We start from the raw sequence: 44,578 nt of genomic DNA, 5'->3' as shown, positions 1-44,578 counted from the left end.
GTGCTGATGATCACGATGGCCGCCGCCGCGCACACCGCCACCACGCCGGCCCCCCAGCCCGCGATCCGGCCCGGCCGGAGCCGCCGGGCCGGCCGGGCGGCCCCGGCGTGCGCCAGGAGCCGTGCCCTGGCCTCCGCCTCGGCCCGCCGCCGCCCGTTCTCCTCGTCGCCCGCCGGTCCCGTCGGCCACGGCTCAGCCACGGTCGATCCCCTCCTGCTCGAGTGCTTCCCTGAACCGGTCCCGGGCGTTCCTCAGCCGGGACTCCACCGCGGCGACGGGCAGGTCGAGCGCCCGCGCCACCTCCTCGTAGCCGACGTCGGCGCAGGCCACGAGCAGCAGGACGTCCCGCGCCCCCGGGGACAGCTCCGCCAGCCGGGCGGTCAGCCGCCCCTCGTGCTCGTCCTCCAGACCGGCCGGACGCGCCGCCTCGGCGCGGCCGTCGCGCCGCTTCTCGTCCTCGAGCCACTGCCGCCGGACCTTCTTGGCGGCGATGGCGAACAGCCAGACTCCGGCCGGGCCCTGCGGGTCGTACTTGTGCCGCCGGTCGAACGCGGTGAGGAACGTGTCGGCGGCGACGGAGGCCGCGGCGTCCTCGGCCAGCCAGGACGAGGCGAACTCGTGGACCCTGGCGTAGTACCGGTCGAGGAGCACCGCGAACTCCTCGGGCCGCTTCAGCGACCGCGCGACCACCTCGGCGTCGCTCAGGCCGTCCGCCTGGGCGGCGGCCGCGACCGGTTCGGCCCTGACCGGTTCGGGCATGACCGGCTCGGTCCTGACCTTCTCGGCCTTGACCGGCTCGGGCGCGACCGCCACCGGTGCCGCGATCGTGTCCGCCCCCGCGGTCACGATCGGCTCCGCCGCGGCGGCGGGGGTCTCGGCCAGGTCGAGGCTGTCGCGCAGGTCCCGCGGCTTGAGGAAGAGCACCGCGACGAGGCCCACGACGGCGATGCCGGTGGAGACCAGGAAGATGTGGCCGGTGCCGTCGCCGTAGGCGGCGCGCACGATCTCGCGCAGCGGCGCGGGGATCGCGGCGACGTCCAGGGTGCCGCCCTGGTCGCCGGTCACCGGGACGCCCGCCGCGGCGAAGCCCTTCTTGATCGACTCGGCGACCTTCGACGCGAGGATCGCGCCCAGGACCGAGACGCCGATGGTGCCGCCCAGCGAGCGGAAGAACGCCATCGCGCCGCTGGCCGCGCCCAGGTCCTTCATGGACACGTCGTTCTGGACGATGAGGACGAGGTTCTGCATGGACATGCCGACGCCGGTGCCGATCAGCACCATGGCCGCGCCGACGAAGACCAGCGAGGTCTCGTGGTCGATGGTCGACATCGCGAGGAAGCCGACGGTGAGCACCGCGAGGCCGATGACGATGTGCGGCTTGACCTTGCCGGTGTTGGAGATGATCCGTCCGGAGACCGTCGAGGACACCAGCACGCCGAACATCATCGGGATGGTGAGCAGACCCGCCTCGGTGGGCGAGTAGCCGCGGCCGATCTGGAAGTACTGGCCCAGGAAGACCGAGCCGCCGAACATCGCCATGCCGACCGCGGCGCTGCCGATGATGGCCAGCGCGGGAGTGCGCTGCTTCACGATGCGCACCGGGACGACCGGCTGGGCCGCGCGGTTCTCCACCCACACCGACAGGGCGAGCAGGACCGCGCTGGCGCCGACCATGGCGGCGGTCTGCCAGGACAGCCACGCGAACTCGCCGCCGACGAAGGTGATCCAGATCAGCAGGATGCTCACCCCGGCCGCGATGAGCGTGGCGCCCAGGTAGTCGATCTTGACGTCCGCGCGGCGGACCACCGGGAGGTGCAGGGTCTTCTGCAGCGTGAAGAAGGCGACCGCGATGAAGGGCAGCGGGAGGAAGAAGCACCAGCGCCAGTCCATCGCCTCGGTGATGAAGCCGCCGATCAGCGGTCCGCCGACGGTCGCCACCGCCATGACGCCGCCGAGGTAGCCGTTGTACCGGCCGCGGTCCTTGGGCGAGATCATCGCGGCGATGATCACCTGGATGAGCACCTGGACCGCGCCCATGCCCAGGCCCTGCACCGCCCGGAAGAAGATCAGCTGCCCGGTGTTCTGGGAGAAGCCCGCGCCCAGCGAGGCGAGCAGGAAGATCACGATGCCCGCCTGCAGCAGCAGCTTCTTGCTGAAGAGGTCCGCCAGCCTGCCCCACAGCGGCGTGGAGATGGTGGAGGTCAGCAGCATCGCGGTGACGACCCAGGTGTACTGCGACTGGGTGCCCTTGAGCGCGCCGATGATCTGCGGCAGCGCCACCGAGACGATCGTGCTGCTCATCATCGCCACGCCCATGACCGTGAGCAGACCGCTCAGCACCTTCATGATCTGGCGGTGGCTCATCGGCTCGGACTCGGTATCCGTCACCCGTTTCCTCCCGTTCTGTCCGATTAACGGGTCGAGGTTACCTGCACTTCGCGAAAGTTTGCACATTGGGCATAAATCTCGGATTCCGCATAAGCTGACCTGCATGAGCACCTCTTCGGGACTGCAGGAGCGCGCCTCGGGACTGCGCGAGCGCAAGAAGGCAGAGACGCGCCTGGCCGTCCACCGCGCCGCGCTCGACCTCGTCGCCGAGCACGGCTTCGACGGCGTCACCGTCGAGGCCATCGCCGATGTGGCGAACATCTCCCGCCGCACGTTCTTCAACTACTTCACCGACAAGGCCGACGCCGTCATGTACGGCGAGGAGGCCCGCTTCCGCGAGCTCATCGCCGCGGTCCGGTCCCGCCCTCCGGGCGAGGGCGGCTGGCAGGCCCTGCGCCGCGCCGCCGAGGACCTGACCGAGCGCCGGGGAGAGCCCGACCGCGAGGCGGTCCTGCGCGGCAAGCTGACCCGCCGCCACCCCTCCCTGCTCGCCCGCCAGATGGCGGGGTTCGGCCCCCTGGAGCGCGAGCTGGCCCAGGCGATCACCGAACGCGACGGCGACGGCGGGATGCGACCCCGCGTCCTGGCCGCCGCCTACACCGGCGCGGTGCGGGTGGCCAACATCACCTGGCTGGAGAAGAAGCAGGGCGGCACCCTGCGGGACATCCTCCTCGCCGCGCTCGACGAGCTGGAGAAGCCCTTCACCCGGTGACCGCCGTCACGGCACGGCGGTTCAGCGGGCGCGCAGCGAGCACCAGACGCGCTCGGGCAGCAGCTCGGACGCCTCCGCCAGGTCGATCCCGGGGGCTCCGGCCAGCCAGCGGCGGGTGGTCTCGGCGGCGGCCCCGATGAGCAGCATCTCCAGCAGGGCCGGCGGCAGGTCGACGACCTCGCCCGCGGCGACGTGCGGCCGCGCCCAGTCCGTCATGCGCCGCAGGAGCGGCTCCTTGGCGGCGGCGATCGCCGCGGCGTGGGCGGGCAGGAACGCCGCGTAGGCGGAGGCGTGGACGAAGCCGGCCTCCGCCCGGTGCTCGGCGGCGAAGCCCAGGTAGGCGCGGACCGCGGCGAGAACGCCTTCGCGGGCGTCTTCACACGGTTCGAGCGCGGCGGCCATCGCCTCCAGCAGCGCCGTCATGCACCGCGTGTAGAGGGCGGCGGCCAGCCCGTCGAAGCTCCCGAAGTGGTGGTAGAGGCTGCCGCTGCTGACCCCGCTCTCCTTGATGACGGCGCTCATCGTGAAACCGTCGCGGCCGTCGCGGGCGTAGACGTCCAGCGCGGTGTCCAGCAGCTTCTCCACCGTTCCGGCGGTGGCCCGGTGCCTGGGGGACATCAGGAGACGTCGAGCGCGGCCGACGCGTCGGCCCACAGTCTCTCGGCCAAGGCGGTGTCCAGAGCCACGGGCTCCAGCGGGGTCTCCTTGTCCACGTCGAAGTAGGCGCCGGACGCCGCGGGCGGGTCGGTGACGAGGCGCGCGACGGGCCGTCCGCCCGCCTCGGGCGGCTGCCAGGTGCGCTTGATGGCCTTGAGCAGCAGGCCCACCGGGCCGCGCCGGTCGCCCAGGCCGGTGCGGATCACGCCGGGGTGCAGTGCGTTGACGGTCACCCCGGCATCCTTCCAGCGTTCGGCCAGCAGCGGGAGCATCAGGAGGTTCGCCAGCTTGGTGTCGGCATAGGTGCGGATGGGGTGGAAGTCCGCACCGGTCGGCGTCCGCTCCGGATCGACCTTCCCCTTGACGTAAAGGCCGGCGCTGACCCGCACGACGGCCGAGCCGCTCGCCTTGAGCCGCTCCTCCAGCAGGTGGTCGAGCAGGAACGGCGCCAGGTGGTTGGTGAAGAAGGCCTGCTCGAAGCCGTCGGCGTTGAGCTCCCGCCGGGACGGCCAGATCCCGGCGTTGTGCACCAGCGCCCGGATGTCGGGGAAGCGCTCGCCGAGCACGTCCGCCAGCGCGGCGGTCCGCGCCCGGTCGGCGAGGTCGCCGACCACCAGCTCGGCGCCCGCGCCCAGCCGCGCGACCGCGGCCTCGCCCTGCTCCCTGCGCCGCGCCACCAGCACGACCTTCAGCCCGCGCGCGGCCAGCAGCTCGGCGGCGGCCAGGCCGATGCCCCGGTTGCCGCCCGTGATGATCACGACTCCTCGTTCCGTCATGGCACGAAGGTAGCCGTTTCCAGAGAGAGTCTCTAGAGACTTTCTCTGGAATTTCGCCTCACCCCGGACGGCCCGCCACCAGTCGGCGCAGCAGCGCGGTCAACTCCGCCCGCTCGGCCCCGTCCAGGGCGGCGAACCACTCCCGCTCCCGCGACGCCTGGAGCTCGAAGGCCTCCCGCACCCGGCGCTCCCCCTCCGCCGTGAGCTCCGCCGTGACGGCGCGCCGGTCCGTCGGGGACGGGCGGCGCGCGACGAACCCGCCGCGCTCCAGCGTGTGCAGGGCGTTGGTGACCGCCGAGCGGCTCATCCCCGACAGCTCCGCCAGCCGGACGGGCATCGTCGGCCCCAGAAGCCAGAGTGTCAGCTTCTCGGCCCTGAAGGGCCGAGCTCGCAGCTCTTCACCACACCTGGCAGGTGTGGTTCAGGCCGCGTCGTCGGCAGCGTGACTCACTGCCCAGACCACCTCACCGCGCTGGGCGATGGTGCAGCCTGCGTTCACATCGGCGTGCTCAGCGAAGCCGCACGACGTGCAAAGAAAAGTGGACTGATCAGGCCGGTTACTCCGGCTGATGTGATGGCAGCGGCTGCACTCCTGCGAGGTGTGGCGGGGATCGACGAACACCACCGGAACCCCGGCCAAGGCGGCCTTGTAGGAGACGAACGCGCCGAGCTGCGCGAACGACCAGGAATGCAGCGTGACCCGCTGGGGCTTACGAAGCCGTACCCTGTCCCGGATACCGCCCAGGTCTTCCAGGGCGATGCCGCGGCAGGTGCGTTGAGCCTCGGCCACGATCTTCTTGGCGATGCGGTGATTGGTGTCGGCCGCGAACCGCGCCTCCCGGCCTGACAGCTTGCGCAGGAGCCGTTTGGTGGACTTGGTGCCCTTCTTCTGCAGCTTCTGGCGCAGACGCCGGTTGCGGTGGCGGACCTGGTTGAGGTGCTTACCTGCGTACCGGTCGCCGTCGCTGGTGGTGGCGATGTTCACGATGCCCAGATCCACACCCAGAAAGGCGACCGGATCGGCCGGCGCGAGCTCGGGAACCTCGCAGGTGGCGTACAGGTACCAGTTACCACCCCGCACCACCAGGTCGGACTCCCCGCGCCGGTACTCGGTGAGCATCTTCCACCGGGCCGGCGAGCACTCGAACGCGATGTTCTTCACGCGGCCCTGGACGGTCCAGATCGAGACGGTACGGGCATCCAACTGCCAGGACAGGCACCGGTCGTCGAACGGCTGGGCGGCGTCCTTACGGAAGCTCACCGGCTTAAACTCTGCGGCTTTTCGTCGTTTGGAACCTTCCCCCCTGTAGTTCCCGGCCTCCAGATTCGCCTTCAAAGTGGCGTAGGCTCCGGCGGCCTTGCGTACCGCGTGGAGGGCGGGCTGAGCGGACAGGCCCATCGCCTTCAGCTCGCCGTACACAAGCCGCTGGAGCGACTGCTTGGCTTTTACGCCGGTCTCGAACGCGCGCCGAGAAGCATGATTGGCGGCCTGGTTACAGGCGTGCAGCGTCTCCCGCAAAGCCACCGCGGTGGCCTCGTCCGGGAGGAGCTTCACCTGCACCACGAGTTTCACGGCCTCAACGTATCGTCTTGTCCATATCGCCGAGACGGGTTCCGAGCGCGAGGAGATCTCGCTGCGGTACAAGAAGCTCGCCGGGTTCGATCCCGCCGGGCTCAACGAGCGCGCGTCCTGGTCGGCGCACCGCGACGCGCCGGTACTGGCGCCGCTGGCGGCCTTCCGCGTCACGCTCGCGCCCGTCCGGCACCTCGGGCGCACCCAGTGGGGCGACCGCCGCGTCGTCGGCCCGTGGACGCACCTGGGGCAGGACTCGGCGGCGGGCGAGCTGCTCTTCGGCGCCTCCGCCGCGGCCCGCACGTCCGGGCTGGAGCAGGCCCAGGTCGCGTTCCTGGCCGGGAACCAGGACGGGCCCGCCGTGCGGATCTTCGTCATGGGCGCGAACGCCTGGCGCGAGGAGGAGTCGTGGCCGCCGGCCCGCGCCGTCCCCACGCGCTTCCACCTGCATCCCGGCGGCGTGCTCTCCACCGGCGCCCCGGCCGCGGACGCGGCGCGGTCGGTCTTCCCGCACGACCCGGACGACCCGGTGCCCACCCTCGGCGGCGGGCTGCTCCTGCCCGACCCGCGCAACGCCGGCCCCCGCGACCAGCGCGAGGTCGAGCGGCACCCCGGCGTCCTGTGCTTCACCACCGAGCCGCTCGAGCACGACCTGGAGGTCACCGGCGAGCTGAGCGCCACCCCGCGCTGGAGAAGGCCGAGCAGACCCTCTTCCACGACGCCGGACGGCCGTCCTGGATCACCCTGCCCGTCATCCCCTGAGCGGGGTCACGCCCATTCGGGCCGGTAGGCGGGGTGGTCGGAGTACTGCGCGGCCAGGCCCCTGAGCACGTCCTCCAGGACGCCGCTGCCCGGCACGCCCCGCTTCCGCGCCCACTGCTCCTTCTCGTAGAGGGCGAGCAGCCTGCGCTGCGCCGCCGTCTGCCGCAGCACCCGGCGCGGGTCCATCCGCGCGACGTGCTCGGCGTACGCCTCGTTCTCCGCCGTCGCCACGAAGGAGCGCTCCAGCGCGGCCTCACCCGCCTGGTCGACCCTGACCGTCCCGCCGGCCGCCACCTTCCACGCGGCGCTCATGCAGGCCCGCGCCACCGCCTCGTCACGGTCGAGTCTCGCCCGGAGGAACGTCACAAGATCTTCCACCCCTTCATCTTGCGTCCTCCCGGCGCGTTCCGCACCCGGAACCTCCAAGCCCGCCGCCGTCGCCTCCCCTGCCGGGCGAAACCACCCCGGATCCCCTTTTCCGATCACCGGCGGCATACTTGGCCCCGACCCCGAACGACCCCCGGAAGGCACCCATGCTCTCTGTATCCCTCGACACCCTCCGCGTCTTCCTCCACGTGCTCGCCGCCACCATCTGGGTGGGCGGCCAGCTCACCCTCGGCGCGCTGGTCCCGGCCATCCGCGGTTTCGAGGGGGTGACCAAGGTCGCGGCGCGCCGCTTCAACCAGGTCGCCTGGCCCGCCTTCGCCGTCCTGGTCCTCACCGGCGTGTGGAACATGCTCGAGATGAGCGACGACGTCCCCTCCGAGTACCAGATGACCCTCCACGTGAAGCTGGTCTTCGTGATCCTCTCCGGCGTCGCCGCCTTCCTGCACACCCGCGCCACCTCCAAGGCCGGGCTCGCCGCCTGGGGCGCCATCGGCGCCGTCACCGCCCTGGTCTCCCTCTTCTTCGGCGTCCAGCTCGGCTGACGCCCGCCGCCCGGGCACGCGTCCCCGCGAGGGGCGCGGCCCGGGCGGCGCGGTTCACGCCACGAGGGACAGGGAGTCCAGGTCCAGGGCGTGGTGGGCGTGGCGGGTGACCATGGTGCAGAACATCTCGTCGCCGCGGTCGGTGCGCTCCACCAGCATGGAGGCGCCGACGCCCATCGCGATGCCGTGGAAGGCGTGCTCGCGGTAGGCGGTCCAGCAGTCGTCCCAGCTCAGGGGAGTGCCGTTCGAGGTGAGGGCGGCGTGGTAGCGCCGGACGAGGGTGTGCTCGTGGGCGCGGCGCGCCTCCACGGGGAGGCTGGAGCCCAGCAGGTAGGACAGGTCGGACAGCGGGGAGCCGTAGGCGCAGGTCTGCCAGTCCAGGATGACGGGGCGGCCGCGCCCGAACAGGAGGTTGTCGGCGCGGAAGTCGCCGTGGGTGAGGGTGAAGGGGCCGGAGCCGGGTGTCAGGTAGGCGCCCAGGCGCGGCAGGAAGCCCTCCAGGAGGGCGAAGACCTCGGGCGTGAGGTCGTCGGCGTAGCGCTCGCGGAAACCCTCGTACAGGCCGGTGATCAGGGCGGCCGTGAACTCGGCGGAGGCCGCGTCGTGGCGGTTCAGCCACGGCAGGGCCGCCAGGTCGGGCGAGTCCCAGCCGGCGGCGTGCAGGAGCGCCAGCTCGTCCACGACCGCGGCCGCCTCCTCCACGGTGATGCCGGCGAGCTGGTCGCCGGGGCGCGCCGGCGCGAGGTCCTCTAGGAGGACGGCGTAGTCGTCGCTCCCGGGGTCGTGGGCGCTGAAGTGGCAGACGGGGACCGCCGAGGCCAGCCCCCTGGCCAGGTGGGTGTAGAAGCCCGCCTCGATCTCGTAGGTGCGGATGGCCCTGGCCGCGGCGCGGCTCTCCGGGTCCAGGGCGGGCACCTTGGCGATCAGGGTGGCGGGCAGGTCGGCGGGGCGGTCGTAGGCCAGGGAGAGGCGGAAGGTGTCGGAGACCTGACCGGTGCCGACGGGGGCCGTCTCGACGCCGGTCACCTTCACTCCCGCGAGCCGGGAGGAGAGCGCCTCGTTCAGCCAGTCGGCGGTCAGTCCGGAGGCTCCGGAGAGGGCCAGGGAGCTCACCGTCCCGCCTCCGGGGCCTCGGCGAGGTAGGACCAGCCGTGGTCGCGCCATCCGGGCGGCTGATGCCATTCGGTCCAGCCGTGTCCGACGCGGCCGTCCTCGGTCTCGAAGCGGCACAGGGCGCGCGGGAAGCGGGCGGAGACGCCGTCCGGGGAGGTCATCGCGACGGGCGCGAACGCCACGGGCGTCGCCGTCATCGGGGCGCCCTTCAGCCGGAGCCGCGAGAGCTCCGGCAGGTCGTCGTCGCCGAACACCGTCTCGACGCCGAAGCCGTCGAGGTGGACGGGCGCCTCCTGCGGCGCGGCGGCGAACGACGGCCAGTCCAGCGGGAAGCCGATGTTGGCCTGCATGCCGTGGAACCAGGTGTCGTCCTGGAGCCTTCCCGACGTCCAGAGCCACGAGACCGACCACCAGTCGCGCTCGCCCCACGAGTGGTCGCGCTCCCCCGAGCCGGTGATGGCGAAGGTCTCGTCGCCGACCCGGACGGTCCCCGAGACCGTGCACGGGATCTCGTAGCGCGGCAGGTCCTTGTACGGGTAGACGCCGCCGACGGTCTGCCATTCCAGGTCGAAGACGAGCCGGGTGGTCTCGGCGGCGGCGAGGTCGCCGTACGCCCGCGTCGCGTCGGGGAGGACGTGCGCGGTGCCGTCGAGGGTCACGCGCGCCGGGCCGAACGGCTCCCGGATCTCCTGCGCGGCGAGGTAGGAGTCCGTCTTCACCGTCGTCTCACCGGGTGCGGGCAGCGGCGCCTCGTTGTCCGCGAGGAGGACGAGCGGGCGCCCGGGACCGGTCACGCAGGCCCAGTACCAGGCCTTCCCCCAGTTCGGGTACAGCCCGAGCCGGACGTAGCCGCCGAGCGATCCGTCCTCGGTGACGAAGTCGAAATAGTAGGACTCGTTCCACAATGTCCCATCAGCGGGAATATGGCGTGACTCGTCCGCCGCCGCGAGCCGCCAGGTCCCGTGTTCCACGATCCGCACCATGCGAGCGCCCTCCTCTGACCCGTGTGCGCCGACAATGCCACAGATCACCAGAACTAGAACAGAGTTCAATATCTCCGATTCGCCGCTCACGCGCGGAACGTCCGATGTCCCGGAACGCGTCTCGGCAGACTCATGGCCGCGACGCACTTCCGGCAAAGCACAGGAAAGCCCGGGAAAGGGATCACCAGAAACGCTCTGAACTGCGCATACCGGGGATTTGGCGGTCACGGTAGGGGGAGGTCCTGTGCGGGTGTCACTGACAGTGACGCACGATACGACGGGGGAAAGCATGGACGACGTCTTCACCGTTCTGGAGAACGGCCACCGGGAGATCAAGCGCATGTTCCGCGAACTGGAGAGCTCGCCGAACAGCGCCAACGGTGCCAACCAGGCGGCGCTGGCCCGGCGCCGTCAGCAGGTCGACCGGCTCATCGCGGAGCACTCCCAGCACGAGTCGGCCGAGCAGGAGTACTTCTGGCCCGCCGTCCGCGAGCTCATGGCGAACGGCGCGCAGCTGGCCGAGCAGGGCGTCCGGCAGGAGAAGTCCGCGCAGCAGACGATGGCCGACCTGCGCAACATCGACCCGCAGGAGCAGAAGTTCGAGGAGCTGCTGCGCACCGCCGCCCAGGAGATCAAGGCGCACATCGACTTCGAGGAGCAGCAGGTCATCCCGGCGCTGCGCAAGGTCATGGACCCGCAGCGGGCCCAGCAGATGGGCGCGCAGATCGCGCAGCGCAAGCAGGCCGCCGCCGAGGGCAGGGGCCGCCCGCACGCCGCGCCGCGACCCGGCGCGCTCAAGGGCACCGCCCAGGCGCGCAACGCCGGCGGCTCCCAGCGGCAGCAGGGCCAGCAGGGCCAGCAGAACCAGCAGGGCCAGCAGCAGGGCCAGCAGGGTCAGAAGCGCGGCCAGCAGCAGAACCGGCAGCAGGGCCAGCAGCAGGGCCGCCAGCAGGCCCAGCAGAACCGCGACCGGCAGGAGCAGGAGCAGGAGCGGTCCCGGGGCCGGGAGAAGCCCATGGACCCGATGGGCAGCGGTCGCTGACCACCGGAGGCCGGGCGCGCCAGGCGTCCGGCCTCCCCCTTTTTCCCTTCGCATTCCTTCCGACGCTCGCGGCACGCCGGGGAGACGACATGGACCCACGGAGATGGCCGGTCTACCGGCAGCTCACCGGAGGCGACCGGCTCGGCCGGGGCGCGGCGGCGCGGTCGGAGCGGACCGAGGACCTGCGCCCGCGCACCGCGACGGCCGACCGCGTCGTGAAGTCGGTGTGCCCGTACTGCGCGGTCGGCTGCGCGCAGAACGTCTACGTCAAGGACGGCAGGGTCGTCCAGGTCGAGGGCAACCCCGACTCGCCGGTCAGCCGCGGCCGGCTGTGCCCCAAGGGGTCGGCGACGCTGCAGCTCACCACGGGGCCGTCCCGCGAGCACCGGGTGCTCTACCGGCGTCCGCACGCCGCCCACTGGGAGGAGCTGGACCTGGAGACGGCGATGGACATGGTCGCCGACCGCGTCCTCGCCACCCGCGAGGCCACCTGGCAGGAGGAGGCCGACGGCAACCGGGTGCGCCGCACGCTCGGCATCGCCAGCCTGGGCGGGGCGACGCTCGACAACGAGGAGAACTACCTCATCAAGAAGCTGTTCACCGCGCTGGGCGTCGTCCAGGTGGAGAACCAGGCGCGGCTGTGCCACAGCTCGACCGTCTCGGGCCTGGGGACGTCCTTCGGCCGCGGCGGCGCCACCATGTTCCTGCAGGACCTGCAGCACTCGGACTGCATCGTCATCCAGGGCTCCAACTTCGCCGAGGCCCACCCCGTGGGCTTCCAGTGGGTGATGGAGGCCAAGGCGCGCGGGGCGACGGTCATCCACGTCGACCCGCGGTTCACCCGCACCAGCGCGCTGGCCGACCTGCACGTGCCGATCCGCGCCGGGTCCGACATCGCCTTCCTCGGCGGGATCATCAACCACGTCCTGCAGAACGACGCGTACTTCCACGATTACGTCGCCAACTACACCAACGCCTCGACCATCGTCTGCGAGGAGTTCCAGGACACCGAGGACCTCGACGGGGTGTTCTCCGGGCTGAACCGCGAACGCCATTACTACGATCCCAGGTCATGGCGGTACGAAGGGATGGGGACCGTGTCCCCGGCCTCCGGCGCGCGCGACGCGGAGTACGAGGAGCGGATGCACCGCATCAGCGACTCGGGGCACTCCGAGAGCCACGGAGCGGGCGGCCCGGCGCTCGGCCCGGGGACCCCCGAGACCGACCCCACGATGCGGCACCCCCGGTGCGTCCTGCAGATCCTCAAGCGGCACTACTCCCGCTACACGCCCGAGATGGTGCAGCGGACCTGCGGGATCACCCCGGAGCTGTTCGCCCGGGTCTGCGACGCGCTGGTGCGCAACTCCGGCCCGGACCGCACGAGCGCGTTCGCGTACGCCGTCGGCTGGACCCAGCACACCGTCGGCTCGCAGTACATCCGGACGGCGTCGATCCTGCAGCTGCTGCTGGGCAACATCGGCCGTCCCGGCGGCGGGATCCAGGCGCTGCGCGGGCACGCCAGCATCCAGGGGTCCAGCGACATCCCCACCCTCTTCGACCTGCTGCCGGGCTACATCCCGATGCCGCACGCGCACGCCCACGAGACCCTCGACTCCTTCGTCGTGGCGGACTCCGCGCAGAAGGGCTACTGGGGGAACATGCGCGCCTACGTCGTCAGCCTGCTCAAGGCCTGGTGGGGCGATGCGGCGCGGCCGGACAACGACTTCTGCTTCGGCCACCTGCCGCGGCTGACCGGCGACCACAGCACCTACACCACGGTCCTCGCCCAGATGCGGGGCGAGTGCAAGGGCTACTTCCTGCTCGGGGAGAACCCCGCCGTCGGCTCGGCCAACACCCGGCTGCAGCGGCTCGGCATGGCGAACCTCGACTGGCTCGTCGTGCGCGACTTCTCGCTGATCGAGAGCGCGACGTGGTGGAAGGACGGGCCGGAGATCGAGACCGGCGAGCTGAACACCCGCGACATCGCCACCGAGGTCTTCTTCTTCCCGGCCGCCTCCCACACCGAGAAGAACGGCAGCTTCACCAACACCAACCGCTGGCTGCAGTGGCATGACGAGGCGGTCGAGCCGGCCGGGGACGCGCGCAGCGACCTGTGGTTCATGTACCACCTCGGGCGGATCATCCGGGAGAGGCTCGCGGGGTCCACCGCCGCGCGGGACCGGCCGGTCCTCGACCTGACCTGGGACTACCCGGTGGAAGGGCCGCTGGACGAGCCGAGCGCCGAGGCGGTCCTGGCGGAGATCAACGGCTACGGCCCCGACGGCGCGCACCTGGCGACCTCCTCCCAGCTGCGCGACGACGGGACGACGAGCTGCGGCTGCTGGATCTACTGCGGCGTCTACAAGGACGGCGTCAACCAGGCGGCGCGCCGCAAGCCGGGGAGCGAGCAGATCTGGACCGCGCCGGAATGGGCGTGGGCGTGGCCGGAGAACCGGCGCGTCCTGTACAACCGGGCGTCCGCCGCGCCCGACGGGACGCCGTGGAGCGACCGCAAGGCGCTGATCTGGTGGGACGGCGAGACCGGCCGGTGGACGGGCCACGACGTGCCGGACTTCAAGCTCGACATGCCGCCCTCCTACCGGCCCGATCCCGGCGCCACCGGGCCCATGGGCCTGAGCGGCACCGACCCGTTCATCCTCCAGGCCGACGGCAAGGGGTGGCTGTTCGCGCCCACCGGGCTGGTGGACGGGCCGATGCCCACGCACTACGAACCGCAGGACTCGCCGTTCGACAACCCGGTGTACGGGCAGCGGCGCAACCCCGTCCGGCAGCTGTTCCCCAACCCCTACAACCGGTACCACCCGAGCGGCTCGGACCCGGGCTCGGACGTCTTCCCGTACCTGATCACCACCTACCGGCTCACCGAGCACTTCACCGCGGGCGGGATGAGCCGCTGGTCGCCCTACCTGTCGGAGCTCCAGCCGGAGGCGTTCTGCGAGGTCTCCCCCGAGCTGGCCGACGCAAGGGGGCTGGAGCACGGCGGGTGGGCGACGCTCGTCACGGCCCGCAACGCCATCGAGGTGCGGGTCATGGTGACCAGGCGGGTGCGCCCGCTGCGGCTGAACGGGCAGGTCGTGCACCAGATCGGGCTGCCCTACCACTGGGGGCCCAACGGCTACAGCACCGGGGACTCGGCGAACGAGCTCGCGTCCGTCGCGCTCGACCCGAACGTGCACATCCAGGAGGTCAAGGCGTTCAGCGCCGACATCCGCCCGGGACGGCGCCCGCGCGGAGCCGCCCTGCGGACCCTGGTGGAGGAGTACCAGGAGCGGGCGGGCATCACCGCGACCACCGGAACGGAGGTGTGAGGGATGGGACTGCTCAGCGGACCCGAAACGAACGTCGCGGCCGACGCCGGGCACGTCGACCCGCCGCCGCGGATGGGCTTCTTCACCGACACGTCCGTCTGCATCGGATGCAAGGCGTGCGAGGTGGCCTGCAAGGAGTGGAACGCCATCCCCGAGGACGGGCTGGCGTTCACGGGCTGGTCGTACGACAACACGCAGGAGCTGGGTTCGGACTCGTGGCGGCATGTGGCGTTCATCGAGCAGCCCGTGCCCGACGGGGACGGGGACGGGCGCGACGGCGTCCGGTGGCTGATGGCCTCGGACGTGTGCAAGCACTGCACGCACGCGGCCTGCCTGGACGTCTGCCCCACGGGGTCGCTGTTCCGCACCGAGTACGGCACGGTCGTGGTCCAGGAGGACATCTGCAACGGGTGCGGCTACTGCGTGCCCGCCTGCCCGTACGGCGTCATCGAGCGGCGGGAGGAGGACGGCCGCGCCTGGAAGTGCACGATGTGCTACGACCGGCTCGGCGACGGCCTGGAACCGGCCTGCGCCAAGGCGTGCCCCACCGACTCCATCCAGTTCGGCCCCCTGGAGGAGCTGCGCACCCGGGCGGCGAGCCGGGTGGCGCAGCTGCACGTCGCGGGGGTCTCCGACGCCCGCCTGTACGGGCACGACCCGGCCGACGGGGTGGGCGGGGACGGCGCGTTCTTCCTGCTCCTGGACACCCCCGAGACCTACGGGCTGCCGCCCGACCCCGTCGTCACCACCCGCGACCTGCCCGCGATGTGGCGGTACGCAGGTATCGCCGCCCTCACCCTTTTCGGCGGTATCACCGCCGTCTCGATGTTCGGGAGACGCCGATGAGCGAGTCAGTCGTCACCAAGGAGGGCGTGCGCGGCCAGCGCCCCGGCCGCGAGGCGAGCCCCGCCGCGCTGCGCTCCACCCGGGACTCCATGGTCCCGGCGGCGGAGTTCACCTCCTACTACGGCCGCTCCATCCTCAAGGAGCCGCCCTGGGCCGCCACCGACATCGCCGGCTACTTCTTCCTCGGCGGCCTCGCCGGCGCCTCCTCGGTGATCGCGGCGGGCGCCGACGCGGCGGGCCACCGCTCCCTGTCCACGGTGAGCAAACTGGGCGCCCTGGGCGCCATCGGCATGTCCACCGCCCTGCTCATCCACGACCTGGGCGTCCCGTCCCGCTTCCCGAACATGCTCCGCGTCTTCAAGCCGACGTCGCCCATGAGCGTGGGCTCCTGGATCCTGGCCGTCTACGGCCCCTCCGCGGGCCTGGCCGCCGCCACCCACGTCACCCGCCTGTTCCCCCGCCTGGGCACCACGTCCACCGCCCTGGCCGCCCTCACCGGCCCCGCCGTGGCCACCTACACCGCCGTCCTCCTGTCCGACACCGCCGTCCCCGCCTGGCACGAGGCCCACCGCGAGCTCCCCTTCGTCTTCGCGGGCTCCGCCGCGTGCGCCGCCAGCGGCCTGGCCCTCACCCTCCTCTCCCCCACCCGCCACGCCTCCCTGCGCGCCACGGCCTTCCTGGGCGGCCTCCTGGAACTCACCGCCAACCGCCGCATGCGCCGCAACCTGGGCTTCCTCGCCACCCCTTACCACCAGGGCCGCACCGCCCTCCTCACCCGGGCGGCCCAGACCCTCACCACCACGGCCGCCCTGACCGCCCCCTTCCTCCGCACCCGCCGCTCCGCCTTCCTCTGCGGTTCCGCCCTCCTCCTCGGCTCCGCCCTCACCCGCCTCTCCGTCTTCGAAGCCGGCCGCACCTCCGCCACCGACCCCGCCTACACCGTCATCCCCCAACGCCTCCGCAAGCAGCAGCAGACCAGGGCCCTCCCCGCCCCCGTCGACTGACGGCCATCACCGGCTTTGAGAGTCAACCGCCTTCTCTTTGGGAGATATCGAGAAAAGTCTCACAGGGTGGTGCAATGACATAGTCGAAGGGACACCTCTTCGCGTGGAAAGGCGCCTCCGGTATGACCGAGGAAGACATCATCCGTTTCGTGGCCGGGCTGCCCGGCGTCGTGGCCGAGACCGCCGATGCGGACAGCGGGGCCCCGGAGATCGCCTGGGGCGATTCGTTCTTCTTCTACGATCCCCGGGCGGACACTCCCGCCGAGCGGCGGTTCCCCTTCGCCACGATCGTCACCAAGGACTATCCGGGCTTCGACGAGGACTCGGCGCTGGATCGGGACGGGGTGTTCCGGGTGAACATCGCGGTCGGGCGGGAGGCCTTCCAGCGGCTTTTCGGGCACTCCCCCGCCGCCCATGCCGAGCACCGCGCGGGCTTCGACCCCACCGCGCAGGACCGGCTCCTTCCCCATCCGGTGTACGCCGTTCAGGGGTGGGCCTGCGTCCTGAATCCGGGCGAGGCCACCGGGCGGCAGGTCCGCGCCCTGCTGGAGGAGGCGCGGGAGCGCGCGGCCCGGCGCCATCGCCCGCGTTCCTGAGCAGGTCGGTCCTGCGGGACGCGGAGGACGGCCGCGCCCTCGTCCAGGTCGAGACGAGAACGGCCGTGCAGGTCGAACGCGCCGGGGCGGTGGCGGGTTCCGGCCCCGGCTCGCGCATCCTTCCACCGCGCGGGCCTGGAAGGGCCGTAAGATCAAGGGCCGGGGCGACGCCGTCCTGCGCCTCCCCGCGCCCCGGGCCCTCGCCGCGGCGAGGGCGGCACACCGGGGCAGGCCCCATTCCATCGTCCGAGCCCGCACGAACTCCGAACCCGTTCTCCTCGTCCACCACTCAGGGACCCATCGCGGCGGCTTCCCCCTTCCCGCCACCGCCACCCTGATCACCATCGACGCCGACGGCCCCTGGAGCCTCACCCGCATCTGACCGACCCCGCCTTCCGGCCCGAGCCCGAGACATGTTGTTGACGCAAACAGACGACGCGAGACACGACCCTCCGACGAGCCGCGCCCCCGGCCCTCCCCTGCTGGAGATCCCCGGCGGCGAGGTCACCCTGCGCGACGAGAGCACCAAGGCCACCTGGACGGCCGAGGTCGCGCCCTTCCTCCTGGCGGTCACCCCCGTCACCCGCGAACTGCACCTCGCCCTCACCGGACACGCGCCCGGCGCGCCCGGCGCCCCGCTCCTCCCCGTCACCGAGATCTCCTGGCTGGAGGCGGTCCGCTTCTGCAACCTGCTGTCCGAGGCGTCGGGGCTCACCCCCTGCTACACCCTCACCGACGACCCCAACGCCCAGGACGTCGCCTGCGACCCGCACGCCGACGGCTACCGCCTGCCCACCGAGGCCGAGTGGGAGCACGCGTGCCGCGCCGGCACCCCGGGCCCCCACTACGCCCCGCTGGACGGGATCGCCTGGTACCGCACCAACTCCCGCGGCGTGCTGCACGAGGTCGCCACCAAGGATCCCAACCCCTGGGGCCTGCACGACATGCTCGGCAACGTCTGGGAGTGGTGCTGGGACCGCTACGACCCCGTCGTCTACGGCCCCTACCGGGTCTTCCGCGGCGGCGGCGCCCACGACCCCTCGTGGAGCTGCCGCGCCGGCACCCGCCGCAAGAGCCATCCCACCTTCCGCATCGACGATCTGGGCTTCCGCCTCGCCCGCTCCCTCTGACCCCCGCTTGGAACGCGCCAGAGCACGTCTTCGCTGATCGTCTGGTGATATGGGGCGGTTTTTCGGGAATAAGGCCATCGAAGCCTGGCGGAATCGGGGGCCGCATGACCAGTTCGCAGACCGGAAACGACAAGGAACCGGTAAGGAGAGACCTCCGCGGGCGGTGGCGGGTGGCACTGGCCGCCATCGCGGTGACGGGGGCCGTGGCGATGACCGGATGGGCGCTGGGAGCGCCTCCCGGCGGCGCGCTGCCGTCGGGAGTGCGGCCCGCGGAGCCCGCCTCGCCGCCGCAGAACGGGGGAATGGAGAAGATGCGGGTCCTGGTCCCCACGGAGCAGGCGCCGAAGGACTCCTGAGCCTCAGGAGAGCAGGTCCGGTATCCGGGCGAGGCCGTCCACGCGGGTGAGGCGCTCCGCCAGGGCCGCGGCCTGGTCGCGGATCTCCGGGATGGCGGTGGTCTCGTAACGCAGGCCGCGGAGCGGCGGGCCCAGGGTGAAGACGCGCTCGTGCGGGCGGCCTGCGGCGTCCAGGAGCGCGCCCTCCGCGGTGGCGTCCAGGCCCAGGCCGAGGGAGTCCGGACGGGCGGCGCCGGACAGGAACAGGGTGTGCAGGAAGGGGTCGGCGGCCAGGTCCCGCGCGGGGCCCGTGCCGTTGACGACGTGGCCGACGCGCAGTTCGCGGGGGCCTTCCGGGGTGTCGAGGCCGACCAGCACCCCGTCGCCGAGGTCGGTGGCCGAGACCGGTTCGCCGCGCAGGACGCGCAGCCGTCCCGAGTCGCGCAGGGCGTCGACGCGGGCGGCCGTCTCCGGCGGGATCCGGTGGCGGTGGATCTCCCAGTAGCGGGAGGCCAGGGTCAGGAAGCGGCGGCGGTCGCCTTCGGGGAGCCGTTCCCACAGGGACGGGACGTGCGGGCGCAGGCCGTCGATGATCGCGTGCCATTCACCGCCGTTCGCCCGGATCGCCGCACGGACGGTCCGCATGAGCACGGCCAGGGTCAGCGGCCCTTCGGGCAGGGGGATGGATCGGGGCGGCGGCTGGGGACATCGGTGGCGCGCCGGGAGGAGCCCGTGCCGGGAGACGGCGTGCACGACGGTGCCGGGGTGGGCGCCGGTCAGCGTCACCGCGAGGTCGACCATGGTCAGGCCCGTGCCGACGACCAGGACGGGACTTCCGTCGCCCCGGCCGTCCAGGGCGCCCGGAGCCCAGGCGTCGGGGACGTACCGGTCGCCCGCCCGGAGGTGCGGCCACGCCGCGGGCGGCCGGTTGCCGGTGGCCAGCACGACGGCGTCCGCGGGGAACGCGCGGCCGTCGGCCAGGCGCACGACCGGCCGCTCCCCGGTGGTGAGCGAGACGACGGCGCCCGTCACCTCCTCCACCCGGCTCCCGGGACGGGACGCGCGCGCCTCGGCGAGCACGGAGCGCAGGTACTCGCCGTAGAGCCGGCGCGGGAGGTAGTCGGTGTCGGCGGCGTCCAGGCCCCGCGCCCGCACCCAGTCCAGAAGGTGCTCGGGCTCGTCCGCCAGCGCGCTCATCCGTGCGGTGCAGGCGTTCAGCAGATGCCTGGAGTCACCCGTGGAGTAGGCCTGGCCCAGGCCGTGCCGCCCGTCCTTGTCGATCATCACCAGCCGTGGCGCGCCGTGCCGGAAGGCGCGCAGGACGTGGACGGCGGTCAGCGTGCCGCTCGCACCGCCGCCGACGATCACGACCACCGGTCCGTCCTGTCTGCATGCCGTTTCCTCGAACATCCTCGCAGAGTAGTACACATTTCCCACAGGGATGATAGACAATAGGGGTGTGTCGTCCCGGACGCGATACGGCGCCGCGTCCGGGACGGCCCCTGCCCTCAGCCGCCCAGCCAGGCGCCGTGGAAGCCCTCGGGCACCCGGCGCGGCAGCCGCACGGACGCCACGTGCGCCAGGTCGCGGGCGTCCAGGACGCGCAGCTCGGCCCGGGAGCCGATGAGCGAGAGCAGCCAGCCGTCGTCCTCGGCGCCCGCGCCATCGGGGTCACGCGGGACGAAGACCGCCTCGCCGGGCGCGCCCTCGGTCGGGTGGACGACGGTGGAGCCCGTGGCGGTGTCGTACTTGACGATCTCCCCGTGCCGCACCGCGTAGAGGCGGGTGTAGGGCAGCCCCGTGCGGCGGTCGTCGATGGTCGGGAACTCGACGGGGCGGTCGTCCAGTGCCTCCCCCTTCGCGCTTCCGGCGACGGGGTCGAACGTCCAGCGGTGCAGGCCCGACCCGCCCGCCTGCGCGGCCGGATCGGCGGCTCCGCCGATGCCCTCCAGCACCTTCACGAAGACGTCGCGCGGATAGTGGACGGCGTCGACGACGACCCGCCCGGCGGCGTCCTCCCAGGCGTTGCCGACGTGGAAGACGTAGCAGGGCTCGACCTCGAACCAGCGGACCTCGCCGTCTCCGCGGCGGGGCATGAGGCCGACGCGCGCCCCGTACCCGTCGTCCCAGCGGTACGGGAGACCGGTGCCGATCATCTCCAGGTCGAACACCACGGGGAGGTCCAGCCAGACGACGTGGTTCTCGGTGATGGCGAAGTCGTGCATCATCGTGGGCCCCGGAACCGGGATCTCCCGGCTCTCCACCAGCTCGCCGGACGCGTCGGCCCGGTGGTAGGTGAGGTGGGGAGGCGCGAACCCGTAGCCGAAGAAGTGCAGCTCCCCGGTGCGCGGGTCCTCCTTGGGGTGCGCGGTCATCGCCGTGGTGAGCCTGCCGCCGAAGTCGCAGGCGCCCACCGTCCCGAGCCCGCCGTCCACCTCGTACGGCAGGCCGCTCTCGATCAGCGCGAGGGTCCGCCCCGCGTGGCGGATCACGTTCGTGTTCGCCGCGACGGCCGACAGGTCGATCCCCGACCTGCCGAGGAACGGCCTCCCGGCGAACTGGCCGGTGCGCACCCACCGGTTGCGGTACCACTCGGCCCGCCCGTCGCGCAGCCGTATCCCGTGCAGCATCCCGTCGCCCAGGAACCAGCTGCCCGGGTCGCGCCCGGGCAGCGGGTTGGGCCCGTTGCGCAGGTAGCGCCCGTCCAGCTCCGCCGGAAGCACGCCTTCGACGGCCAGCTCGCCCGAGCTGATCTCATCGGGGACGGGCGCGAAATCACCCTGCAGATACGAAGCGGTCATGGGGGGAGACTCCGTTCGACGCCGGATCAAGGACCCCGATCATCACCGCCGCCGGAGGCGCCTGCCAAGCCCCCCGCGGTCACGGCATCGCGGGACGCACTCCACGGGCGCGCAGGGCCTCGGCGTTCTCCTCGTACAGGGCCGAGAACGCCGCCGCCTCCGCGGGGTCGCTCTCCTCCTCCCACTTCAGCGCGCCCTCGCCCAGCAGCTCGGCCGGCTCCAGCTCGGTGCGGTAGACGATGGTGGCGTTGCCCTCCAGCAGGGGCTGCCAGCCGCCGTCGCGCTCCTGCAGCCTGCTGCGGGCGGGGCCGCCGGCGTTGCGGACCAGCACCGGGCGGTCCGGCTCGACCAGGCCCAGCCGGGAGAGCGCGGCGCGGGAGGCGGCGATCCCCGAGCCGCAGGAGGGGGTGAGCCCGGCCCCGCGCTCGAACGTGCGCACGAAGACCTCGTCCTCCCCCATGGGCAGGACGAAGCTGGCGTTCGCCCCGATCGGGAACGCCGCGGCGTCCGCGGCGATGCGCCGGCCGGTGGCGACCAGCTCGTCCTCGTCGTAGGCGTCGACGACGGTGATCAGATGGGAGTTGGGGACCGCGACGGCCGTCACCGTCCGGGACGGGTGGTAGGCGGGCAGCGCCTGGTCGACGAACGGGTACGCGACGCCGGCCACGATCGGCTCGGCCGGGGCGAAGTCCACCGCGGGCAGCTCCACCTCCACCCGGCGCACCCCGTGCGGGGTCGGCTCGACGTGCCGAACGGCGAAGGAGTAGGGCCCGGTGTGCACCAGGACGCCATCGGCGGCGTGCCGGTCCAGCAGGAGCCGGCCCACCGCGCGCATCCCGTTGCCGCACAGCAGGGACGGCGAGCCGTCGGGGTTGAAGAACCAGGCCTGGGCCGTCCCGTCCCCCCGGTCGGCGACGAAGTAGGCGCCGTCGCCGCCGAGCCCCAGCTCCCGGTCGCAGAGCCGTTCGACGGCGCGGGCCACGTCCCCGGCGGCCAGCAGGGCGTCGGGCGCGCCGTCGATCACGAAGATCTCGTTGCGCGAACCGTGGGTCTTGGTGATCGAGAGGGTGGGCATGGACCGCTTCCTGGAAGGTGCCGAGAACCGCAGTGACCAGCGGGTCGATCACATTTTACAAGCGGGGGCGGCCCCGCCGGACGGGCGCGGCGGGAGCGTTCGCGCTCCCGCCGTATGAGGCCCGGTTCACCCCGTGATCTGGCGTTCTTTTCCTGATCACGGGTAAAGGAGGGCCATGAGGAGATGGCTGGTGCTGGTGTCGGTCGCGGCCGCCTTGGCGGGCGGCTGCTCCCAGGCGCAGGACGCCTCCTCCATCGAGACGACCGCTCGGGACTTCTTCGGCGCCGTGTCGGACGAGGACGGGCAGAGGGCCTGCGCGCTGCTGTCCTCCGACGCGCGCGAGAGCCTGGAGACCGGCGGGGACTCCTGCGACGAGGAGATCACGAAGCTGCGGCTGGAGGGCGGGGAGGCCGGGCGTCCGGAGATCTGGGGCGAGCAGGCGCGCGTCCGGATGGGCTCGGACACGGTGTTCCTGACCCGCTGGGCCTCGGCCTGGCGGATCACCGCCGCCGGGTGCGAGCGGCGCGTCGGCGAGCCCTACGACTGCGAAGTGGAGGGCTGAGCCTTGCGCACCCTGTTCACCGCGACCCTGCTGTTCGTCTTCGCCGGCCTCGCCTACTTCATCGCGATCGGGGTGATGCACCGGTGAAGCGCTTCCTGCGGGACAACGGGCTCACCCTCTTCTTCCTGCTGATCATGCTGCTGGCCCTGGCCGGGCAGGCCGTCTCCGGGCTGCTGGACTACAACGACCGGGCGGCCTCCCAGGGCGGCCACCCCGTCACCCTGTGGCGCTACGTGACGGGCTCGCAGTTCGCGGTGGACGTGGCGGAGAACTGGCAGTCGGAGTACCTGCAGTTCTTCCTCTTCATCATCGTCACCGTCTGGCTGGTCCAGCGGGGCTCCCCCGAGTCCAAGGCCCTGGACAAGCAGGGCACCGAGTCCGACGCCGATCAATTGATCGGCATCCACGCCCGGGAGGACTCCCCGGGGCCCGCCAAGAAGGAGGGCTTCCCGCTCTGGCTCTACGGGCGCTCCCTCGGGCTGACCATGGGCGTCATCTTCCTGCTGTCCTGGTTCGCCCAGTCCGTCGCCGGACGCGCCGCCTTCAACGCCGAACGGCTCGCCGACCACCGGGACACCCTGACGTGGACCGGGTACCTCGCCTCCGCCGACTTCTGGAACCGCACGCTGCAGAACTGGCAGTCGGAGTTCCTGGCGGTGGCGTCCATGGCCGTCCTCTCCATCTACCTCCGGCAGCGGGGCTCCCCCGAGTCCAAGCCCGTCGGTATCCCCCACCACACCACCAACGTCGAAGGATGAGACAGACCTTGAACATGGAAGACCCCCGGAGCATGGACGGAAACCCCAGCGCGGTGCCCGGCGAGTCCCCCGCGGCCCGGGCCGACCGCAACTTCGTGGAGCTGCTGCAGGGGCTGAGGGTCGCCGTCACGGGCGTGCAGGTGCTCTTCGCCTTCCTGCTCACCGTGCCCTTCTCCCCCGGCTTCGAGGAGGTGACCGACGCCCAGCGCAACCTGTACTACGTGGCCCTGGTGTCCGCGGCGGTCGCCTCCATCTTCTTCATCGCCCCCGCCGCCCAGCACCGCATCCTGTTCCGCCAGGGCCTGAAGGAGCCGCTGGTGCACCGGTCGAACCGGTACACCATGCTCGGCACGCTCGCCCTGGCGGTCTCGATCACCTCCGCGAGCCTGCTGGTCGTCGACTACATCTTCCGGTGGGACCTCGCCACGGCCACCGCGATCGCCCTCGCCGGCATGGCGTTGTGGATGTGGTTCCTCGGTCCCCTGCTCTACCGCTCGCGCCGTGGCTGACGTACGCCGAGTTCCCCCGAAAATTCGAACATAACGCGAGATAATCCACAGATCATCACGGTAAATAAACCGCAAGTGTCGGATTCAGCCTGTGCTGCCGGGGCAGGTCGCGATACATCGGACTCTGCGCGACATACAAGGTGGAACAGGCATGACCAACGACGGCACGGCCAAAGATCAACAGCTTGCCAATTTCCGAGTAAAGGCCGATGAAGGAAAACTCACCACAGATCAGGGCATCCGTGTCGACGACACCGACAACTCGCTCCGCGTCGGCGAGCGCGGGCCGAGCCTGCTCCAGGACTTCCATCTCCGCGAGAAGATCACCCATTTCGACCACGAACGCATTCCCGAACGGGTGGTGCACGCGCGGGGCGCCGGCGCGTACGGCTACTTCGAGCCCTACGACGACTCGCTCTCGCAGGTCACCAAAGCGCGTTTCCTGACCACACCGGGGCTGCGGACCCCGGTGTTCGTCCGGTTCTCCACGGTGGCGGGCTCGCGCGGCTCGGCCGACACCGTGCGGGACGTGCGGGGTTTCGCCACCAAGTTCTACACCGAGGAGGGGAACTTCGACCTGGTCGGTAACAACATGCCCGTCTTCTTCATCCAGGACGGCATCAAGTTCCCCGACTTCGTCCACGCGGTGAAGCCCGAGCCGCACAACGAGATCCCCCAGGCCGCGTCGGCGCACGACTCGCTCTGGGACTTCGTGCAGCTCCAGCCCGAGACCATGCACATGATGATGTGGCTGATGTCCGACCGGGCCATCCCGCGCAGCTACCGGATGATGCAGGGATTCGGCGTGCACACCTTCCGGTTCGTCGACGCCGGGGGCCGCAGCACGTTCGTGAAGTTCCACTGGAGGCCCAAGCTCGGCATCCACTCCCTGGTCTGGGACGAGACGCAGAAGGTCGCCGGGCAGGACCCCGACTACAACCGGCGCGACCTGTGGGAGGCGATCGCGCACGGCGACTTCCCCGAGTGGGAGCTGGGCGTGCAGCTGGTGCCCGAGGAGGACGAGCACAAGTTCGACTTCGACCTCCTGGACTCCACGAAGATCATCCCGGAGGAGGTCGTGCCGCTCAAGCCGGTCGGCCGGATGGTGCTCGACCGCAACCCGAACAACTTCTTCGCCGAGACCGAGCAGGTGGCGTTCCACCTCGCCAACGTCGTGCCCGGCATCGACGTCACCAACGACCCGCTGCTGCAGGCCAGGCTGTTCTCCTACCTGGACACCCAGCTCATCCGCCTGGGCGGCCCGAACTTCCACCAGATCCCGGTGAACCGGCCGGTGGCGCCCATCGCCAACCACCACCGCGACGGCTACCACCAGATGTTCATCCACCAGGGGGAGGCCGCCCACCACCCCAACACCATGCTCGGCGGCTGCCCCGCCCTGGCCACCGACGGCTCGGCGTACTCCTTCTACCCGCAGCAGGTCGACGGCAAGGTGATCCGCAAGCGCGCGGAGAGCTTCAACGACCACTACAGCCAGGCGACCCTGTTCTGGAACAGCATGTCCGTCTGGGAGAAGAAGCACATCATCGCCGCGTTCCGCTTCGAGCTGGGCAAGGTCACCCGCAAGAACATCCGCGAGGGCGTCGTCCGCAACCTCGCGCACGTCGACCACCACCTGGCCGTGGCCGTCGCGGAGGGCATCGGCGTCGCCCCGCCGCAGAAGGCCGAGGAGACGCACAAGAACAGCTCGCCCGCGCTCAGCCAGGCCACCGATCCCGTGCAGAGCGTGGCCACCCGCAAGATCGCGATCCTGGCGGCCGACGGCGTGAACGCCTCCGACGTGATCCGGGTGACCGAGGCCCTCGGCGGGCAGGGCGCCCTCTGCGAGGTGCTCGCCGCCCACGACGGCGCGGTCCAGGGCTCGGGCGGGGAGCCGGTGGAGGTCGCCAAGGCGCTCACGACCACCGGCTCGGTGCTCTACGACGCCGTCTACGTGCCCGGTGGCGAGGAGAGCATCTCGACGCTCGCCGAGGATGGCGACGCCGTGCACTTCATCACCGAGGCCTACAAGCACGGCAAGGCCGTCGCGGCCTCCGGCGCGGCCGCCCTGTCGCTGCTGGAGCGGGCCGAGGTGCCGACGTCCGGCGAAGGCGTGGTCACCGGGGAGGCGACCGACGCGCGGTTCACCGACGCCTTCACCAAGGCGGTGGCCGCCCACCGCCACTTCGACCGCGATTCCGAGCGCGTACCCGCCTGACCGGGTCCGCTCGGACGACACCCGCGAAAGACAAGGTCAGCACAGAAGAGGAGAAGAGATGCCCCAGGCATGGAGTGACAAGCGAGAGCGGCAGTACGAGCACATCAAGCAGTCCCAGGAGGAGCGCGGCACCGGTGACAAGCGCGCCAAGGAGATCGCGGCGCGCACCGTGAACAAGAACCGGGCCCAGAGCGGGGAGGCCCGCGAGTCCAGCAGGTCCTCCCGCCGCGGCCCCTCGCCCCAGCAGCGCGGCGGCAAGCGCTCGGGCGGCTCCTCCCGCTCCGGCGGCTCCTCCCGCCAGGGCGGCCGCACCCGGGACCAGCTCTACGAGGAGGCCAAGCGCCGGGACATCCCTGGCCGATCCAACATGACCAAGTCCGAACTGGAAAAGGCGCTCAATGCCCGTTGACCGCCCCGGCCGGCGTTTCGGCCGATGATCCGACCGGCGATCCGGCCGGGCGGGGGACCACTCCCGTCCGGCCGTTCTTTCTTTTGCCGGAGTCGAGGTAATTGTCGGATATATCAGCTTCGTGGAGATCAGGAGAAGGAGCGGCGGGCGTACAGTTGTGCGAGGATTTCGCGGCTCTCCGCAGGAGATCGAGCCATGATGGCGAGTTTGCTGAATTCCATGGAGAAATAGGAGACATCCGCCTCGCCGTCCGGGTAGAGGGCGTAATCCGCCTGGGGGAGGTAGACCAGGTCCGGGCGCCGGGCGTCGGCGAAGCGCAGGAGTGTCACCGGGCCTCCGCCCGGCGGGCGTCCCGTCTCGTCGGACGGCAGGATCTGCACGGTGACGTGCCCGGTCCGTACCGATTCGAGTAGGTGGCCGATCTGCTCGTGCAGCACCCTGCCGCCGCCCGGCGGGCGGCACAGCGCCTCCTCGGCCACGAGCGCCCACACCCGGGGCGGGCGCACGCGGGCCAGGACGCGCTGCCGTCTCGTCCGCAGCTCCACGTGCCGGTGCAGCTCCTCCTCCGGCAGGCGCGCGTGGCGGTCCCGCAGGGCGGCCCGCGCGTACGCCGGGGTCTGCAGCAGGTCGGGGACCAGCCGGGTGTCGTAGACGCGGATCAGCGTGGCCGCGGGCTCCGCCCGCAGGTACCGCTCCAGCCAGGCGGGCACGAGGTCCTCATACCCCTGCCACCACGTCGCGGGCGCCGCCTCCGCGACCGCCACGGCCGTGCCCCCCGCGCCCGCCCCTCGCACGGCCCGCCCGCGCGCCGCGCCCGCGAAGCCGAGCCGGACCGCGCCCAGCGCCCGCTCGGCCTCCTCGTGCAGGCCCTTCCAGTGGTCGATGCCGCCCACGCGGCCGGGGTCGACGCCGTTGCGCTCGGCGATCACGCGCAGGACCGTGATGAGCGACAACACGAACGGCCAGCGCGGCAGGCGCAGCCGCGGGCCTTTGAGGTGGTCGCAGATCGTCGAGTCGTGCAGGAGCTGGATCTGCCTGCCCTGGGCGGCCAGCCGCGGCGCCAGCTCCCGCGACGCCTTCTCCGCCGCGCCGTAACTGCTCACTCCCGAGGCCAGCCAGGCGGCGTTCAGGGCGGCGCGGAACTCCCTGAGGATGCGTTCTCGTTCTCGCTCGGTCATCGTTCACGTCCGTTCTCTGGGACGGCCCGGAGTGGTGGTGGAAACATGTTCTCACTTCATGCGGACCGTGTCCGACAGGTTGTGGAGAGTGAGCAGAACCGGTGTTCACCGCTTCCGGGATCGTCCGGCGGCGTCCGAACTCGTTCCACCGGGTTCCTGGTGGAAGGATCATTCCGCCACAGTGGACGCACGTTCTCCACCTTCCGGAAGCGAGGTGCCGTGCCGGTGCTCGAACCGCTCCCCGCCTTCCCGCCGACCGACGCGGACCTGCTGGCGCTCCTGCTGGTCACCACCTGGTCCGCCCGCACGGGGCGCACCCTGCGCCCCGTGCCGGTCGGGGAGCTCAGCGCCGCCGAGCTGGTGGAGTTCTGGGCGGACGACCAGCTGGAGCCGCCCTACTCCGGACGCTGAGTCAGGCGGTCCGCTCGCCGTCCCAGACGAACCGGGTGGTGGTGACCGCGTCGTCGCCGTCGCCGGTCTGCAGGACGTGGACGGCGATGCCGTCGAGCTCGCGGTACTCGCACCACTCGTGGTCGGAGGTGAGCACCAGGTCCAGGCCGAGGTCCACCAGCAGCTGGAACACCTGGCCGCGGTTGGCCCGGTCGACGCCGACGAAGACCTCGTCGAGCAGGATGAGGCGGGGGCAGCCGGGATCGCTGCGGTAGTGGGCGGCCACCGCCGCGAACAGCGGCAGGTGCAGGGCGATGGCCTTCTCCCCGCCCGACAGCGCGCCGTGCAGCTTGCGGGTGAGCTCGTGCCAGCCCCTGCCGTCGCCGCGGTCGAGCCGGACGACGAACTGGTGCCAGGCGGTGTAGTCCAGCACCTTCAGGAGCTGCTCCTCCCAGGACGCCGCGGTGTCGTCGGCACGCGCCTCGTCGAGCAGGCCGCGGAAGAACCGGTGCAGGACGGCGCGGTCGGCCTCGTCCAGCTCCGCCGGGTCGCGCAGCAGCAGGTCGCGCGCCTCCAGGGTGCCGGCGGCCCGGCGCGGGTCGACCTGCCAGACCAGCTCGACCGCGACCCGGGAGGCGGTGCGCACCCGGCGCAGCCGCTCGTTCATGCCCGCGACCAGCTCGGCGGCCTGGCGGATCCGGTCGGCCAGGTGCCTGCGCACGTCGCCGGCCAGGGTCCGGTCGAACAGCTCGTGCTCGGACTCGGAGATGTCGGCGCTGCGCTCGTCGCGTTCGGCGCGCAGCGCCTGCTCGAAGGCGGCGACGCCGAGCCGGATGCCGCCGACCGCGGCGGTGAGGATCCGCACGTCGTCGTCGGGGGTCAGCTCCAGGTCGGCGCGGGACTGCAGGGCGTCCCTGGCGTGGTGGTAGGCGTCCTGGAGCGCGGTCTCCGCCTCGCGCACGCTCCTGGGCTCGTGCGGCGTGCCCGCCAGCCGCTCGGCGATGTCCCGCGCCGCCGCCGCGACCGCCACCGGGTCGGTGCCGGGCGACGCCACGTCGAGGCGCGCGTCGGTGAGCAGGTGGCCGCGGGTCAGGCGGTGGAAGCGCGCCACGGCCCGGTCGCGCGCCCTGGCGGTCTCGGCGCGGCGTCCCTCCAGCGCGGCGGTCTCGTTGGTGAGGACGCCGAGGGAGACCCGGAGGCCGGTCCGCCGCTCGGCCAGCTCCTTCAGCCGGCGGCGCCCGGCGCGGCGCTCTTCCAGCGACTCCTGGATGCTCTGCAGGATCTCCCGGTGGGAGGCGCTCAGCGCGGTGTCGACGGCGGCGTGGCGTTCCGCCAGCGCCTCGGCCCTGGCGGCGGTCTCCTCGGCTTCGGCCGCGGCCCGTTCGGCCAGTTCGCGGTAGGCCTCGGCGGTCTCCTGCGCGGTGTCCCGGTGCACGGCGGCGGCACGGGCGCGTTCCCGCGCGTCGAGCCAGACGTTCAGCGCCTCGTCGGCCTTGTTGCGGGCCGCGTCCAGCAGGTCGAGTTCGAACTGCGAGGTGGGCAGGCCGAGCTTGGCGCCGACGTAGCCGAGCTTGCGGAAGGCCGCCGCGACCTCCTTCTCGCGGGTCTTGACGTGCTCCTGCCGGATGCTGGCGGCGTCCTCGCGGTCGGCCAGGGTGTGTTCGGCCCGGTCGAGCGCCCGTACCGCCGCCTCGAACGGCCCCCGGTCGGGCCGGGCGGCCAGTTCGGCATCGCAGGCCTTGCGCTCCTGGACCAGGGAGAAGGTGACGGGCTGCGTCCGCGGCGCGGTGAGGAGCGCGCCGATCCGCTCGGCCGCCAGGCGGTCGAGCGCGCTGTCGCGGGCGGCGCCGACGAGCGCCTCCACGGCGGCGGAATCCTCGGCCGCGGCGGTGAGCGCGGGCCCGTCGAGCACCAGCAGGCCGCATTTCTCCGCCCAGACGGCGTAGGCGGCGGCCAGATCGCCGCCCAGTTCGTCGCGCACCGTCCGGGACAGGGCGGCGGCCTCCTTGGCGGCGGCCAGGCGTTCCAGCGCCTCGTCGCGGTCGTGCTCGGCCTCGGTGCGCAGCCGGACGGTGTGCGCGTGCGCCCGCACCTGGGCTCCCGCCTCGCGGATCTGGGCGGCGCGGGTGCTGATCGCCGCGCGCAGGAGGGTCCGCGCCTGCGTGACGCCGGGCGTCTTGCGAAGCTCCTCGTAGACGGTCTCCAGCCCGGAATGCTGCGCTATGTGCACCGCGTCGTCCTCGGCCTGCGCGAGCATGCCCTCGGCCTCGGACAGCTCCTGGCGGGCCAGCTCGGCGGCCTCTTCCCTCTCCTCCGCCTCGCGGTCCGCCTCCTCGGCCCTCCCGCGCTGCTCGTCCGCCAGCTGCGCCACCTCCACCGCCTCGGCACGCAGCCGCGACAGGTCATGGCCCGCCCGATAGGCCTCGCTCTCCTTGAGCCCTTCGACTTTGGCGTCGAGCCGTTTGACCAGGTTGTCGGTCTCCACGTGCGCGGCGGCGACCTCCTCCAGTTCCTCCTCCGTCGCCTGCAGCGCCTTCCGTCCGGCCTTCAGCTCGTTCTCGACGGCCTTCGTGGACGTGACAGCGGCGAGCACGGTCTGCGAGGCGGCGCGCAGGACCCGCTGCGCGTACGTCTTCTGCCTGGCCGCGAGCCGCGCGGCCTCATCCACGTGCTCGTCCAGGTCACGCAGCTCGGTCCGCTGCCGGTCGAGCCGCTCGAAGCCCTCGGCTATCTCGTGGATCTCGCTCTCCCCGAGCGGCGGCAGCGCGCTGGAGAGCAGCTCGGACAGCAGTCCCGGGTCGAGCCGTTCGGACAGTTTCGGCGTCCGAAGCTGGCGTAGCGCCGCCAGAAGGGAGTCGTAACGCGCCGCGCCGAGCTCCTGGTAGAGCGTCTGCCGCACCCGGGCCCGGTACTCGTCGGCCGAGCTGTAGACGGTCCCGTGCGCGCCGATCGCGGCCTCCAGCTGCGCGCGGGTGAGCGGCTGCTGGGTCTCGGTGGTCAGCGACAGCCCCTCCCCGACCCGCAGCCCCGTGATGAAGTACGTCGGCACGACCGTGGTGGTGTGCGCGGTCGCCTGAAGCCGCACCCCGCAGGTGAACCAGCGCCCGTCCGCGTGCCCGAACTCCAGCCAGACGTACCCGGCCCGGGTCGTCCCCGTCGCCCCGTCCCCCATGAGGTTCCAGTGCATCGTGCGTTCGGTCCCCCCGAACGTCGACAGCCGGCTCGCCTTCAGGCTCCCGTCCAGCACGAAGGGCAGCAGCAGCTCCAGCATCTTGGACTTGCCGCTCCCGTTGGGGCCGCGCAGCAGCAGCCGCCCCTTGTGGAACTCGAAGACCTCGTCGTAGTAGCGCCAGACGTTGAGGATCCCGGCACGCGACGGTATCCAGCGGGGTTCTGTCATGTGGTTTCCAGGGCGACGCGGTAGCGGGCGGCTGCGGGGAGGGGGAGGGTCATGCCCTCGGAGCGGTGGACCAGGCCGAAGAGGGCCAGGGCGTCGAGGGCGTCGTCGAGGAGGCGGGCGGGGCCGCCGGAGGACTGGTAGGCCCTGGCCCAGCCGGGGAAGCGCTCGAGGATGCCGTCGATCTCCTGCCTGAGGCGGATCGACGACAGGGGGCCGTGCGTGGCCAGGAGGTCCAGCAGGAGGAGCGCGGCGACCTTGGCGGGGGTGCCGTCGTCGGGGAAGCGCTCGCCGGTCGACAGTCCTTCGGGGTCGACCAGCAGCAGGCCCTCGGCGCGTTCCTCCAGGGCGAAGCCCGCCCGTTCGGCGGCCTCCCGGACGATCCTGCGGCCGGTGGGCGAGGAGAGGTACTCCCGCTGGGCGGGGGTGAGCTCCTTGTGGTAGACGACGGGGTCGTCGAGCAGCCTGCGGATGAGGGAGTGGCGGGTCCACAGGGCGCGCTGCGTGCCGGTGCGCTCCTCCTCGGCCGCGTCGCCGTAGCGGCTCTCCACCGCCAGTTCGGCGGGGTCGGGCCAGTGGTCGTCGGCGTCCTCGGTGCGGGACGGGGGGACGGGCGTGGCCAGAAGGCGCGTGATCCGGCTGGTGTCCACCCGGTAGAGGACCTTGGCCTCGGCGTCCCTGAGATAGGTGTCGGTCATGCCGTCCGTCGCGGCGATCACGCCGTAGTGCTCCAGCAGTTTGAGCGCGTCCACGAAGGCGGAGCGCTCGTCGGCGCGGAGCGGGTCGAACTCCGGGACGTCCGGTTCGGCGGCGGCCGCCTGCACGATGCCGCGGGCGAGCATCCCGATGGTCGTGACGGGCGTGGCGAGCAGTTCGGCGCAGGCCAGGCAGAACAGCGTGTAGCGGCGGCGGTCGAAGGGGGCGCGGCCGCCTCTGCGGCGGCGGGCGGGGCGGGCGGGGCCGGCGTCCCCGCGGACCTTGATCAGGCGCGCGTAGCCGTGGCGGGGCTCCACCACGAGCCGCCAGCCGCAGTAGTAGTCGAACCACGCGGTGAGCGGGCGGCGGCGTTTGCGCACGAGGTCGAACCCCGCCGGGTCGAGGTGGACGGAGATGAGCGGGTCGCGCAGCAGGAGCCTGATCGCGCGGGCGATCTCCTCCCGCTCCCGGCGGGCGAGCTGGTTGCCCGATCGGCTCATGCGCTCGCCGCCGTCCTGCCGGAGACCCGGATGTCGACGGCGTAGTCCGGGCCCCGGAGCCGCCCTTCGGCCGTGTGCAGCACGGCCGTCGCCCCGTCCTCGGGCGGGTACAGGATGATCTCGGTCCTCCCGTCGGACGTGACGGCGCAGCGCACTCCCGAGGCGTCCGCGCGTTCGGCCAGGGCGCGTCCCAGGAGTTCCAGCAGCCGCCCGAAGGTGCCCTGGTCGAGGCGGCCGAAGGACGACAGGCGCACGGGCCCCCGGGTGGAGAGCGTCGCCCAGGCCGCTTCGAGCTCGGCGCGCTCCTGTTCGGCGCGCGCCCTTCGCGCGGCGCGTATCGCGCTGACGTCGCGGACGCGCCCGGGTCTCCCCATGCGCTCCGTCTTGCCTTTTTCGCGCAGCAGGGCCGACACCCGGACGGGTGCCGCCTGCCCCCAGGGGATCCCGGCGGGGATGGCCTCGGCGTCCTCGTGGCCGAGGTGGGCGTGCTGGGCGGAGCCGAGCCCGAACGCCACGGCCCACAGCCGGTGGGCCTCCGCTTCGGAAGGCGCGGTGGCGAAGCGGCGTGCGAGCGTCCGGAAGTCGCCCGCCACGCTCGAAGAGCGCCGCCGCGAGTCGGTGATGCGCTCCAGGACCTGGAGCAGCGAAACGATGGCGTGCCTGGCCACGTCGTGGAGCTGCATCACGTGCGGGGTGCCGTCGTCTTCGGGTGCGAACCAGTCGCGCAGGCGCTTCCACTGGACGGCGCGCGCGTTGAGCCAGGCCGCGGCCGGGTCGGTTCCGTGCACGGGAGGGAGCTCGGCTCCCGCGAGGGCGCGTTTGTGCAGGGTGTTGACGCCGTGCGCGTCCACGGTCTCCAGCGCTTGGGCGATGGCCCCGGCGCGGGATTCCAGATCGGTGACGAACTCTTGGAGGTAGCCGACGGTCGCGCGTTTCACTTCGTGGAAGGTCGCGAGATCGGTTCCTTCGACGCGCATCAGCCGTTGCAGCTCGCCGTTGAAGCCTCTGGTGTTGGTGCGCAGCGCGTCCAGGTGGCCTTCGAGTTCCTGCAGCGCCGTGAAGATGCGCCGGTCCTGGCTTCTGTCGGCGTCGTTCAGCAGTCTTCCGAGTTCGTTGAGCCGGTCGGCGATGGCGTTCAGTACCGCTGTCTGCAACGCGCCAGAGGAGCTCAGCACCGTCAGCGCGTGCTGCACTCCCGCGAACGCGGCTTCTCCGCGCCGGGTGAGCGAGTACTGGAGGTTCTTGCGCTCGTATTCTTCCGCCGTCGCGAAGTGGCCGGAGTGGTTGAAGACCACGTCCAGCAGCCCCCACTGCGCCAGCCCGTCGAGCACGCCGCTCAGTTCTCCGGCCTCCAGCGCGAGGTACCATCCCGACGCCCGCAGCCGCTCCAGCACCTGTTCGACGGTCAGCGCCGCGGGCATCCGTTCGCCGGTCTCCCCGAAGACCCACAAGACGGCGGTGTGCAGCTCGGATTTCTCCGTCGTGGTGAACCGGAACATCTCGCCCGGCACCCGAGGCAAACCTGCCACCGCGCATCTCCTCCCCAGCCGCCAGCCCGAAATGCTACGCCACCGAAACCCCAACATTCAGGACCAGAAGCGCTTTCCGGCAAATATTCCAAGCCTTCGAACGGCGCGGTGTCAGCCGTCCCAGGCGGCGCCGAGGGCCAGCAGGCGGTCGCGGTACTCCAGGGACCCGGTCCACTCGCGGGGCCAGGCGTCCGCGCCGTGGTGAGCGCCCGCGAAGGCGCCCGCCAGGGCGGCGATGGAATCGGAGTCGCCCGAGGAGCAGGCCGCGCGGCGCACCGCCGCCCGCGGATCGTCGGGCAGCAGGAGGAAGCAGTACAGGCCGGTGGCGAAGGCCTCCTCGGCGATCCAGCCCTCGCCCGTCGCCAGGCACGGGTCCGCCTCGACGTCGGGGGACGCCAGCGCGGCCTCGAGGCGGTCCAGCACGGCCAGGCACTCGTCCCAGCCGCGGGCGATGAAGGACGCGCGATCGGGGTCGTGGGCGCGTTCCGCCAGGTCGCCGAGCCAGTCCTCCCGGTAGGTCCGGCGGTTCTCGTGCGCGTACGCGCGGAGGCTCCCGAGCAGTTCCGGCAGGCCGGTGCCCCGGGCCAGCAGCAGGACGGTGTACGCCGTCAGGTCGCTGGCGGCCAGCGCGGTGGGGTGCCCGTGGGTGAGGGCCGACTGCAGCTGCGCCGCGCCCGCCCGCCGGTCGGGGTCCAGGTCCGGGATCAGTCCCAGCGGCGCGACCCTCATGTTCGCCCCGCAGCCCTTGGAGCCGACCTGGCTCGCCGCACGCCAGTCGCCGCCGCGGCTCAGCTCCGCGCAGGCCCGCAGGCACGTCATCCCGGGCGCCCGGTTGTTCTCCGGCGACCGCCACCAGCGGACGAACTGCTCGCGTACCGGCGGCTCCATGCTCTCCGCCGTCAGCGGCCCGGCTTCCAGCGCCTCGGCGAGCCCTTCCCCCAGCGCCAGGGTCATCTGCGTGTCATCGGTGACGTAGGCGAGCCCCGAGGCCAGCGGCAGCGGCATCTCCCGCCAGGGACCGAACCTGGCGGTGATCCCCGCCAGGTCGGAGAACTCGGTGGGGAAGCCCATCGCGTCCCCGATCGCCAGCCCCAGCAGAGCCCCGGTCGCCGCCCGCTTCATCCCGTCCCCTTCCGTCCCCGGCAGCCTATCCACCGACAGATGCCCCGAGATATGGACATCCGAGGCCGCCGACCGGTCCTTCCCCCGCCCCGCCCGGCCGGACGGGCGGGGGCTGCGTCAAGATCGGAAGGTGCGCGACCTGTTCCCCTTCGGCCCCGTGCTCATCGCGGTCACGGTCCTCCTCCTCCTGATGGCGGCGGGGGTCGCGACGGCGGCGCGGCTGGGGCACGGCCGGGCGATCCTCACCGCCGGCGTCCGGGCGGCCGTCCAGCTCGCCGCCGTCTCGTTCGTCATCTCGCTGGCGATGGAGCGGTTGTGGGCGGCCGCCCTGTTCGTCGCCGGCATGTACGCCGTCGCGTCCTGGACGTCGGAGTTCCGGCTGGGCCGGCCGGGCTGGGCGGTGGTGCCCCTGCTGGCCGGCACCCTGCCGGTGCTGGCCCTGCTGCTGGCCACCGGGCTGCTGCCCCTCCAGGGGCTCGCGCTGATCCCGGTGGCGGGCATCCTCATCGGCGGCACGATGAGCGCGTCGGTCCTCTCGGGCCGCCGCTGCCTGGACGAGCTGCGCACCCGTCGCGGCGAGGTGGAGGCGGCGCTGGCCATCGGCTTCACCGACCGCCAGGCCGCGCTGGAGATCTGCCTTCCGGGCGCGGCCGAGGCCCTGCTGCCCGCCCTCGACCAGACCAGGACCGTCGGCCTGGTCACCCTCCCCGGCGCCTTCATCGGCATGCTGCTGGGCGGCGCCTCCCCCGGGCAGGCCGCGGCGGTCCAGCTGGTCGTCCTCCTGGGCCTGCTGGCGTCCCAGTCCCTGGCGATCACCGCCACCGTGGAGCTGATCGCCCGCTCCCCCCTGCCCGCACCGTGAACGCGGATCAGGGGCCGCGGCGGCCGTCCGGGCCCCGCTCGCTGGTTGACAAAATTTCTTGCCATACCAGCAAATAGAGGTATGGAAGAAGACGATCTGAGCGGTGTGCTCGACGGGGTCGGGCCCCGGTTGCGGGCGCTGCGCAAGCAGCGCGGGCTCACCCTGTCCGGCCTCGGCGAGACCACCGGGATCTCGCTGAGCACCCTGTCCCGGCTGGAGTCGGGGCGGCGGAAGCCGACGCTGGAGCTCCTGCTGCCGCTGGCCAGGGCGTACGACGTGCCGCTGGACGATCTCGTGGGGGCGCCTCCGGCCGGCGATCCCCGGGTGCGGATGCGGCCCTTCACCCGGCACGGGACGACCTACATCCCGCTGACCCGCCACCTGGGCGGGCTGCAGGCCTACAAGCACATCCTCCCCGGACGCGACGGCGACACGCCCCCCGAGCAGCGCGTCCACGAGGGGTACGAGTGGCTCTACGTCCTGTCCGGGCGGCTGCGGATGCGGCTGGGCGAACACGACTTCGTCCTGGGCCCCGGCGAGGCCGCCGAGTTCGACACGCGCACCCCGCACAGCTGGTGCAGCGCCGGTCCCGAGACGGTGGAGTTCCTCAGCATCTTCGGCGCCCAGGGCGAGCGCATGCACGTCCGCGCCCGGCCCTCCCGGCGGTAGGCCGCGACACGCCGTCGGCTACGGTGGGCAGCGCGTTCGAGGAGGAAGCGTATGGAGGCAGCGTTGGGAACCAAGGTCCGCTACGAGGCCGCGGACGGCACCGCCCGCATCACTTTGTGCTCGCCCGGAGACGGCAACTCCATCAACCCGCAGATGGCGGCCGAGCTGCTGGCCGCGATCCGCCGCGCCAAGGCCGACGACGCTCGGGTGGTCGTGCTGTCCGCGGAGGGTCGCGCGTTCTGCGTCGGCGGCGACATCCGCTCCTTCAGCTCCGCCGACAACGTGGAGGACTTCCTGGACGACCTCGCCGAGGGCCTGCACCACGCCGTCAGCGAGCTGTACCGGATGAACGCGATCGTCGTCTCGGCCGTCGCGGGGGTCGCCGCGGGCGCGGGAGTCGCCCTCGCCGCCGCGGCGGACATCGTGCTGGCCGCGCAGTCGGCGAAGTTCACCCTCGCCTACACCGGCATCGGCTTCTCCCCCGACGGCGGAACGTCGCTGCTGACCGCCTCCCTCGGGCTGCACCGGACCCTGCACATGGCGCTGCTCAACCCCAAGCTCTCGGCCGAGGAGGCGCAGGCGGCGGGGCTCGTCGCCGAGGTCCACCCGGACGACGAGCTGCCCGCGGCCGTCGAGAAGGTCGTCTCCACGCTGCTGGCCGGTTCGCGCACCGCGCAGGTGGCGACCAAGCGGCTGCTGCGCGAGCAGGCCACGCCGCTCCCGGAAGGCGCGCTGCGCAAGGAGACGCTGTCGATCCGCAGCTGCGCGGCCTCCCCCGACGGCCAGGAAGGCGTCGCGGCCTTCCTCGGGAAGCGGCCTCCGCAGTTCCCCAGCGGGCAGCCCGCCAAGTAGCGCCCGGCGCCTTCGGGAGCCGTCACGCCCACCGGGCAGGCCGGCCTGCCGATCAATAAAGCAGACAGGTCTGTCCGGTAAAATCCCTGCATGAGAGACGCTCGGCGCCGGATCCTCGACACCGCGACCCTCCTCTTCTACGCGGAGGGCGTGCGCACGGTGGGCATCGACCGGATCATCGCGGAGGCGGGGGTGGCCAAGGCCACCTTCTACCACCACTTCAAGGCCAAGGACGCGCTGGTCTGCGCCTACCTGGCCGAGCAGTACGAGCTCCAGCGCGCCTTCCTGCCCCGCCTGCCCGGCACCGGGCGCGCCAAGCTGGAAGAGGTGTTCCGGCGGATCGTGGAGACGAGCGAGGGCCCCGGTTTCCGCGGCTGCCCGTTCCTCAACACCGCCGCCGAGTTCGCCGACCCCGCCCACCCCGTCCGCGCCGTCGTCGCGGACTACCGCGCCTGGTTCACCGGCTTCATGCGCGAGCTCCTCACCGAGGCCGGGCACCCCGCGCCCGGCACCGCCGCCCACCAGCTCCTGCTGCTGCGCGACGGGGTCGCCGTCAGCGGGGCGCTCGACGCGCCGGAGCAGGTCCGCGCCGGCACGCTCGCCTCGCTGCGCCTCATCCTCGACGCCCCCGCCTGACGCCACCCGCACGGCGTCCCGTCCGACGGGATCCGCGCGCCGGAGAGCCCTCAGGCCTCGCCGCGTTCGCGCAGCGACTCACGCAGGTCGTCGCGGTGCGTGGAGGCGTCCAGCGGGGAACCGGAGCGGTAGGCCGCGTGGCCCACCGTGTACGCGCCGAACGGCGTGGTGAGCAGCTGCAGCACCACGCCCAGGAGCAGGAACCAGGCCGTCGCCGGCTCGGGCATCAGCGCCAGGGCGCCCAGCAGCACGCACACCACTCCCGTGGCCGCGGCCTTGGCCGTCGCGTTCGCCCTGTTGTAGGCGTCGGGCAGCCGGATCAGGCCCACGGCCGCTATCGCGATGAGCGCGGTCCCCATCACCGCCAGCACGTTCCCCGCCACCGCCAGCACCGTCATGACGACGACCGCTCCAGCAGGTGGGCGGCGGCCACGGTGGCCAGGAAGCCCACCAGCGTCGCGCACAGGACCAGCACGAGCATCGCCGGGGTCCGCAACCGCACCGCCAGCAGGGCGACCACCGCCACGAACACCACGAACCCCAGGTCCAGGGCGACCACCCGGTCGGCGTCGGTCGGGCCGACCACCAGCTGCCGGACGACCACGGCACCCACCACCGCGAGCACCGCGAGCATCGCGTCGACCACCATCACGAGGCCTCCCTCCCCACCGGCCGCATCGCACCGAGCAGCCGCTCCTCCAGCCCGCCGAGCTCGGCCAGGAAACCCTTCGGGTCCGCCACGTGCATCCCGTGCACGTACAGCTCCGGCGGGTCGGCGCGCGCCTCCAGCACCAGCGCGCCGGGCGACAGGCTGATCAGGTGCGCCATCGTCGCGATCTCCAGCACCGTGCGCGAGCGCAGCGGCAGCCGCACCACCGCCGGGGCCAGCCCGCTGCCCGGGGTGAGGACCTCCACGATGACCTCCACGTTCGACCGCAGGAAGAACCGGGCGTAGAAGAGGACGAGCACCGCCGTCCGCCACACGCGCAAGGCCGCCCGCCGCGGCGGGTCCGCCGCCCTCACCGGGTCACCGCCCGCACGTACGCCGAGACGTCCGCCAGCCCCCCGGCCGCCGACTCCGCCACCCGCCACAGGGGCTCCGCCCCCAGCCCGAAGGCGACCGACGGCACGACCAGCACCAGGGCGGGGGCCAGCAGCGCCGACCTCGCCCGCGCCACCCCGGCCAGCGCGGTCACCGACGACGACGGTCTGCCCCAGAAGACACGGCTCCACACCTTGAGCATGGCCACCAGCGTGAGCAGGCTGGTGGCGAGCGCGACGGCGGCCGGCCAGTACTTCTCCTCGGCCACCGCCGCCTGGAGCAGCCCGAGCTTGCCCACGAACCCCGCCAGCGGGGGGATGCCGGCCAGCGACAGGAACGCCACCAGGAACACCGACGCCAGCAGCGGCTCGTGCCGCAGCAGGCCGCCCGTGCCGTCGAGCCGGTCGGACCCGTACAGGTTCTCCACCGTTCCCGCGCACATGAACAGCACGGTCTTGACCAGCACGTACTGCACCATGAAGAAGACCGCCGCGGTCAGCCCGAGCCCGGTGAACAGCGCCAGCCCGAACAGGATGTAGCCGACCTGGCTCACCAGGTCGAACGACAGGACGCCGCGCATGGTCCGCTCGCCGACGGCTCCCAGCACCCCGACCACCATGGTCGCCAGCGCCGCCGCCATGAGCACCCAGCGGAACTGCTGCATCCCTGCGAAGAACACCGCGTAGACCCGGATGATCGCGTACACGCCGACCTTGGTCAGCAGCCCGGCGAACAGCACCGTCACCGACGCCGAGGCCTGCGGGTAGGTGCGCGGCAGCCAGCCGTGGAAGGGCACCACCGCCGCCTTCACCGCCATCCCCAGCAGCACCAGCGCCCCCGCCAGCGCGAAGGCCGGGCCCCGCTCCGCCGCCCCGGCCAGCTCGCCGAGGTTCACCGTCCCGGCCACCCCGTACACCAGGGCCACCCCGGCCAGGAACACCGTCGAGGCCAGCAGCCCGACCGTCACATAGACGCGGCCCGCCGCCGGGTCCCGCCCGCTGCCCACCACGAGCAGCACGTACGAGGGCACCAGCATGACCTCGACGAACACGAAGAAGTTGAACAGGTCGGCGGTCAGCAGCGCCCCGTACACCCCCGCGGCCAGCACCAGGACCAGCGAGGTGAACCGCGGGTCGCCGTCCTCGCCGCACACCGCGGCGAAGCACAGGGACGCCAGCACCAGCACCGCGCTGACGCACACCAGGAGCGCGCTGAACGGATCCGCGGCCAGCACGATGGCCAGGCCCGCCGGCCAGCCCCCGATGCTCGCGGTGGGGATCCGGCCGTCCAGGCCCTCCTTCAGCAGCAGCCCGCCCACCAGCAGGACCCCCGCGTTGACCGCCGTCCCGAGCAGGAGGCGCAGCCGCCTGCCCGTCAGGAGCGAGAGCAGCCCCGCCGCCAGCAGCGGCAGCGCCACCGGGAGGACCAGCACCGCGCCGCTCACCCCGACGGCCCCCCGGCCCGCTCTTCCGAGCGCCGGACGTGGATCATCGACAGCAGGTACACCGTGGTCCCGAACGTGATAACGATCGCGGTGAGCACGAACGCCTGCGGCAGCGGGTCGGCCATCAGGGCGGGGTCGGCCTTCCCGACCAGCGGCGGCCGCCTGCGGTCCGTGCCGCCGGAGGCCAGCAGCAGCACGTTCGCCGCGTGCGTCAGCAGCACGAAGCCGAAGACGACGCGGACCATGCCGCGGCGCAGGATGAGGAAGACGCCGCCGGCCACGAGCACTCCCACCAGCACCGGGGCGCTCATCCCACGCGTCCTTCCCCGGCGCCCAGCCGGACGACCGCGGTGACCATCAGACCCAGCACCACCAGATACACCCCGAAATCGAACAGCAGCGAGGAGGAGAGCTCCACCGGGCCGAGCAGCGGCACCGTCCAGGACGCCTTGAGCGGAGCGAGGAAAGCCCTTCCCGCCGCCACGGCCGCCAACCCCGCCGCCACGCTGATCGGCAGCCCCCAGCCCGGCGGCCACGCGACGCCCGGCCGCACCGTCCTGTCCGTCGTCGCCCTGCCGATCAGCACCCCGAAGGCCACCAGGAGCCCCGCGACGAGCGCCGCGATGAACCCGCCGCCGGGCTCCTGGTGCCCGCGCAGGAACAGGTAGGCGGAGAGGACGCCGATGACGGGCGCCAGGATCCGGTAGGCCGGCGCCAGCACCGGGCTGTCGTACGGCTCCAGCCGGCCGCGGTCCTCCGGCCTGCCCACCTTCGCCGAGGCCAGGCCCAGCGCCACCGCCGCCAGCACGCTGATCTCCCCGAGGGTGTCGAAGCCGCGGAAGTCGACCAGCACCGTGTTGACCACGTTGTGGCCGCCGGTCTCCGGCTCGGCCGTCCGCAGGAAGTACTCCCCCGCCGCCGAGATCTCGCGCCGCCCCGTCAGCGCGGCGGCTCCGGCCGCGGCCGTGACCCCCGTCAGCACCGCCAGCCCGCAGCCCGCCAGGGCGCCGCGCCGGCGCTCCGGGGGGAGGGTCCGCGGCTCCCGCCACAGCACGAGCGCCGCGACGACCGCGGTCAGGATCTCCGCCAGCAGCAGCGTCAGCGCCACGTCCACCGCCCCGGCCTGCAGGAACCAGACGGTCAGGAGCAGCCCGACCGCCCCGCTCAGCATCACCATGCCCAGCACCGAACGCGCCGCCACCAGCCCTGCGACCGCCGACGCCACCAGCGCCAGGACGATCCAGTCCGCCGGCTCCGACGGCGGCCGCGCCCCGCCCCACCCGGTGTAGGTCACCGCTCCCACCGCGCCCAGGAGCACCACTCCCACCACGGGGCGTGCCAGGAAGACCGCCGTCGAGTCGCGGCGCGTCAGCCCGGCGACCGCGGAGCCGGCGTCCAGCAGCCTCCCGTACCCCTGGTCGAACAGCTCACCGCCCTCCAGCGGGGAGGGCCGGCGCAGCACCCGGTCGACCCGGTCGCGGAACAGGAACAGCGCCAACCCGATGGCGATCGTCGCGCCGGACATGAACAGCTCGATGCTGAACCCGTGCCAGAACGAGAAGTGCGGCGGCACGGCCCAGGGTTCGATGTCCAGGCTCGCCTGCCGCACCAGCGGGTTCAGCACCGTCACCGCCGGCCCCAGGATCAGCCCCGCCACCGAGGCCACCGCGGCCGGCGCCAGGAAGGACCACGACGGCTCGCGCAGCCGCGGCTGCAGCGTCGGCCCCGCGAACACCCCGTAGAAGATCCGCATCGCGTAGGCGAACGTCAAAGCCGAGACCGCCACGGCCAGCACCCCGGCGACCGCGCCCGCGCCCGGCACCACCTGCGCGCCGGTGAAGCCCTGGAACAGCGACTCCTTGCTGACGAAGCCGATCAGCGGGATCACCCCCGCCAGCGACAATCCCGCCAGGCCGGTCAGCACGGCCGTCACCGGCATGACCCGCGCCAGCCCCGACAGCTGGTGGAGGTCGCGGTTGCCCGCCTCCCGGTCGATGACGCCCACGAGCATGAACAGGGTCGCCTTGAACAGCGCGTGCGCGAAGGTGTGCAGCACCGCGGCCGCCAGCGCCACCGCCGTCCCCACCCCGATCGACGCCGTCAGCAGCCCGAGCTGGCTGACCGTGGAGTAGGCGAGCAGCGCCTTCAGGTCGCGTTCCTGCAGCGCCCAGATCGCCCCCAGGAACGCCGTCAGGAACCCCGCCCCCATGAGGACCAGCGACCACGCGGGCACCCCGGCGAACAGCGTCGTGAACCGCATCAGCAGGTAGATGCCGGCCTTCACCATCGTCGCCGCGTGCAGGTACGCGCTCACCGGGGTGATCGCCACCATCGCCCCGGGCAGCCAGAAGTGGAAGGGCACCTGGCCCGACTTCGTGAACGCCGCCACGATCAGCAGCGCCCCGATCGCCGGTCCCAGCGGGGAGGAGAGCACCTCCCGCCGGGAGTCCAGCACCACCCCGAGGTCGGAGCTGCCCACGACGGCCACCAGCAGCACCACCGCGCCCAGCAGGGCGAGCCCGCCCGAGGCCGTGACCAGCAGCGCGCGCGCCGCGGGCCGCGTCCCCTTGCCCCCGGACATGCCGATCAGCAGGAAGGAGACGACGGTCGTCAGCTCCCAGAACACGTACAGCAGCACCAGGTCCCCGGCCAGCACCAGGCCCAGCATCGACCCGCCGAAGGCGGTGATCAGGCAGTAGATGAAGCCGTGCGGCCCGCCCTCGGGCAGGTAGCGCGCCGAATACGCCATGATCAGCGCGCCGACCCCCAGGACCAGCACGCAGAAGAGCGCCGACAGCCCGTCCAGCCGGAGCGTGAACGCCACGCCCAGCGACGGGATCCACTCCCAGGAGGCCGAGACCACGCCCCCCGCCAGCACCGTCGGGGAGACCATGGACAGCACCAGCGCCACCGCGGCGAAACCCGCCGACAGCGCATAGCCCGCGTCGCGCCCGAGCCTGCGGCTCACGAGCGGAGCGGCGAGCGTCAGCCCTCCCATCAAGGCCAACGCGGTGAGGAGGACCATCCCGCCCCCTTTGCCCAGGCACCCCACGGCCATGCCTACCCACCGTGACCGCTTCCGTCACGGTCTTCTCCGGGCGGACGGGCCGCGGGCGGTCAGGCCGCCGCGTACCGGGCGACGACCCGGCGGCTCTGGGCGAAGAGCATCCCCACGTTGACGGACCTGCGGCACACCACGACCGCGACGACGTCCTGCCGGGAGAGCATGCGCAGGAAGAGGTGCGTCACGTGCGTGCTGTTGACCAGGACCTCCTGGAAGTCGTGCTGGTCGGAGCGGACGCCGCGGCGCTCCTTGAAGACGTCCTCGATCATCAGGACGGTGCGGCCCTGGAAGAGGTCGAGGGTGGCGCCGGCCAGCAGGTCCAGCACCTCGGCCGGATGCTCCTCGGCGGTCTCGTGGGCGAGCAGCGTCCCCGTGGCCATGTCGACGGCGCCCGCCGCGACGCATTCCGGGGCGTGGGAGCGCAGGTCCTTGACCATGCTCTGGATCTGCTCGGAGAAGGTGCCGGCCGGTCCGCGGTCGGGCGCCCCCATCACTCCCCCTCGGTCAGGATGGAGCCGATGCGCTCCAGCGCGGGGCGCGACTGGCCGTGCAGGCTGACGAGGTCCAGTCCCTCGTCGCCCAGCACCACCATGAGCGCCATGTCGCCGACGGCGTAGACGGCGGTGCAGCCCTTGCGGCCCTGGATCATGGTCTGGAGGAGGGCGCCGCGGTCGGTGACCTCCACCGTGC

Annotated in this window: 45 protein-coding genes (1 of these 45 only partly in view); 20 read left to right on the top strand and 25 right to left on the bottom strand. The window is 72.4% G+C overall.

The features are described from left to right. Nucleotides 1-200, bottom strand: a 200-nt coding sequence (locus ABD140_RS03050) for a hypothetical protein (RefSeq protein WP_344236403.1), incomplete at its 3' end; no start/stop codon positions are given. Beyond that, on the bottom strand, nucleotides 193-2,388 hold the full coding sequence (locus ABD140_RS03045) for an MFS transporter (RefSeq protein WP_486303338.1): 2,196 nt from the start codon (nucleotides 2,386-2,388) through the stop codon (nucleotides 193-195). The genes ABD140_RS03050 and ABD140_RS03045, both read right to left, overlap by 8 nt. 103 nt (nucleotides 2,389-2,491) lie before the next feature. On the opposite strand from ABD140_RS03045, the gene ABD140_RS03040 reads away from it, so the two are divergent. Further along, nucleotides 2,492-3,100 carry an acyl-CoA-like ligand-binding transcription factor gene (locus ABD140_RS03040; protein ID WP_344236401.1) on the top strand — a complete coding sequence of 203 codons (609 nt, stop codon included), beginning with the start codon at nucleotides 2,492-2,494 and terminating at the stop codon, nucleotides 3,098-3,100. A 21-nt stretch (nucleotides 3,101-3,121) separates the two neighbouring features. Here the strand turns inward: ABD140_RS03040 and ABD140_RS03035 are convergent, their stop codons facing one another. The 4 genes from ABD140_RS03035 to ABD140_RS03020 form a co-directional block, all read right to left on the bottom strand. Continuing rightward, nucleotides 3,122-3,718 carry a TetR/AcrR family transcriptional regulator gene (locus tag ABD140_RS03035; RefSeq protein WP_344236399.1) on the bottom strand — a complete coding sequence of 199 codons (597 nt, stop codon included), beginning with the start codon at nucleotides 3,716-3,718 and terminating at the stop codon, nucleotides 3,122-3,124. Next, nucleotides 3,718-4,533 (bottom strand): SDR family NAD(P)-dependent oxidoreductase, encoded by an 816-nt coding sequence (locus tag ABD140_RS03030; protein ID WP_344236397.1) that lies wholly within the window; start codon nucleotides 4,531-4,533, stop codon nucleotides 3,718-3,720. Before ABD140_RS03030 ends, ABD140_RS03035 begins: the two co-directional genes overlap by 1 nt. Nucleotides 4,534-4,591: 58 nt before the next feature. After that, entirely contained in the window at nucleotides 4,592-4,882 is a 291-nt protein-coding gene (locus ABD140_RS03025) for a MarR family winged helix-turn-helix transcriptional regulator (RefSeq protein WP_344236433.1), read from the bottom strand. Between the two features lie 72 nt (nucleotides 4,883-4,954). Then, on the bottom strand, nucleotides 4,955-6,106 hold the full coding sequence (locus ABD140_RS03020) for an RNA-guided endonuclease InsQ/TnpB family protein (protein ID WP_344236395.1): 1,152 nt from the start codon (nucleotides 6,104-6,106) through the stop codon (nucleotides 4,955-4,957). On the opposite strand from ABD140_RS03020, the gene ABD140_RS03015 reads away from it, so the two are divergent. Then, nucleotides 6,063-6,896, top strand: a complete 834-nt coding sequence (locus tag ABD140_RS03015; RefSeq protein ID WP_344236393.1) for a CocE/NonD family hydrolase — start codon at nucleotides 6,063-6,065, stop codon at nucleotides 6,894-6,896. The genes ABD140_RS03020 and ABD140_RS03015 overlap by 44 nt on opposite strands. Here ABD140_RS03015 and ABD140_RS03010 read toward each other — a convergent pair. Then, the gene (locus ABD140_RS03010) at nucleotides 6,875-7,246 is read right to left on the bottom strand and encodes a DUF6221 family protein (protein WP_344236391.1); all 372 of its coding nucleotides are present in this window, start codon (nucleotides 7,244-7,246) and stop codon (nucleotides 6,875-6,877) included. The genes ABD140_RS03015 and ABD140_RS03010 overlap by 22 nt on opposite strands. Nucleotides 7,247-7,401: 155 nt before the next feature. On the opposite strand from ABD140_RS03010, the gene ABD140_RS03005 reads away from it, so the two are divergent. Next, nucleotides 7,402-7,797: a CopD family protein gene (locus tag ABD140_RS03005; protein WP_344236389.1), complete on the top strand. Its 396-nt coding sequence runs from the start codon at nucleotides 7,402-7,404 to the stop codon at nucleotides 7,795-7,797. Between the two features lie 54 nt (nucleotides 7,798-7,851). On the opposite strand, the gene ABD140_RS03000 is transcribed toward ABD140_RS03005, so the two are convergent. Both ABD140_RS03000 and ABD140_RS02995 read right to left on the bottom strand, forming a co-directional pair. After that, entirely contained in the window at nucleotides 7,852-8,910 is a 1,059-nt protein-coding gene (locus ABD140_RS03000) for a phosphotransferase (RefSeq protein ID WP_344236387.1), read from the bottom strand. Continuing rightward, complete coding sequence (locus ABD140_RS02995) at nucleotides 8,907-9,893, bottom strand: DUF7064 domain-containing protein (protein WP_344236385.1); 987 nt, start codon at nucleotides 9,891-9,893, stop codon at nucleotides 8,907-8,909. The genes ABD140_RS03000 and ABD140_RS02995 overlap by 4 nt, the downstream gene beginning before the upstream one ends. A 289-nt stretch (nucleotides 9,894-10,182) precedes the next feature. On the opposite strand from ABD140_RS02995, the gene ABD140_RS02990 reads away from it, so the two are divergent. The 7 genes from ABD140_RS02990 to ABD140_RS02960 all read left to right on the top strand — a co-directional run bounded on the left by ABD140_RS02990 (nucleotide 10,183) and on the right by ABD140_RS02960 (nucleotide 18,196). Next, on the top strand, nucleotides 10,183-10,935 hold the full coding sequence (locus tag ABD140_RS02990; RefSeq protein WP_344236383.1) for a hemerythrin domain-containing protein: 753 nt from the start codon (nucleotides 10,183-10,185) through the stop codon (nucleotides 10,933-10,935). Between the two features lie 89 nt (nucleotides 10,936-11,024). After that, nucleotides 11,025-14,264: a formate dehydrogenase gene (gene fdh / locus ABD140_RS02985; protein ID WP_344236381.1), complete on the top strand. Its 3,240-nt coding sequence runs from the start codon at nucleotides 11,025-11,027 to the stop codon at nucleotides 14,262-14,264. Between the two features lie 3 nt (nucleotides 14,265-14,267). After that, nucleotides 14,268-15,110: a 4Fe-4S dicluster domain-containing protein gene (locus ABD140_RS02980; RefSeq protein ID WP_344236379.1), complete on the top strand. Its 843-nt coding sequence runs from the start codon at nucleotides 14,268-14,270 to the stop codon at nucleotides 15,108-15,110. Continuing rightward, nucleotides 15,107-16,114 carry an NrfD/PsrC family molybdoenzyme membrane anchor subunit gene (nrfD, locus tag ABD140_RS02975; protein ID WP_344236377.1) on the top strand — a complete coding sequence of 336 codons (1,008 nt, stop codon included), beginning with the start codon at nucleotides 15,107-15,109 and terminating at the stop codon, nucleotides 16,112-16,114. Before ABD140_RS02980 ends, nrfD begins: the two co-directional genes overlap by 4 nt. A gap of 122 nt (nucleotides 16,115-16,236) precedes the next feature. Beyond that, complete coding sequence (locus ABD140_RS02970; RefSeq protein ID WP_344236375.1) at nucleotides 16,237-16,710, top strand: DUF6194 family protein; 474 nt, start codon at nucleotides 16,237-16,239, stop codon at nucleotides 16,708-16,710. Between the two features lie 479 nt (nucleotides 16,711-17,189). Continuing rightward, nucleotides 17,190-17,840 (top strand): formylglycine-generating enzyme family protein, encoded by a 651-nt coding sequence (locus ABD140_RS02965; RefSeq protein WP_344236431.1) that lies wholly within the window; start codon nucleotides 17,190-17,192, stop codon nucleotides 17,838-17,840. Nucleotides 17,841-17,944: 104 nt separating this feature from the next. After that, nucleotides 17,945-18,196, top strand: a complete 252-nt coding sequence (locus tag ABD140_RS02960) for a hypothetical protein (RefSeq protein ID WP_344236373.1) — start codon at nucleotides 17,945-17,947, stop codon at nucleotides 18,194-18,196. Between the two features lie 3 nt (nucleotides 18,197-18,199). Here ABD140_RS02960 and ABD140_RS02955 read toward each other — a convergent pair whose 3' ends face one another. From ABD140_RS02955 to dapF, 3 genes are all read right to left on the bottom strand, one after another. Further along, nucleotides 18,200-19,585, bottom strand: a complete 1,386-nt coding sequence (locus tag ABD140_RS02955) for an FAD/NAD(P)-binding protein (protein WP_344236371.1) — start codon at nucleotides 19,583-19,585, stop codon at nucleotides 18,200-18,202. Nucleotides 19,586-19,683: 98 nt separating this feature from the next. Continuing rightward, nucleotides 19,684-20,976 carry a carotenoid oxygenase family protein gene (locus ABD140_RS02950; RefSeq protein WP_344236370.1) on the bottom strand — a complete coding sequence of 431 codons (1,293 nt, stop codon included), beginning with the start codon at nucleotides 20,974-20,976 and terminating at the stop codon, nucleotides 19,684-19,686. Between the two features lie 79 nt (nucleotides 20,977-21,055). Continuing rightward, entirely contained in the window at nucleotides 21,056-22,051 is a 996-nt protein-coding gene (gene dapF / locus ABD140_RS02945) for a diaminopimelate epimerase (protein ID WP_344236368.1), read from the bottom strand. Between the two features lie 175 nt (nucleotides 22,052-22,226). On the opposite strand from dapF, the gene ABD140_RS02940 reads away from it, so the two are divergent. The 5 genes from ABD140_RS02940 (at nucleotide 22,227) to ABD140_RS02920 (ending at nucleotide 26,507) form a co-directional block, all read left to right on the top strand. Continuing rightward, a complete protein-coding gene (locus ABD140_RS02940) occupies nucleotides 22,227-22,613 on the top strand; it encodes a hypothetical protein (RefSeq protein ID WP_344236367.1) in 387 nt (128 codons plus the stop codon). A gap of 83 nt (nucleotides 22,614-22,696) precedes the next feature. Further along, nucleotides 22,697-23,371, top strand: a complete 675-nt coding sequence (locus ABD140_RS02935; protein ID WP_344236365.1) for a DUF6766 family protein — start codon at nucleotides 22,697-22,699, stop codon at nucleotides 23,369-23,371. Beyond that, on the top strand, nucleotides 23,368-23,880 hold the full coding sequence (locus ABD140_RS02930; protein ID WP_344236363.1) for a DUF6328 family protein: 513 nt from the start codon (nucleotides 23,368-23,370) through the stop codon (nucleotides 23,878-23,880). The genes ABD140_RS02935 and ABD140_RS02930 overlap by 4 nt, the downstream gene beginning before the upstream one ends. A gap of 151 nt (nucleotides 23,881-24,031) precedes the next feature. Further along, the gene (locus tag ABD140_RS02925; RefSeq protein ID WP_344236362.1) at nucleotides 24,032-26,098 is read left to right on the top strand and encodes a catalase; all 2,067 of its coding nucleotides are present in this window, start codon (nucleotides 24,032-24,034) and stop codon (nucleotides 26,096-26,098) included. Between the two features lie 58 nt (nucleotides 26,099-26,156). Then, complete coding sequence (locus ABD140_RS02920) at nucleotides 26,157-26,507, top strand: plasmid stabilization protein (protein ID WP_344236360.1); 351 nt, start codon at nucleotides 26,157-26,159, stop codon at nucleotides 26,505-26,507. A gap of 128 nt (nucleotides 26,508-26,635) precedes the next feature. Here ABD140_RS02920 and ABD140_RS02915 read toward each other — a convergent pair whose 3' ends face one another. After that, complete coding sequence (locus ABD140_RS02915; RefSeq protein ID WP_344236358.1) at nucleotides 26,636-27,685, bottom strand: DUF5753 domain-containing protein; 1,050 nt, start codon at nucleotides 27,683-27,685, stop codon at nucleotides 26,636-26,638. Nucleotides 27,686-27,910: 225 nt separating this feature from the next. Here ABD140_RS02915 and ABD140_RS02910 point away from each other — a divergent pair, with 225 nt between their 5' ends. After that, nucleotides 27,911-28,096 (top strand): hypothetical protein, encoded by a 186-nt coding sequence (locus ABD140_RS02910; protein WP_344236356.1) that lies wholly within the window; start codon nucleotides 27,911-27,913, stop codon nucleotides 28,094-28,096. Between the two features lies 1 nt (nucleotide 28,097). On the opposite strand, the gene ABD140_RS02905 is transcribed toward ABD140_RS02910, so the two are convergent. The 4 genes from ABD140_RS02905 to ABD140_RS02890 all read right to left on the bottom strand — a co-directional run bounded on the left by ABD140_RS02905 (nucleotide 28,098) and on the right by ABD140_RS02890 (nucleotide 35,319). Next, entirely contained in the window at nucleotides 28,098-31,475 is a 3,378-nt protein-coding gene (locus ABD140_RS02905; RefSeq protein ID WP_344236354.1) for an SbcC/MukB-like Walker B domain-containing protein, read from the bottom strand. Next, entirely contained in the window at nucleotides 31,472-32,668 is a 1,197-nt protein-coding gene (locus ABD140_RS02900; RefSeq protein WP_344236352.1) for a TIGR02678 family protein, read from the bottom strand. The genes ABD140_RS02905 and ABD140_RS02900 overlap by 4 nt, the downstream gene beginning before the upstream one ends. Further along, nucleotides 32,665-34,197 (bottom strand): TIGR02677 family protein, encoded by a 1,533-nt coding sequence (locus ABD140_RS02895; RefSeq protein ID WP_344236350.1) that lies wholly within the window; start codon nucleotides 34,195-34,197, stop codon nucleotides 32,665-32,667. The genes ABD140_RS02900 and ABD140_RS02895 overlap by 4 nt, the downstream gene beginning before the upstream one ends. A 111-nt stretch (nucleotides 34,198-34,308) precedes the next feature. Then, on the bottom strand, nucleotides 34,309-35,319 hold the full coding sequence (locus ABD140_RS02890) for an ADP-ribosylglycohydrolase family protein (protein ID WP_344236348.1): 1,011 nt from the start codon (nucleotides 35,317-35,319) through the stop codon (nucleotides 34,309-34,311). A 130-nt stretch (nucleotides 35,320-35,449) separates the two neighbouring features. On the opposite strand from ABD140_RS02890, the gene ABD140_RS02885 reads away from it, so the two are divergent. From ABD140_RS02885 to ABD140_RS02870, 4 genes are all read left to right on the top strand, one after another. Next, the gene (locus tag ABD140_RS02885; protein ID WP_344236347.1) at nucleotides 35,450-36,181 is read left to right on the top strand and encodes an ABC transporter permease; all 732 of its coding nucleotides are present in this window, start codon (nucleotides 35,450-35,452) and stop codon (nucleotides 36,179-36,181) included. Nucleotides 36,182-36,262: 81 nt separating this feature from the next. Further along, on the top strand, nucleotides 36,263-36,850 hold the full coding sequence (locus ABD140_RS02880; protein WP_344236345.1) for a helix-turn-helix domain-containing protein: 588 nt from the start codon (nucleotides 36,263-36,265) through the stop codon (nucleotides 36,848-36,850). 51 nt (nucleotides 36,851-36,901) lie between these two features. Then, complete coding sequence (locus tag ABD140_RS02875) at nucleotides 36,902-37,702, top strand: enoyl-CoA hydratase/isomerase family protein (RefSeq protein WP_344236343.1); 801 nt, start codon at nucleotides 36,902-36,904, stop codon at nucleotides 37,700-37,702. Between the two features lie 90 nt (nucleotides 37,703-37,792). Further along, on the top strand, nucleotides 37,793-38,338 hold the full coding sequence (locus ABD140_RS02870) for a TetR/AcrR family transcriptional regulator (protein WP_344236341.1): 546 nt from the start codon (nucleotides 37,793-37,795) through the stop codon (nucleotides 38,336-38,338). Between the two features lie 50 nt (nucleotides 38,339-38,388). On the opposite strand, the gene ABD140_RS02865 is transcribed toward ABD140_RS02870, so the two are convergent. The 8 genes in view from ABD140_RS02865 to ABD140_RS02830 are tightly spaced (at most 59 nt apart) and all read right to left on the bottom strand, a layout consistent with a single transcriptional unit that may run on beyond the window. After that, nucleotides 38,389-38,736 carry a cation:proton antiporter gene (locus tag ABD140_RS02865; protein WP_344236339.1) on the bottom strand — a complete coding sequence of 116 codons (348 nt, stop codon included), beginning with the start codon at nucleotides 38,734-38,736 and terminating at the stop codon, nucleotides 38,389-38,391. Continuing rightward, nucleotides 38,733-38,987, bottom strand: coding sequence for an MrpF/PhaF family protein (locus ABD140_RS02860; protein ID WP_344236429.1), 255 nt, complete (start codon nucleotides 38,985-38,987; stop codon nucleotides 38,733-38,735). Before ABD140_RS02860 ends, ABD140_RS02865 begins: the two co-directional genes overlap by 4 nt. Beyond that, nucleotides 38,987-39,361, bottom strand: coding sequence for a Na+/H+ antiporter subunit E (locus ABD140_RS02855; RefSeq protein ID WP_344236337.1), 375 nt, complete (start codon nucleotides 39,359-39,361; stop codon nucleotides 38,987-38,989). Before ABD140_RS02855 ends, ABD140_RS02860 begins: the two co-directional genes overlap by 1 nt. Beyond that, a complete protein-coding gene (locus ABD140_RS02850; RefSeq protein WP_344236335.1) occupies nucleotides 39,358-40,824 on the bottom strand; it encodes a proton-conducting transporter transmembrane domain-containing protein in 1,467 nt (488 codons plus the stop codon). Before ABD140_RS02850 ends, ABD140_RS02855 begins: the two co-directional genes overlap by 4 nt. Then, a complete protein-coding gene (locus tag ABD140_RS02845) occupies nucleotides 40,821-41,135 on the bottom strand; it encodes a sodium:proton antiporter (RefSeq protein WP_344236333.1) in 315 nt (104 codons plus the stop codon). Before ABD140_RS02845 ends, ABD140_RS02850 begins: the two co-directional genes overlap by 4 nt. Continuing rightward, complete coding sequence (mbhE, locus tag ABD140_RS02840) at nucleotides 41,132-43,882, bottom strand: hydrogen gas-evolving membrane-bound hydrogenase subunit E (RefSeq protein WP_344236330.1); 2,751 nt, start codon at nucleotides 43,880-43,882, stop codon at nucleotides 41,132-41,134. The genes ABD140_RS02845 and mbhE overlap by 4 nt, the downstream gene beginning before the upstream one ends. 59 nt (nucleotides 43,883-43,941) lie before the next feature. Then, entirely contained in the window at nucleotides 43,942-44,379 is a 438-nt protein-coding gene (locus tag ABD140_RS02835) for a hypothetical protein (protein ID WP_344236328.1), read from the bottom strand. Continuing rightward, nucleotides 44,379-44,578 carry the 3' portion of a roadblock/LC7 domain-containing protein gene (locus tag ABD140_RS02830; protein WP_344236326.1) on the bottom strand. The gene runs 172 nt beyond the window's last position, so only the last 200 of its 372 coding nucleotides appear in the window; its start codon lies beyond the right edge, outside the window; its stop codon occupies nucleotides 44,379-44,381. Before ABD140_RS02830 ends, ABD140_RS02835 begins: the two co-directional genes overlap by 1 nt.

The organism is Actinocorallia libanotica, from assembly GCF_039525175.1.
Classification (GTDB): Bacteria; Actinomycetota; Actinomycetes; order Streptosporangiales; family Streptosporangiaceae; genus Actinocorallia; species Actinocorallia libanotica.
The sequence above is the reverse complement of the archived record's forward strand: the minus strand, read 5'-3'. Positions and strand labels throughout refer to the sequence as shown.

What these genes read in the sequence shown, in the direction of transcription:
- ABD140_RS03040 (WP_344236401.1), top strand. Translation starts at nt 2,492, where the DNA reads ATGAGCACCTCTTCGGGACTGCAGGAGCGCGCCTCGGGACTGCGCGAG.
- ABD140_RS03035 (WP_344236399.1), bottom strand. Translation starts at nt 3,718, where the DNA reads ATGTCCCCCAGGCACCGGGCCACCGCCGGAACGGTGGAGAAGCTGCTG.
- ABD140_RS03030 (WP_344236397.1), bottom strand. Translation starts at nt 4,533, where the DNA reads ATGACGGAACGAGGAGTCGTGATCATCACGGGCGGCAACCGGGGCATC.
- ABD140_RS03005 (WP_344236389.1), top strand. Translation starts at nt 7,402, where the DNA reads ATGCTCTCTGTATCCCTCGACACCCTCCGCGTCTTCCTCCACGTGCTC.
- ABD140_RS02995 (WP_344236385.1), bottom strand. Translation starts at nt 9,893, where the DNA reads ATGGTGCGGATCGTGGAACACGGGACCTGGCGGCTCGCGGCGGCGGAC.
- ABD140_RS02990 (WP_344236383.1), top strand. Translation starts at nt 10,183, where the DNA reads ATGGACGACGTCTTCACCGTTCTGGAGAACGGCCACCGGGAGATCAAG.
- fdh (WP_344236381.1), top strand. Translation starts at nt 11,025, where the DNA reads ATGGACCCACGGAGATGGCCGGTCTACCGGCAGCTCACCGGAGGCGAC.
- ABD140_RS02980 (WP_344236379.1), top strand. Translation starts at nt 14,268, where the DNA reads ATGGGACTGCTCAGCGGACCCGAAACGAACGTCGCGGCCGACGCCGGG.
- nrfD (WP_344236377.1), top strand. Translation starts at nt 15,107, where the DNA reads ATGAGCGAGTCAGTCGTCACCAAGGAGGGCGTGCGCGGCCAGCGCCCC.
- ABD140_RS02970 (WP_344236375.1), top strand. Translation starts at nt 16,237, where the DNA reads ATGACCGAGGAAGACATCATCCGTTTCGTGGCCGGGCTGCCCGGCGTC.
- ABD140_RS02960 (WP_344236373.1), top strand. Translation starts at nt 17,945, where the DNA reads ATGACCAGTTCGCAGACCGGAAACGACAAGGAACCGGTAAGGAGAGAC.
- ABD140_RS02955 (WP_344236371.1), bottom strand. Translation starts at nt 19,585, where the DNA reads ATGTTCGAGGAAACGGCATGCAGACAGGACGGACCGGTGGTCGTGATC.
- ABD140_RS02950 (WP_344236370.1), bottom strand. Translation starts at nt 20,976, where the DNA reads ATGACCGCTTCGTATCTGCAGGGTGATTTCGCGCCCGTCCCCGATGAG.
- dapF (WP_344236368.1), bottom strand. Translation starts at nt 22,051, where the DNA reads ATGCCCACCCTCTCGATCACCAAGACCCACGGTTCGCGCAACGAGATC.
- ABD140_RS02940 (WP_344236367.1), top strand. Translation starts at nt 22,227, where the DNA reads ATGAGGAGATGGCTGGTGCTGGTGTCGGTCGCGGCCGCCTTGGCGGGC.
- ABD140_RS02930 (WP_344236363.1), top strand. Translation starts at nt 23,368, where the DNA reads ATGAGACAGACCTTGAACATGGAAGACCCCCGGAGCATGGACGGAAAC.
- ABD140_RS02925 (WP_344236362.1), top strand. Translation starts at nt 24,032, where the DNA reads ATGACCAACGACGGCACGGCCAAAGATCAACAGCTTGCCAATTTCCGA.
- ABD140_RS02920 (WP_344236360.1), top strand. Translation starts at nt 26,157, where the DNA reads ATGCCCCAGGCATGGAGTGACAAGCGAGAGCGGCAGTACGAGCACATC.
- ABD140_RS02915 (WP_344236358.1), bottom strand. Translation starts at nt 27,685, where the DNA reads ATGACCGAGCGAGAACGAGAACGCATCCTCAGGGAGTTCCGCGCCGCC.
- ABD140_RS02905 (WP_344236354.1), bottom strand. Translation starts at nt 31,475, where the DNA reads ATGACAGAACCCCGCTGGATACCGTCGCGTGCCGGGATCCTCAACGTC.
- ABD140_RS02900 (WP_344236352.1), bottom strand. Translation starts at nt 32,668, where the DNA reads ATGAGCCGATCGGGCAACCAGCTCGCCCGCCGGGAGCGGGAGGAGATC.
- ABD140_RS02890 (WP_344236348.1), bottom strand. Translation starts at nt 35,319, where the DNA reads ATGAAGCGGGCGGCGACCGGGGCTCTGCTGGGGCTGGCGATCGGGGAC.
- ABD140_RS02880 (WP_344236345.1), top strand. Translation starts at nt 36,263, where the DNA reads ATGGAAGAAGACGATCTGAGCGGTGTGCTCGACGGGGTCGGGCCCCGG.
- ABD140_RS02875 (WP_344236343.1), top strand. Translation starts at nt 36,902, where the DNA reads ATGGAGGCAGCGTTGGGAACCAAGGTCCGCTACGAGGCCGCGGACGGC.
- ABD140_RS02870 (WP_344236341.1), top strand. Translation starts at nt 37,793, where the DNA reads ATGAGAGACGCTCGGCGCCGGATCCTCGACACCGCGACCCTCCTCTTC.
- ABD140_RS02865 (WP_344236339.1), bottom strand. Translation starts at nt 38,736, where the DNA reads ATGACGGTGCTGGCGGTGGCGGGGAACGTGCTGGCGGTGATGGGGACC.
- ABD140_RS02860 (WP_344236429.1), bottom strand. Translation starts at nt 38,987, where the DNA reads ATGGTGGTCGACGCGATGCTCGCGGTGCTCGCGGTGGTGGGTGCCGTG.
- ABD140_RS02845 (WP_344236333.1), bottom strand. Translation starts at nt 41,135, where the DNA reads ATGAGCGCCCCGGTGCTGGTGGGAGTGCTCGTGGCCGGCGGCGTCTTC.
- mbhE (WP_344236330.1), bottom strand. Translation starts at nt 43,882, where the DNA reads ATGGCCGTGGGGTGCCTGGGCAAAGGGGGCGGGATGGTCCTCCTCACC.
- ABD140_RS02835 (WP_344236328.1), bottom strand. Translation starts at nt 44,379, where the DNA reads ATGGGGGCGCCCGACCGCGGACCGGCCGGCACCTTCTCCGAGCAGATC.